This window comes from Pseudomonas sp. PAMC 29040 (assembly GCF_003994535.1).
GTDB classification, from domain to species: Bacteria; Pseudomonadota; Gammaproteobacteria; order Pseudomonadales; family Pseudomonadaceae; genus Aquipseudomonas; species Aquipseudomonas paraversuta.
This window is the reverse complement of record NZ_RZAA01000012.1, coordinates 1-56,102: the sequence shown is the minus strand read 5'-3', so window position 1 is coordinate 56,102 and position 56,102 is coordinate 1. Positions and strand designations below refer to the sequence as shown.

53 protein-coding genes, 4 tRNA genes and 1 pseudogene (1 of these 58 running past the window's edge) are annotated in these 56,102 nt (G+C 58.0%); 23 read left to right on the top strand and 35 right to left on the bottom strand.

Annotated elements, in window-relative coordinates:
• Positions 1 to 1,276: the 5' portion of a DUF1631 family protein gene (locus tag WG29040_RS20090; protein ID WP_127196783.1), read on the bottom strand. The gene continues 227 nt to the left of window position 1, outside the view; 1,276 of the gene's 1,503 nt are visible here — the first part of the coding sequence; the start codon lies at positions 1,274 to 1,276; its stop codon lies off the left edge, out of view.
• A gap of 234 nt (positions 1,277 to 1,510) precedes the next feature.
• Here WG29040_RS20090 and nadC point away from each other — a divergent pair, with 234 nt between their 5' ends.
• On the top strand, positions 1,511 to 2,359 hold the full coding sequence (gene nadC / locus WG29040_RS20085; RefSeq protein WP_127196782.1) for a carboxylating nicotinate-nucleotide diphosphorylase: 849 nt from the start codon (positions 1,511 to 1,513) through the stop codon (positions 2,357 to 2,359).
• A gap of 108 nt (positions 2,360 to 2,467) precedes the next feature.
• On the opposite strand, the gene WG29040_RS20080 is transcribed toward nadC, so the two are convergent.
• From WG29040_RS20080 to WG29040_RS20070, 3 genes are all read right to left on the bottom strand, one after another.
• The gene (locus WG29040_RS20080; RefSeq protein WP_127196781.1) at positions 2,468 to 2,965 is read right to left on the bottom strand and encodes a methylated-DNA--[protein]-cysteine S-methyltransferase; all 498 of its coding nucleotides are present in this window, start codon (positions 2,963 to 2,965) and stop codon (positions 2,468 to 2,470) included.
• Entirely contained in the window at positions 2,962 to 4,458 is a 1,497-nt protein-coding gene (locus WG29040_RS20075) for a DNA-3-methyladenine glycosylase 2 (RefSeq protein ID WP_127196780.1), read from the bottom strand. Before WG29040_RS20075 ends, WG29040_RS20080 begins: the two co-directional genes overlap by 4 nt.
• 242 nt (positions 4,459 to 4,700) lie before the next feature.
• On the bottom strand, positions 4,701 to 5,102 hold the full coding sequence (locus WG29040_RS20070) for a prepilin-type N-terminal cleavage/methylation domain-containing protein (RefSeq protein WP_010655555.1): 402 nt from the start codon (positions 5,100 to 5,102) through the stop codon (positions 4,701 to 4,703).
• 221 nt (positions 5,103 to 5,323) lie between these two features.
• On the opposite strand from WG29040_RS20070, the gene WG29040_RS20065 reads away from it, so the two are divergent.
• Genes WG29040_RS20065 through yacG form a run of 4 tightly spaced genes read left to right on the top strand, consistent with a single transcriptional unit; the run spans position 5,324 to position 8,229 of the window.
• Complete coding sequence (locus WG29040_RS20065; protein WP_127196779.1) at positions 5,324 to 6,541, top strand: type II secretion system F family protein; 1,218 nt, start codon at positions 5,324 to 5,326, stop codon at positions 6,539 to 6,541.
• 2 nt (positions 6,542 to 6,543) lie between these two features.
• Positions 6,544 to 7,392 carry an A24 family peptidase gene (locus WG29040_RS20060; RefSeq protein WP_127196778.1) on the top strand — a complete coding sequence of 283 codons (849 nt, stop codon included), beginning with the start codon at positions 6,544 to 6,546 and terminating at the stop codon, positions 7,390 to 7,392.
• Positions 7,393 to 7,405: 13 nt separating this feature from the next.
• Positions 7,406 to 8,029 carry a dephospho-CoA kinase gene (coaE, locus tag WG29040_RS20055; protein WP_003443839.1) on the top strand — a complete coding sequence of 208 codons (624 nt, stop codon included), beginning with the start codon at positions 7,406 to 7,408 and terminating at the stop codon, positions 8,027 to 8,029.
• Positions 8,026 to 8,229: a DNA gyrase inhibitor YacG gene (gene yacG / locus WG29040_RS20050; protein ID WP_003443840.1), complete on the top strand. Its 204-nt coding sequence runs from the start codon at positions 8,026 to 8,028 to the stop codon at positions 8,227 to 8,229. The genes coaE and yacG overlap by 4 nt, the downstream gene beginning before the upstream one ends.
• Positions 8,230 to 8,301: 72 nt before the next feature.
• Here the strand turns inward: yacG and WG29040_RS20045 are convergent, their stop codons facing one another.
• A complete protein-coding gene (locus WG29040_RS20045; RefSeq protein WP_003443841.1) occupies positions 8,302 to 8,988 on the bottom strand; it encodes an energy-coupling factor ABC transporter permease in 687 nt (228 codons plus the stop codon).
• Between the two features lie 125 nt (positions 8,989 to 9,113).
• Here WG29040_RS20045 and WG29040_RS20040 point away from each other — a divergent pair, with 125 nt between their 5' ends.
• From WG29040_RS20040 to WG29040_RS20025, 4 genes are all read left to right on the top strand, one after another.
• Complete coding sequence (locus WG29040_RS20040; protein WP_127196777.1) at positions 9,114 to 9,743, top strand: DUF1780 domain-containing protein; 630 nt, start codon at positions 9,114 to 9,116, stop codon at positions 9,741 to 9,743.
• Complete coding sequence (locus WG29040_RS20035; RefSeq protein ID WP_003443848.1) at positions 9,740 to 10,267, top strand: MOSC domain-containing protein; 528 nt, start codon at positions 9,740 to 9,742, stop codon at positions 10,265 to 10,267. Before WG29040_RS20040 ends, WG29040_RS20035 begins: the two co-directional genes overlap by 4 nt.
• 55 nt (positions 10,268 to 10,322) lie before the next feature.
• Positions 10,323 to 10,496: a DUF3094 family protein gene (locus WG29040_RS20030; RefSeq protein ID WP_003443851.1), complete on the top strand. Its 174-nt coding sequence runs from the start codon at positions 10,323 to 10,325 to the stop codon at positions 10,494 to 10,496.
• Between the two features lie 63 nt (positions 10,497 to 10,559).
• Complete coding sequence (locus tag WG29040_RS20025; RefSeq protein ID WP_003443854.1) at positions 10,560 to 11,861, top strand: NAD(P)/FAD-dependent oxidoreductase; 1,302 nt, start codon at positions 10,560 to 10,562, stop codon at positions 11,859 to 11,861.
• Positions 11,862 to 12,412: 551 nt separating this feature from the next.
• On the opposite strand, the gene WG29040_RS20020 is transcribed toward WG29040_RS20025, so the two are convergent.
• The 7 genes from WG29040_RS20020 to rluD all read right to left on the bottom strand — a co-directional run bounded on the left by WG29040_RS20020 (position 12,413) and on the right by rluD (position 17,511).
• A tRNA-Pro gene (locus WG29040_RS20020) sits at positions 12,413 to 12,489 on the bottom strand.
• A gap of 95 nt (positions 12,490 to 12,584) precedes the next feature.
• Positions 12,585 to 12,660, bottom strand: a tRNA-Lys gene (locus tag WG29040_RS20015).
• Between the two features lie 5 nt (positions 12,661 to 12,665).
• Positions 12,666 to 12,742: transfer RNA gene (locus WG29040_RS20010), tRNA-Pro, on the bottom strand.
• A 9-nt stretch (positions 12,743 to 12,751) separates the two neighbouring features.
• Positions 12,752 to 12,827 (bottom strand) — tRNA-Asn (locus WG29040_RS20005).
• Between the two features lie 301 nt (positions 12,828 to 13,128).
• Positions 13,129 to 15,696 (bottom strand): ATP-dependent chaperone ClpB, encoded by a 2,568-nt coding sequence (gene clpB / locus WG29040_RS20000; protein WP_003443858.1) that lies wholly within the window; start codon positions 15,694 to 15,696, stop codon positions 13,129 to 13,131.
• Between the two features lie 124 nt (positions 15,697 to 15,820).
• Complete coding sequence (pgeF, locus tag WG29040_RS19995; protein ID WP_127196776.1) at positions 15,821 to 16,552, bottom strand: peptidoglycan editing factor PgeF; 732 nt, start codon at positions 16,550 to 16,552, stop codon at positions 15,821 to 15,823.
• Positions 16,549 to 17,511, bottom strand: coding sequence for a 23S rRNA pseudouridine(1911/1915/1917) synthase RluD (gene rluD / locus WG29040_RS19990; protein ID WP_003443864.1), 963 nt, complete (start codon positions 17,509 to 17,511; stop codon positions 16,549 to 16,551). The genes pgeF and rluD overlap by 4 nt, the downstream gene beginning before the upstream one ends.
• 148 nt (positions 17,512 to 17,659) lie before the next feature.
• Between rluD and WG29040_RS19985 the strand changes: the two genes are divergently transcribed.
• The gene (locus tag WG29040_RS19985) at positions 17,660 to 18,673 is read left to right on the top strand and encodes an outer membrane protein assembly factor BamD (protein ID WP_003443867.1); all 1,014 of its coding nucleotides are present in this window, start codon (positions 17,660 to 17,662) and stop codon (positions 18,671 to 18,673) included.
• Between the two features lie 118 nt (positions 18,674 to 18,791).
• The gene (locus WG29040_RS19980) at positions 18,792 to 19,022 is read left to right on the top strand and encodes a PP0621 family protein (RefSeq protein ID WP_003443869.1); all 231 of its coding nucleotides are present in this window, start codon (positions 18,792 to 18,794) and stop codon (positions 19,020 to 19,022) included.
• Positions 19,023 to 19,091: 69 nt separating this feature from the next.
• Here the strand turns inward: WG29040_RS19980 and thiO are convergent, their stop codons facing one another.
• Genes thiO through pilV form a run of 5 tightly spaced genes read right to left on the bottom strand, consistent with a single transcriptional unit; the run spans position 19,092 to position 22,364 of the window.
• Entirely contained in the window at positions 19,092 to 20,204 is a 1,113-nt protein-coding gene (gene thiO, locus WG29040_RS19975) for a glycine oxidase ThiO (protein WP_127196775.1), read from the bottom strand.
• Between the two features lie 32 nt (positions 20,205 to 20,236).
• Positions 20,237 to 20,638 carry a type IV pilin protein gene (locus WG29040_RS19970; protein ID WP_003443874.1) on the bottom strand — a complete coding sequence of 134 codons (402 nt, stop codon included), beginning with the start codon at positions 20,636 to 20,638 and terminating at the stop codon, positions 20,237 to 20,239.
• A 9-nt stretch (positions 20,639 to 20,647) separates the two neighbouring features.
• Positions 20,648 to 21,190 carry a PilX N-terminal domain-containing pilus assembly protein gene (locus tag WG29040_RS19965; RefSeq protein WP_127196774.1) on the bottom strand — a complete coding sequence of 181 codons (543 nt, stop codon included), beginning with the start codon at positions 21,188 to 21,190 and terminating at the stop codon, positions 20,648 to 20,650.
• Positions 21,191 to 21,198: 8 nt separating this feature from the next.
• Positions 21,199 to 21,894 carry a prepilin-type N-terminal cleavage/methylation domain-containing protein gene (locus WG29040_RS19960; RefSeq protein WP_127196773.1) on the bottom strand — a complete coding sequence of 232 codons (696 nt, stop codon included), beginning with the start codon at positions 21,892 to 21,894 and terminating at the stop codon, positions 21,199 to 21,201.
• Positions 21,891 to 22,364, bottom strand: coding sequence for a type IV pilus modification protein PilV (pilV, locus tag WG29040_RS19955; RefSeq protein ID WP_127196772.1), 474 nt, complete (start codon positions 22,362 to 22,364; stop codon positions 21,891 to 21,893). The genes WG29040_RS19960 and pilV overlap by 4 nt, the downstream gene beginning before the upstream one ends.
• A 237-nt stretch (positions 22,365 to 22,601) precedes the next feature.
• Here pilV and WG29040_RS19950 point away from each other — a divergent pair, with 237 nt between their 5' ends.
• Positions 22,602 to 23,117 carry a GspH/FimT family pseudopilin gene (locus tag WG29040_RS19950; RefSeq protein WP_235972393.1) on the top strand — a complete coding sequence of 172 codons (516 nt, stop codon included), beginning with the start codon at positions 22,602 to 22,604 and terminating at the stop codon, positions 23,115 to 23,117.
• Here the strand turns inward: WG29040_RS19950 and ispH are convergent.
• The 6 genes from ispH to murJ all read right to left on the bottom strand — a co-directional run bounded on the left by ispH (position 23,114) and on the right by murJ (position 30,500).
• The gene (ispH, locus tag WG29040_RS19945; protein WP_127196770.1) at positions 23,114 to 24,061 is read right to left on the bottom strand and encodes a 4-hydroxy-3-methylbut-2-enyl diphosphate reductase; all 948 of its coding nucleotides are present in this window, start codon (positions 24,059 to 24,061) and stop codon (positions 23,114 to 23,116) included. The two genes, WG29040_RS19950 and ispH, sit on opposite strands and share 4 nt — an antisense overlap.
• Positions 24,062 to 24,126: 65 nt before the next feature.
• The gene (fkpB, locus tag WG29040_RS19940; RefSeq protein ID WP_003443888.1) at positions 24,127 to 24,564 is read right to left on the bottom strand and encodes an FKBP-type peptidyl-prolyl cis-trans isomerase; all 438 of its coding nucleotides are present in this window, start codon (positions 24,562 to 24,564) and stop codon (positions 24,127 to 24,129) included.
• Entirely contained in the window at positions 24,557 to 25,072 is a 516-nt protein-coding gene (gene lspA / locus WG29040_RS19935) for a signal peptidase II (RefSeq protein ID WP_003443891.1), read from the bottom strand. Before lspA ends, fkpB begins: the two co-directional genes overlap by 8 nt.
• Complete coding sequence (gene ileS / locus WG29040_RS19930) at positions 25,065 to 27,896, bottom strand: isoleucine--tRNA ligase (protein ID WP_003443893.1); 2,832 nt, start codon at positions 27,894 to 27,896, stop codon at positions 25,065 to 25,067. Before ileS ends, lspA begins: the two co-directional genes overlap by 8 nt.
• The gene (gene ribF / locus WG29040_RS19925) at positions 27,893 to 28,843 is read right to left on the bottom strand and encodes a bifunctional riboflavin kinase/FAD synthetase (protein ID WP_003443896.1); all 951 of its coding nucleotides are present in this window, start codon (positions 28,841 to 28,843) and stop codon (positions 27,893 to 27,895) included. The genes ileS and ribF overlap by 4 nt, the downstream gene beginning before the upstream one ends.
• A gap of 118 nt (positions 28,844 to 28,961) precedes the next feature.
• Positions 28,962 to 30,500 (bottom strand): murein biosynthesis integral membrane protein MurJ, encoded by a 1,539-nt coding sequence (murJ, locus tag WG29040_RS19920; protein WP_127196769.1) that lies wholly within the window; start codon positions 30,498 to 30,500, stop codon positions 28,962 to 28,964.
• A 250-nt stretch (positions 30,501 to 30,750) separates the two neighbouring features.
• On the opposite strand from murJ, the gene rpsT reads away from it, so the two are divergent.
• The gene (gene rpsT, locus WG29040_RS19915) at positions 30,751 to 31,029 is read left to right on the top strand and encodes a 30S ribosomal protein S20 (protein WP_003443902.1); all 279 of its coding nucleotides are present in this window, start codon (positions 30,751 to 30,753) and stop codon (positions 31,027 to 31,029) included.
• Positions 31,030 to 31,266: 237 nt separating this feature from the next.
• Here rpsT and WG29040_RS19910 read toward each other — a convergent pair whose 3' ends face one another.
• The 5 genes from WG29040_RS19910 to rplU form a co-directional block, all read right to left on the bottom strand.
• Positions 31,267 to 31,728, bottom strand: coding sequence for a CreA family protein (locus WG29040_RS19910; RefSeq protein WP_003443905.1), 462 nt, complete (start codon positions 31,726 to 31,728; stop codon positions 31,267 to 31,269).
• A 14-nt stretch (positions 31,729 to 31,742) separates the two neighbouring features.
• The gene (gene proB / locus WG29040_RS19905) at positions 31,743 to 32,861 is read right to left on the bottom strand and encodes a glutamate 5-kinase (protein WP_003443907.1); all 1,119 of its coding nucleotides are present in this window, start codon (positions 32,859 to 32,861) and stop codon (positions 31,743 to 31,745) included.
• A 123-nt stretch (positions 32,862 to 32,984) separates the two neighbouring features.
• Positions 32,985 to 34,211: an Obg family GTPase CgtA gene (gene cgtA, locus WG29040_RS19900; protein WP_003443910.1), complete on the bottom strand. Its 1,227-nt coding sequence runs from the start codon at positions 34,209 to 34,211 to the stop codon at positions 32,985 to 32,987.
• Positions 34,212 to 34,408: 197 nt separating this feature from the next.
• The gene (gene rpmA / locus WG29040_RS19895; RefSeq protein WP_003443913.1) at positions 34,409 to 34,684 is read right to left on the bottom strand and encodes a 50S ribosomal protein L27; all 276 of its coding nucleotides are present in this window, start codon (positions 34,682 to 34,684) and stop codon (positions 34,409 to 34,411) included.
• Between the two features lie 34 nt (positions 34,685 to 34,718).
• Entirely contained in the window at positions 34,719 to 35,033 is a 315-nt protein-coding gene (rplU, locus tag WG29040_RS19890) for a 50S ribosomal protein L21 (protein WP_003443915.1), read from the bottom strand.
• A 241-nt stretch (positions 35,034 to 35,274) separates the two neighbouring features.
• Between rplU and WG29040_RS19885 the strand changes: the two genes are divergently transcribed.
• The 3 genes from WG29040_RS19885 to WG29040_RS19875 all read left to right on the top strand — a co-directional run bounded on the left by WG29040_RS19885 (position 35,275) and on the right by WG29040_RS19875 (position 37,230).
• Positions 35,275 to 36,243 carry a polyprenyl synthetase family protein gene (locus WG29040_RS19885; protein ID WP_003443918.1) on the top strand — a complete coding sequence of 323 codons (969 nt, stop codon included), beginning with the start codon at positions 35,275 to 35,277 and terminating at the stop codon, positions 36,241 to 36,243.
• Between the two features lie 177 nt (positions 36,244 to 36,420).
• On the top strand, positions 36,421 to 36,762 hold the full coding sequence (locus tag WG29040_RS19880) for a zinc ribbon domain-containing protein YjdM (protein ID WP_003443921.1): 342 nt from the start codon (positions 36,421 to 36,423) through the stop codon (positions 36,760 to 36,762).
• A gap of 195 nt (positions 36,763 to 36,957) precedes the next feature.
• A complete protein-coding gene (locus tag WG29040_RS19875; RefSeq protein ID WP_003443924.1) occupies positions 36,958 to 37,230 on the top strand; it encodes a hypothetical protein in 273 nt (90 codons plus the stop codon).
• 62 nt (positions 37,231 to 37,292) lie between these two features.
• Here the strand turns inward: WG29040_RS19875 and WG29040_RS19870 are convergent, their stop codons facing one another.
• Together WG29040_RS19870 and WG29040_RS19865 are read right to left on the bottom strand one after the other, a co-directional pair.
• Positions 37,293 to 37,910, bottom strand: a complete 618-nt coding sequence (locus tag WG29040_RS19870) for an FKBP-type peptidyl-prolyl cis-trans isomerase (protein WP_003443927.1) — start codon at positions 37,908 to 37,910, stop codon at positions 37,293 to 37,295.
• A gap of 150 nt (positions 37,911 to 38,060) precedes the next feature.
• Complete coding sequence (locus WG29040_RS19865) at positions 38,061 to 38,549, bottom strand: TIGR00645 family protein (RefSeq protein ID WP_003443930.1); 489 nt, start codon at positions 38,547 to 38,549, stop codon at positions 38,061 to 38,063.
• A gap of 143 nt (positions 38,550 to 38,692) precedes the next feature.
• On the opposite strand from WG29040_RS19865, the gene WG29040_RS19860 reads away from it, so the two are divergent.
• Positions 38,693 to 40,525: a hypothetical protein gene (locus WG29040_RS19860; RefSeq protein WP_060781721.1), complete on the top strand. Its 1,833-nt coding sequence runs from the start codon at positions 38,693 to 38,695 to the stop codon at positions 40,523 to 40,525.
• 9 nt (positions 40,526 to 40,534) lie between these two features.
• Here WG29040_RS19860 and WG29040_RS19855 read toward each other — a convergent pair whose 3' ends face one another.
• Positions 40,535 to 40,852, bottom strand: a complete 318-nt coding sequence (locus WG29040_RS19855; RefSeq protein WP_003443937.1) for a hypothetical protein — start codon at positions 40,850 to 40,852, stop codon at positions 40,535 to 40,537.
• A 210-nt stretch (positions 40,853 to 41,062) separates the two neighbouring features.
• Complete coding sequence (locus tag WG29040_RS19850) at positions 41,063 to 43,501, bottom strand: Lon protease family protein (RefSeq protein ID WP_003443940.1); 2,439 nt, start codon at positions 43,499 to 43,501, stop codon at positions 41,063 to 41,065.
• A gap of 272 nt (positions 43,502 to 43,773) precedes the next feature.
• Here WG29040_RS19850 and WG29040_RS19845 point away from each other — a divergent pair, with 272 nt between their 5' ends.
• The 4 genes from WG29040_RS19845 (at position 43,774) to WG29040_RS19830 (ending at position 47,134) form a co-directional block, all read left to right on the top strand.
• Positions 43,774 to 44,262, top strand: a complete 489-nt coding sequence (locus tag WG29040_RS19845) for a DUF3015 domain-containing protein (protein WP_003443943.1) — start codon at positions 43,774 to 43,776, stop codon at positions 44,260 to 44,262.
• Between the two features lie 78 nt (positions 44,263 to 44,340).
• Entirely contained in the window at positions 44,341 to 46,194 is a 1,854-nt protein-coding gene (locus tag WG29040_RS19840; RefSeq protein WP_127196768.1) for a DUF4105 domain-containing protein, read from the top strand.
• A gap of 15 nt (positions 46,195 to 46,209) precedes the next feature.
• A complete protein-coding gene (locus WG29040_RS19835; RefSeq protein ID WP_029612191.1) occupies positions 46,210 to 46,509 on the top strand; it encodes a chorismate mutase in 300 nt (99 codons plus the stop codon).
• A 130-nt stretch (positions 46,510 to 46,639) separates the two neighbouring features.
• On the top strand, positions 46,640 to 47,134 hold the full coding sequence (locus WG29040_RS19830; RefSeq protein WP_127196767.1) for a GreA/GreB family elongation factor: 495 nt from the start codon (positions 46,640 to 46,642) through the stop codon (positions 47,132 to 47,134).
• Here WG29040_RS19830 and gdhA read toward each other — a convergent pair.
• Both gdhA and ettA read right to left on the bottom strand, forming a co-directional pair.
• Complete coding sequence (gdhA, locus tag WG29040_RS19825; protein ID WP_003443954.1) at positions 47,131 to 48,468, bottom strand: NADP-specific glutamate dehydrogenase; 1,338 nt, start codon at positions 48,466 to 48,468, stop codon at positions 47,131 to 47,133. The genes WG29040_RS19830 and gdhA overlap by 4 nt on opposite strands.
• Before the next feature lie 302 nt (positions 48,469 to 48,770).
• The gene (gene ettA / locus WG29040_RS19820) at positions 48,771 to 50,438 is read right to left on the bottom strand and encodes an energy-dependent translational throttle protein EttA (protein ID WP_003443957.1); all 1,668 of its coding nucleotides are present in this window, start codon (positions 50,436 to 50,438) and stop codon (positions 48,771 to 48,773) included.
• Between the two features lie 281 nt (positions 50,439 to 50,719).
• Between ettA and WG29040_RS19815 the strand changes: the two genes are divergently transcribed.
• Together WG29040_RS19815 and glyA are read left to right on the top strand one after the other, a co-directional pair.
• Entirely contained in the window at positions 50,720 to 54,595 is a 3,876-nt protein-coding gene (locus WG29040_RS19815) for a bifunctional diguanylate cyclase/phosphodiesterase (protein ID WP_127196766.1), read from the top strand.
• A 118-nt stretch (positions 54,596 to 54,713) separates the two neighbouring features.
• On the top strand, positions 54,714 to 55,967 hold the full coding sequence (gene glyA / locus WG29040_RS19810) for a serine hydroxymethyltransferase (RefSeq protein WP_003443962.1): 1,254 nt from the start codon (positions 54,714 to 54,716) through the stop codon (positions 55,965 to 55,967).
• Positions 55,968 to 55,978: 11 nt separating this feature from the next.
• Here the strand turns inward: glyA and WG29040_RS19805 are convergent.
• Positions 55,979 to 56,102 (bottom strand): annotated as a pseudogene (locus tag WG29040_RS19805) (integrase core domain-containing protein); the annotation flags it as partial.

Genomic DNA, 56,102 nt, shown 5'->3' with positions numbered 1-56,102 from the left:
GCTGGTCGATCCAGGTACCGATTCGCAACTGGCTGACCAGCAGCAGCCCTAAATGGTCCTGTTCGTCGAGGACGGGCAGAGGCAATGACGACACCAGCCACGGCCTGATTGCCTGCAGCTGGCGATGTGTCGCCAGTTCGTTGTCGCGGATATGTTGTTCAAGCAATTCAACACGGTCATGTTCGGTCTGGGTAAGCATCAAAAAGTCGTGCAACCAGGACTCGAGCAGACCGGGATCGTGACCCGAGTAACTCGCCAGTTGCTGAACCACGTGACTGATTTGCCGGTGCAACGGATGGCTACGGCAATCGACACTGGAGTCCAAACCGATGGCAGCACTGGCGATTGCATTGAGCAAACGGCGCGCCGGGTGGCTATCACAGCTGAAAAAGTTCTGATCCATCTGCGCAATTCTGAACATCGGCGCCTGTAACTGGCCGACGATGTTTTGCAACGGCGCCGACAGGTTGCGATCGCCGCGGATGTAATCGAATAACAACTCCACCAGGTTGCCCGCATATTCACCCGTTTCAGGGGATTGCTGCGGGTGCCCGGCCGGTTGTGCGGAGCAGCAGGACGTTGCGGACACCAGGTCGGGCAGCGCGCCAGTGGCGATCAGCAGCTGGTTGGCATCGGCATACAATTGCCCGGTATGGCTGAGCAGATACTTTTCAAACAGTTGCAGCATGATCAACTTGACCTTGATCTCGATGCCCTGATCACGCTCGGCCTGCAAAAAGTATTCGCACAGCATGGCCGGCCCCAGCGGGTTGTTCTGCTCATTGAGCACGACCCGGCTCAACGTATTGAGGCGCGTGCTCAAGTGGCACAGGGCCGACTGATCGCGTACCAGCACCTTCGCCACCATGGCATTGATGACCTGGGCGCGCTCAAGGTCGTTGCCCAACAGCGAAAACACGCCCTGCGCGGGGGTTGCCATCAACAGTGTGGAGTCACTGGCAGCGGGTTGGGTCAACTTGATAAATGCGTAGAGCAACCGCTCGAGAAAACTGCGCTCGATGTTTTTGCGCTTGAGCCGTACATCGCGCATGGCTTCAAAAAACAGGCTCTGTTCTGCGTCGCTGCGGGCCTTGTCGGCCATTTCGAACAGGGTTGCATCGGCGTTATCGAACAGTACTTGCAAGTGGGACTTGAGCTGCTGTGCGGCCTTGTCATGGACCTGCAACAGGATCACAGGCAGGCGGGCGAGAGGCGAGTGAATCGCCAGCTCGATTGAGGACCTGTGGTCAGCCCCCGCTTTCCCGTCAATGTGCATCCCGGCCTCCAGCGCTGGACGTCAAACTCATGACGCCAAATAGAAGGCGGATTATCTTGTAAAAGCTGTCGCTTGTGCCAGCAGACTCTGCATTTCAGTCTGTGCGCCGGCAAATTAATCCCGAAAGTGCCAAAAGCCGCACAGTTGCAGAGAACCGGCAGTTACCCCGCACGCTCCTTGGGTTCACCGCCAGCATGGCCCTATAATCGGCGCACTTTGTTTGTGGAGCCCGTTATGCCGAATTTATGCCTGGCCGACCTCACCGCCGAAATCGAAGCCAACGTACGCCGTGCGTTAGCCGAGGACATTGGCAGTGGCGACATCACTGCACGGCTGATCCCGGCCGAACGTCTGGCCACTGCCTCAATCATTACCCGCGAAGCCGCTGTCATCAGTGGTACGGCCTGGGTCGACTGTGTATTTCGCCAGCTTGATCCACGCGTTGCAGTGCACTGGCAAGTGGTCGACGGCGAGCGCGTGAGCCCCGATCAAGTGCTGTTTCACCTCGAAGGGCCGGCCCGCTCACTGCTCAGTGGTGAACGTAGCGCGCTGAATTTTCTGCAACTGTTATCGGGGGTAGCCACCCACGCCCAGTCATTGGCCGATCAAGTGGCGGATACCGGGGTCAAGTTGCTGGACACACGCAAAACCCTGCCGGGCCTGCGCATGGCGCAAAAATACGCGGTGACCTGCGGTGGTTGCCACAACCACCGCATAGGCCTGTACGACGCATTCCTGATCAAGGAAAACCACATTGCGGCCTGCGGCGGCATTGCCCAGGCGATCAGTGCCGCGCACAAGATCGCTCCGGGAAAACCGGTGGAAATCGAAGTCGAGAGCCTGTCCGAACTCAAGGAAGCGCTGGCAGCCGGGGCCGATATCATCATGCTCGACGAACTGAGCATGGATGACATGCGTGAAGCGGTGCGCCTGAATGCAGGCAAAGCCAAGCTGGAAGCCAGTGGCGGCATCAACCATGCCACCTTGCGCCCGATCGCCGAAACCGGCGTTGACTACATCTCGATTGGCGCAATGACCAAGGATGTCAAAGCGGTGGATCTGTCGATGCGGTTGAGCCTGTAAAAAACCCGCACCTGCAGGAGCGAGCTTGCTCGCGACGGCATCAGCGCAGTCAGCCCGAAACTGCACGTTGCCTGAGTCGCGAGCAAGCTCGCTCCCTCAGGGTTGCAGTCAGGACAATACAAAGCCCTGACACTTCACCTCATGTTCCAGTAGCCATTGCTTGGCCGCCAGGCCGCCGCCAAAGCCGGTCAGCGTGCCATTGCTGCCAATCACGCGATGACACGGAATGATGATCGGGATCGGGTTACGCCCGTTCGCCGCACCCACCGCCCGCGATGCCTTGGGCCGAAGAATTTGTTGCGAGATCTGCCCGTAGCTGGTGGTGGCCGCGTAGGGAATGGTGGTCAGCGCCCCCCAAACCGACTGTTGAAACGCCGTGCCCACAGGCTTGAGCGACAGATCGAAAACCAGCCGTGTACCCGAAAAATACTCCTCGAGCTGACGCCGCGCTTCAGCCAGTTTTGGCGCTGAATGCACCCAGTCCGCCAGTGGCGTATGGGGCCGACGATCCAGCTCAAAACGCACTTCGCGCAACCCTTCGTCATCGGCCACCAGAAACAGCGGGCCAATGGGTGACGGCATTTGATCGTAGTAAATCCGGGTCATGTTGACTCCTTGCGGGCGGCGGCCGAGTCAGTGGCCGCACGCCATAAATACATTACTGAATAGGCCCGCCACGGACGCCAGCTTTCGGCCAGGGTTTGCAGGGCCCGGGTACTCAACGGCGTGTCGTGGGGATTGGCTTCGCGGCGCAGTATCAGGTCCGCCGCCGGGAATGCATCGGGGTGTTTGAGCACCCGCATGGCGATGTAATGTGCGGTCCACTCGCCGATTCCCGGCAGCTGTACCCAGCGCTGGATAAAGCTGTGCAACGGTTGCTCGACGGCAAAATCCACCCGGCCTTCGATCAGGGCGCGGGCGATACCCTTGATTGTGTCTATCCGCGCCTGGGTAATGCCCATCTGCCCCAGATCAGCCTCTGCCAGTTGCTCGGGCCCCGGGAATAGACGATCAAGCCCTGCCCCTGGCGGGCTCTCAATCGCAATGCCGTAGCGGTGCACTATGCGGCTGGCCAGGGTCCGTGCAGCTGCCACGCTGACCTGCTGGCCCAGTACCGCCCGCACCGCCACTTCAAATCCATCCCAGCCACCGGGCAACCGCAGGCCCGGATAGCGTTCGACAAGCGGCGCCAGCAGCGCACTGCTACTCAAGGTCTGAGCTATTGCCAGAGGATCGGCATCCAGATCAAACATCCGCCGGATCCTGGTGACCACACCAAGCATCTGGCTCGGCGGCACATTCAACAGTTCAAGTTGCAGCGCATGCTGCTCACCCGGCCAGGCACTGACCCGCAACCAGCCGGGGGCATCGCCGGCACCAAATACCCGCTGATAACTGTGGGCGTCCACCTGTTCGATGCCAGGCAGGGCCCGAGTCTGCACAAAGCCCAGTAACGCGCTGAAATCGTACGGCGGGCGATAGCCCAGACGCAGCACCAATGCCTTGTCGGCCCGGGCTTTCGGGCTGCGCCTGAAGTCTCTGGGCTGCGCATGATTGGCCTCGGCAAACGCGGCATTGAAGCGCCGCAAGCTGCCAAAGCCGGAGGCCATGGCTACTTCGGTGATCGACAGGTGTGTTTCGCTCAGGAGCTGCTTGGCAAACAGCAAACGCTGAGTCGCGTGTACCGCTATCGGGGGGGCACCCAGGTGCTTGACGAACAGGCGCCGCAATTGCCGGGCACCGATATCCAGACGATCGGCCAGCATCTCCAGCGAGTGATCGGCCAGGAAACCTTCATTGATCAACTTCAAACCACGGGACACCAGATGCTCGCCATGCAGCCACAGCAGATTGCCCGGCGCCAGTTCTGGCCGACAGCGCAAACAGGGTCTGAAACCCTGGGCCTGAGCAGCCGCCGCGCTGGGGTAATACACCACGTTTTCGGGCTTTGGCGGGCGCGCCGGGCATACCGGCCGGCAGTAGATCCGGGTGCTGAGCACCGCCGTAAAAAACACCCCGTCAAAACGCGCATCACGGCTTAACCGGGCGATTTCGCAGGCGGCGGTGCTAGGCGCAAGAAGGCTGTTGTGTGTGTTCATGGAGCGCACAATAGCACTGGGTCATGGCTGATTCTCGCCATTTTCGGACCTCAATGTCGGCCGTCGATCAGCGGGTTCTGGAGAGGGGTTGCACACCCCAATGCCCGCACCGTCGCCCTGGCCGTACTGCATGAGCGGCAATCATCTGCGCCCGGCAGAGGGTTTGATCAGATTGCCCCTGGCTGGCATTTTTTCCGGCATCTCACATTGCAGGAGCCGGCCTGGCTCCTGCAGAACCCTGACTATTTACAGGCACCGCTTTGCAGACAGGTGCCGGTTTGGGTCCACACCAGTGTGCTGCCGCTCAAGGCAGGCGTCATCACGCTGGTCCAGCCACCCGCTGCCTGAGTGCCGGTCATGCTGATCACGCCATCTACCACTGTCATGCCCGCTGCCAGGTTGTCAGTGGCTGCGGCCGGGCCTGGAATGCCGTGGCTGCCCGCATCGCAGACAGTCAAATCATTACTCTCGCTGTAACACAGGGCGACGGCGGTCTTGTAGCTGTTGCTGATTGAGTTCACCTCGGCAAAACGGGCCTTCATGGTGTGTTCGTTGTAAGCCGGCAGTGCAAAAGAGGCGATCAGGCCAATGATCGCAACCACAATCATCAACTCGATCAGGGTGAAGCCTTTTTGTTGTTTCACATGAAATCTCCAAAAGTGGGACGCGGCCCTGTGGCCAAACGCCAAAGCAGTACTGAGCCGCCCAAAAAGTGCGCACAGGCTATCAAGGTTAGCGGGCGGTTGCTCCACAACTACATGGCTGACATCTGTGGAAACGCTCCAATGGCCGTCCCGACTTTGGGCCATCTAGCCTTTGAGGCCAGGAGCACAACAAAGCAATCAACTATTCAGGGATGGAAAAAATGCCAGCACAGGCAGATAAAACCAGTGTTTATCGGTGGCAAGGCACTGATCGCCAAGGCGCTCCGGCCAGTGGTGAAAGCACTGGCCACAGCCAGGCAATGATCCGGGCCCGGTTACGCCGACAAGGTATTACCGTTAGTAAAATTCGCCGGCATACAGACCGCGACACCCCCGCAGGCAAACCCGTCAAAGCCGTACAGATCACACTTTTCACTCGCCAGTTGGCCACGCTGATCAGAGCCGGCATCCCGCTGCTGCAAGCACTGGGGGTAATTGCCAACGGCCTGGAACATCAGGCCATGGGCGAGCTGGTGAATGATCTGCAGCAGGACATCAATGCAGGTATCAGCCTGGCAAGTGCGTTGCGAAAAAGGCCGGCACAGTTCGATACATTGTTCTGCAATCTGATTGAGGCTGGCGAGCAGGCCGGGGCACTGGATGTGTTGCTGGAGCGGATCGCGACGTACAAGGAAAAAACCGAAACTCTGAAAAACAAATTCAAAAAGGCCATGACCTACCCCATAGCCGTGCTGGTGGTGGCATCAGGGGTCTGCGCAATTTTATTGATTGAAGTGGTGCCGCAGTTCCAGCGCGTGTTCGACTCTTTTGACGCCCAACTGCCACTCTTCACGCTCTGGGTAATCGCTGTCTCCCAGGCGCTGCAACAGTTCGGCCTGTGGCTGCTCGCCGGGGCCGGCCTGGGGTGTGCGGCTCTGGGCTATCGCTACAAACACTGCGCGGCGTTGCGTCAGCGCCTTGATCGCTGGCTGTTGAAACTCCCGGTGCTGGGCAACCTGCTGCATTTTTCGGCCATCGCCCGTTTTGCCCGCACGCTGTCCACCACCGTTGCCGCCGGAGTTCCATTGCTTGAAGCGCTGCACGCAGTCGCCGGAGCCACGGGCAACAGCCTGTTCAAAGACGCGGTACTGCAACTCAGGCAGCGGGTGGCAACAGGCAGTCAGATCCATGTTGCCATGGGCGATGTCAGAGTATTCCCGGGCATGGTGATCCAGATGACAGCAATTGGCGAAGAGTCCGGCACACTGGACGAGATGCTCAACCACGTAGCCACCTATTATGAGAGCCAGGTCGACACTCTGGTCGATAACCTGACAGCATTGATGGAGCCGGCAATCATGGTGGTACTCGGCGTCATGGTTGGCGGACTGGTGATCGCCATGTATTTACCGATTTTCAAATTGGGCCAAGTGATTTGAGCATGATTGAATTTTTCACCCGCCACCCCGACGCTTTTATCGTCTGCGCCCTGATCTTCGGCTTGTTGGTGGGCAGCTTTATCAATGTCCTGGCCTGGCGCTTGCCCAGGATGCTCGAGCAGGACTGGCGAGCACAGGCCAGGGAGTTGCTGGAGTTGCCCGCAGCCGAAAAAATGCCTGTGTATAACTTGATGCTGCCCCGCTCCCACTGCCCGCAATGCCAGCACCCGTTGCGCCTGTGGGAAAAGATTCCGCTGCTCAGCTACCTGCTACTGGGTGGCAAGTGCTCCCGGTGCAGGACCGTTATCAGCCCGCGCTACCCCCTGACCGAACTGGCTTGCGGATTATTGTCGGCGTTTATAGCCTGGCATTTCGGCCTGAGCCTGCAGGCGGGCTGGATGCTGGTGCTGACCTGGGGGCTGCTGGCTATTTGCCTGATCGATGCCGAGCACCAGATCGTGCCCGATGTTCTGGTGCTGCCCCTGCTCTGGATGGGCTTGCTGCTCAACAGCTTCGATACTTTTACCAGCCTGTCACAAGCGGTATGGGGCGCAGCGCTGGGCTATGCAAGCCTGTGGTCGATCTTCTGGATCTTCAAGCTGCTTACCGGCAAGGACGGCATGGGCTATGGTGACTTCAAGCTGCTGGCGATGCTCGGAGCCTGGGGCGGCATTGCAGTATTACCCTTGACCATTGTGCTCTCGTCACTGATGGGTGCGATCGCAGGCCTGAGCCTGCTGGCATTACGCCGGGCCAAAACCTCCACCCCGATTCCCTTTGCCCCCTATCTGGCAATTGCCGGCTGGATTGGATTGCTCTGGGGTGGTCAAATAACCGCCTTCTATTGGTAGCTTTCGGTTTGAAATGAATACCTCATCTTCCAGACCCTGGATCCTCGGCCTGACCGGCGGCATTGGCAGTGGTAAAAGCGCCGCTGCCGAGCACTTCGCCGCCCTGGGTGTTCATGTGGTGGACGCCGACCATGCGGCACGCTGGGTGGTTGAGCCCGGGCGCCCGGCGCTGGCGAAAATCGCCGAACACTTTGGCGATGCCGTGCTGCAGGCCGATGGACAGCTCGATCGCAGCGCCTTGCGCAGCCTGATCTTTAGCGACCCTGAACTTCGGCGCTGGCTCGAAGCCCTGCTGCACCCATTGATTCGGGAAGAAATCGCGCTCAACCTGGCCCAGGCAAAATCGCCCTACGCCATTCTGGTTTCGCCACTGCTGATAGAGTCCGGCCAGTACGCAACCACCCAGCGCGTACTGGTGATCGACGCCCCGCAAGCCTTGCAGATTGAGCGCACGTTATTGCGCGACAACACCAGCGAACAGCAAGTACAGGCCATTCTGAAGGCTCAAGCCAGCCGCGAAGAACGCCTGAGTCACGCTGATGACATCCTGGTCAACGATAGCGACCTGAAGACGCTCCAGACTGAAGTCGAGCGCCTGCATCACTTTTACTTAACTTTGCGTGGAGGCCAACCATGACCAAACCTATGACCGTAGACTGCCCGACTTGTGGCACCGCCGTGGAATGGAAAACCACCAACGCGTTCCGGCCATTCTGCTCGGACCGCTGCAAACTGATCGATTTGGGCGCCTGGGCCAGCGAAGAACACAAAATCCCGGTAAGCCCGGATGCAGAGGACGACCTGTTTTCCGAGGACTTGCCAGACCGCCTGCATTAACTCCCCCTGCGCCAGCCGGCTCGTCAGCGATTACAGCGCCCTTTGTATCGCTGGCAGGCCAGCGCCTGACCGTCACCTGGGGTCTTCATCCTTCCAGGGGGCGGCCAGGTAACGGGTACGGTTGAAGGTCTCGAGCCATTCAGGACAAAACACTACCAGTGCAGTGACCAGCATCCCGTTGATGAACGCTTCCGGAAAGATGATCAGCCACAGATAGCCAATAAAGTCTTCCAGCCACTGCGCCATGACGAAGATCCCGTCCAGCCACAACACGCCAAGCACTGCCAGCAAACACAACAACGCCGCCAGCGCCGCCGCAAAGAAGCCTGAGCAAAAGATATACACGAAGGGATTACGCGGTTGCGCACGCTCAACCAGTCGCGCGCAACATTCCGTCACTGCAATGGGCAACACAATCAGCAGCATGCCATTGACGCCCATCGCGGCCAGGTCCTGTCGCCCCAGCAGCACCAGCCCTCCTTGCGCCATAAGCGCACCGATAACGGCCAGCGGCCAGTCGAGCAGTAACGTGACCACTGTCAGGCCAATAAAGTGATACGACACACCCGTATCGAAATCACGTCGCACCAGCCACAGCAAGAACAGTCCGAATACAGTCCCGAACAGCAAGTGCTGGCGGCGCGGGTCGGCAAACAGCTCAACCCACGGCGCTCGCCAGATCGCCCAGACCACCACGGGCACATAGAGCATCCAGCCGGTCAACATCGTTTCAGTGGACAACACTGCGGCACTGATCATGTTCGCGTCCTCATCCTGTTAAAGCACACCGCTCAACCCTCCGTGCTTGATGCCCCTGTTGGTGATGCACACGAGTCTACACCGCAGACTTTCAGGAACACCTGTTTCAAGGCTAAGCTGCGTCCATGGACGACTCTGATTATCTGCGCCTGCTCACCATTCAGGCCGAACAGGCCAATGCCTTTTTATCCAATGCCCGCAAGTGGGAGCGTGAGCGTTGGGTCTGCCAGCGCCTGCTCCAGGGCCTGAATATTCCGTATCACTCCGAAGACTTCACCCAGCCCAGCCAGGAACCTCCGGATGTATTGTTTGGCGAGGCCCGCTTTGAAGTGTTTTTTGTACTTGATGAAGGCCGACGCTTGAATGATGAATGGCGTGAAGAGCTCCAGCGCCGCCGCAGCGCCTATTCCCTGAGCCAGCTGGTACGTCGCGAGGCACGACCCAAACGAATTCCGGCGAGCAAGCTACTGCAACGACTGGGCCCTACCCTGCACAAAAAAGCCACCAACTACCGCGAACGCGATATCGATTTAAGTCAATTGGACATCATTGCCTTCTCCAGCCTCAAGCGCGAAGTTCTGGACCTTAACAGCCACTTCCCGCCCCCTACCGAATACTTGCGCATGGGTTGGCGCTCGCTGTCACTGGTGGGCCCTACCTTTGCCCGGGTGTTGTTCGCGCAACCGGATGCGCCGGACTTTTTGCGCAATAACCTGGGGCGCAGCATTATTTTCGACGTCGGGATCAGCCTGTGAGCCCGCTGCAGGAACTGCTTGCCGAGGTACCGCAAACCGGCCGCGTGCGCTGGATCGGCGTACGCCCCGAGTCCCGTGCAGACATGCTGGAACTCGACGCCGTGGAAGCCCGCCGCGAAGCCGGGCTGACTGGCGATCATGCGCGCCCGGGGCCCCGCAATGCCCGGCAAGTGACGTTGATTCAATGGGAGCATCTGGCCGTCATCAACTCGCTGATGGGGCGCCCGCAAGATCAGCCGCTGTTGGCCCCGGATTTGCGACGCAATCTGGTGATCAGCGGGATCAATCTGTTCAGCCTTAAAGGCAGGCGCTTCAGGATTGGCCAGGCCATTTTTGAGACCACCGGCTGGTGCCAGCCCTGTGCCCGACTGGAGCAGCGGCTGGGCCCTGGCACTTTCCAGGCAGTGCGTGGCCATGGCGGAATCACGGCCCGGGTAATCGAAAGCGGGATCATTCGTCTAGACGACGAACTGCGGGTCGAGCCATTGCAGCCCAGCGGCTATGCTCCTTTTAATCCCGGTTGAATCACCGCTGTAGCTTTTACACCTCCCGCAACGTCTATCTGACGAGGCCACAATTATGTCCAGCCGCCTGAACCCAGATGATCAAAAGCATGTCGAAGAGTACCTGCAACTGCCACAAAACCAGGTTGAGCGCCGGCCTTTCAGGCCCTTGCTGCTCCTTGGTGTGGTGGTGATCGTGGTCATTGGCATGGGCTTTTTGAGCCGCCTCCTGAGTTATCTGGCGCTATGAGCTGCATTGCGCTCGCCCGGATCGTTGCAACACAGAATTTTTCAAGCCTTGTGAGTGATACCTATGAACCATCGTATTGTTATCGTCGGCGGCGGTGCCGGCGGTCTGGAGCTGGCTACCCGCCTGGGCAAGACCCTGGGCAAACGCGGCAAAGCCAGCGTGATGCTGGTCGATGCCAACCTGACCCACATCTGGAAACCGCTGCTGCATGAAGTTGCGGCAGGGTCGCTGAACTCCTCCGAAGACGAGCTCAACTACGTCGCCCAGGCCAAATGGAACCATTTCGAATTTCAGCTGGGCCGTATGAGCGGGCTGGATCGTGAGCAGAAAAAGATCTCATTGTCGGCAACTCTCGACGAAAATGGTCAGGAACTGGTGCCCGCCCGCGAGCTGGGCTACGACACGCTGGTGATTGCGGTGGGCAGCACCACCAACGACTTCGGGACCAAGGGCGCGGCTGAGCATTGCCTGTTTCTGGATACCCGCAAGCAAGCCGAGCGTTTTCATCAGCAATTGCTTAACCATTATCTGCGCGCCCATGCCGGGCAAACCGATGTGGTCGAGCAGATCAGTGTGGCCATCGTCGGCGCCGGCGCGACCGGTGTCGAGCTGGCCGCCGAACTGCATAACGCGGCACATGAACTGGCCGCATATGGCCTGGACCGCATCAAGCCGGAAAACATGCACATCACCCTGATTGAAGCCGGGCCACGGGTTTTGCCCGCGCTGCCGGAACGCATTGGCGGCCCGGTGCATAAAACCCTGGAGAAGCTCGGGGTCACCGTTCTGACCAACTCAGCGGTGAGCGAAGTGACTGCTGACAGCTTGATCACCAAGGACGGTCAGGTCATTCCTGCGAGCCTGAAGGTTTGGGCGGCAGGGATCCGCGCACCGGGGTTTCTTCAAGAAATTGCAGGGCTGGAAACCAATCGCATCAACCAGCTGGTGGTTCGCCCTACGCTGCAAACCACCCGCGACGACAACATTTTTGCCTTTGGCGATTGTGCTGCCTGCCCGCAGCCGGGTACCGACAAGATGGTCCCACCTCGCGCCCAGGCTGCACACCAGCAAGCCTCGCTGCTGGCCAAGTCGCTGAAACTGCGGATTGAAGGCAAGTCGCAACTGCCTGATTACCACTACCGTGATTACGGCTCGCTCATTTCACTGTCGAGCTTCTCGGCTGTGGGTAACTTGATGGGTAGCCTGATGGGAAGCGTCATGCTGGAAGGCTGGCTGGCCCGGATGTTTTACATCTCGCTGTACCGCATGCACCAAATGGCGCTGTACGGAACGTTCCGCACCTTGATGCTGATGCTCGGCAGCAGGATCGGACGCGGTACCGAGCCACGACTGAAACTGCACTGATCACCACTAAACCTGCAGGCGCTTGCTCGGGGCATTTTCGAACAGCTCGCGAGCAAGCTCGCTCCTACAGAGCAGGATCGGACGCGGTACCGAGCCACGACTGAAACCGCACTGATCACCACTAAACCTGCAGGCGCTTGCTCGGGGCATTTTCGAACAGCTCGCGAGCAAGCTCGCTCCTACAGAGCAGGATCGGACGCGGTACCGAGCCACGACTGAAACTGCACTGATCACCACTAAACCTGCAGGCGCTTGCTCGGGGCATTTTCGAACAGCTCGCGAGCAAGCTCGCTCCTACAGGGGCGGCTGATGCTCAGAGAGCATAATTACACACCACAAACTGCGCCGGCTTGTAGCACGCCAAATATGTGGGGGCCGGCCTGACCAGGTGTCTTCATCGCTGGCAAGTCAGCTCCCACAAAGCCCCATGCCAACCCGTCCAATTTTTCGCAGGCATAAAAAAAGCGACCCGAAGGTCGCTTTTTTTATTGGCCGCTGATGAGAATGTCATCAGTGCCTTATTTTCGCACCCGCTACTGCTGGGCTGAAAATGGTCGGGGTAAGGGGATTCGAACTCCTGACATCCTGCTCCCAAAGCAGGCGCGCTACCGGACTGCGCTATACCCCGGTAAAAAAAAGGCACCTTCTAGAGGCGCCTTCTGCGATCAGTGCTTTTGGCCTCTGATCTTAAGATCTAGCTCCAGAACTAACTGAAGCCAAAAATGGTGGGTCGTGTGGGATTCGAACCTACGACCAATTGGTTAAAAGCCAACTGCTCTACCAACTGAGCTAACGACCCAAAAATGGTCGGGGTAAGGGGATTCGAACTCCTGACATCCTGCTCCCAAAGCAGGCGCGCTACCGGACTGCGCTATACCCCGGCTTGAAAATGGCTCCACGACCTGGACTCGAACCAGGGACCCAATGATTAACAGTCATTTGCTCTACCAACTGAGCTATCGCGGAACTACATATTTCAATCTACAACATTGTGACTCTTTGCAACTCTCGTTGACTTCAGCGTATCTCTACGTTGGCGTCTCTGAGGCGGGCCATTCTACAACCTTTCAAACCCTTGTCAACCCTTATTTTTCGTTAGAAGACAATGATTTAGCTCTTCTAGCGGGCTTCTTGGTTTGGGCCAAGTTGCCGTTGCGGGTGACTTACTGCGGGGCGCATCTTACAAGCGTTTTCCTTACAGATCAACACCCTAAGTAAAAAAAGGCCTCGCAATGCGAGGCCTTCCTTAAAACACTGGCGCCGGAGCTTACGCGAAGACGATTTCGTCGTCTTTTACGCTCGCTGTCACAGTGGTGCCAGGCATGAACTGACCCGAAAGAATCAGTTGTGCCAGCGGGTTTTCGATCCAGCGCTGGATCGCACGTTTCAGTGGCCGTGCGCCATATACCGGGTCGTAACCTACTGCGATCAGTTTTTCCAGAGCATCCTTGTCCAGCTCCAGGCTCAGATCGCGTTCTGCCAGACGACTGCGCAGACGGCTCAACTGGATCTCGGCAATGCCGGCGATCTGATCACGGGCCAGAGGCTCGAAGATCACCACTTCGTCGATCCGGTTCACAAACTCCGGACGGAAGTGGGTACTCACCGCATCCATTACCGCAGCCCGTTGTGCTTCGCGATCACCCACCAGCTCCTGGATCTGTGCAGAGCCCAGGTTGGAGGTCATCACGATCACCGTGTTGCGGAAGTCCACTGTACGACCGTGGCTGTCAGTCAGGCGACCGTCTTCAAGCACTTGCAACAGCACGTTGAACACATCCGGGTGGGCCTTCTCGACTTCATCCAGCAGGATTACCGAGTAAGGCTTGCGCCGTACAGCTTCGGTCAAGTAACCGCCTTCTTCGTAGCCCACATAGCCTGGTGGCGCACCAATCAGTCGAGCCACGGAATGTTTCTCCATGAACTCGGACATGTCGATCCGCACCATCGCCTCTTCAGTATCAAAGAGGAACTCTGCCAGCGCCTTGCACAACTCGGTTTTACCCACACCGGTCGGGCCCAGGAACATGAACGAGCCGCTTGGACGGTTCGGGTCGCTCAAGCCTGCACGGGAACGGCGAACCGCGTTGGACACGGCCACAACAGCCTCGTCCTGGCCAATTACACGCTCATGCAGCAAGCTTTCCATCTTCATCAGCTTGTCGCGCTCACCTTCGAGCATCTTGGATACCGGAATACCGGTCCACTTCGACACGACCTCGGCGATCTCCTCTTCGGTCACTTTGCTGCGCAACAACTGATTCTCAGTTTTGCTGCTGTGCTCGTCGACCATCTGCAGGCTGCGCTCCAGATCGGGAATAACCCCGTACTGCAACTCGGCCATGCGGTTGAGGTTGCCGCTGCGGCGCGCCACTTCGAGTTCCTGACGCGCTTGCTCGATCTTTTGCTGGATCTGGGCAGAACCCTGCACTTCGGCTTTTTCCGAGGTCCAGATTTCTTCCAGGTCGGAATACTCGCGCTCAAGGCGCTCAATTTCTTCCTGCAATTTCTCGAGACGTTTTTTCGCCGCCTCATCCTCTTCTTTCTTCAGCGCCTGAGCTTCAACTTTCAGTTGAATCAAGCGACGCTCCAGACGGTCCAGCACTTCCGGCTTGGAGTCGATCTCCATGCGGATACGGCTGGCAGCCTCGTCGATCAGGTCAATCGCCTTGTCCGGCAATTGGCGATCAGTGATATAGCGATGGCTGAGTTTGGCCGCGGCAATGATTGCACCGTCGGTGATAGCCACCTTGTGGTGAACTTCATAGCGCTCTTTCAGACCCCGTAAAATTGCGATGGTGTCTTCTTCACTCGGCTCTTCAACCAGCACTTTCTGGAAGCGGCGCTCAAGAGCTGCGTCCTTCTCGATATATTGGCGGTATTCGTTGAGCGTGGTCGCACCCACGCAATGCAACTCGCCCCGGGCCAGCGCAGGCTTGAGCATGTTGCCCGCATCCATTGCGCCTTCGCCCTTACCGGCACCGACCATCACGTGCAGCTCGTCGATAAACAGGATGATCTGCCCTTCCTGCTTCGACAGTTCGTTAAGCAGCGCTTTCAGACGCTCTTCAAACTCACCGCGAAACTTGGCACCGGCAATCAATGCACCGATGTCCAGCGACAGCAGGCGCTTGCCCTTGAGACCATCAGGCACTTCGCCATTGATGATCCGCTGCGCCAAGCCTTCGGCAATGGCAGTTTTACCCACACCAGGCTCGCCGATCAGGACCGGATTGTTTTTAGTCCGGCGCTGCAACACCTGAATGGTGCGGCGAATTTCATCGTCACGACCGATCACCGGGTCGAGCTTGCCTTCTTCGGCACGCTTGGTCAGGTCGATGGTGTATTTATCCAGCGCCTGACGCGACTCTTCGACGTTCGGGTCGTTGACCGCTTCACCGCCGCGCAAGTTGTTGATGGCGTTTTCCAGGGCTTTCTTGCTCACGCCCTGCCCCAGCAACAACTTGCTCAGTTTGCTGTTGTCGTCCATGGCCGCCAGCAACACCATTTCACTGGTGATGAACTGGTCGCCTTTTTGCTGGGCCAGACGGTCTGCCTGATTCAGCAGACGAGCCAGATCCTGCGACATATTCACGTCGCCAGTAGGATTCTGGATTTTTGGCAACTGATCGAGCTCTTTGGTCAGCTCTTTACGCAGGCTGTTTACATCAAAACCGACTTGCATCAGCAGCGGCTTGATCGAACCGCCCTGCTGATCCAGCAATGCCTGCATCAAGTGCGCCGGCTCAATGGCCGGATGGTCAAGGCCTACAGCCAATGACTGAGCATCGGACAAGGCCAATTGCAACTTGCTGGTTAATCTATCTATACGCATTCGTCACCTTCCTTATGAGCAGGCCGGAGGGATGGAAACTCCTGAATGAAGAAACCTGCCAGATACCATAGTAGATGCGGGCAATTCCGGGAGTTTCAAGCCTGAAGGAAGTGACGTAGATCAGCTAGGCGGTCTTTTCGATCCAGACCAGAGATGCGAAACGGCCAGTACGAGGACTGCGCCGATAGGAATAAAAACGCGGGTCGCTCACGGTGCAAAAACCACCGCCGTAGACCGCGCCAATCCCCATGCGAGCCAGGCGCAGGCGCGCCAGCTCATAGATATCGGCCATAAAACGACCTTGATTGATGCTGGGCACAAAGGCGGCATCAGCATCGGGCAAGTCATTTATAAAGACTTCCCGCACCTCGGCACCGACTTCAAATGCCTTGGGGCCAATCGCCGGGCCCAGCCATACCAGAATCTCCCGGGGCTCAACATTGAGACTCATGGCTGCGGCTTCAAGTACGCCTGCTGCCAGCCCGCGCCAACCGGCGTGGGCGGCAGCAACCCGGGTTCCGGCGCGATCGCAGAACAGCACGGGCAAGCAATCTGCCGTCATCGCCGTACAGGCAATACCGGGCGTGGCTGTCCAGCTGCCGTCCGCTTCGACGATACGTTCAGGATTGGCAGGCACGACCACAACCCCGTGAACCTGGCTGAGCCAAGCGGGCTGTACGTCGAAAACATGGGTCAGGCGCTGGCGGTTATGTGCGACGGCTACGGGATCGTCGTCGACATGGTCGCCCAGGTTGAAGCTGTCGAACGGCGCCAGACTGACGCCGCCCGCACGGGTGGTCACACAGGCCCTGATGCCTGCCGGCGCTGGCCAGTCAGGAATCAGGAAGGTATTCACCCGACAAATGCCTCTCGGTCTTGCTTGAGCAACGTCAACAGCCAGACAAAATCGTCCGGAAGTGGCGATTCCCAGCTCATGCGCTTACCGGTCGTCGGATGATCCAACTCAAGGAAGCGCGCGTGCAGAGCCTGACGCGGGAAGTTTTTCAGGGATTCGACCATCGTCACACTGGCTGCCGGCGGGATACGGAAGCGACCGCCGTAGGCAGGGTCTCCGACCAACGGGAAGTTGATGTGGGACATATGCACACGAATCTGGTGCGTACGACCGGTTTCCAGCTTGACCCGCACATGGGTGTGGGAACGGAAACGCTCAAGCACACGGTAATGACTCACCGCCTGCTTGCCGCCTTCCATTACCGCCATACGCTGGCGTTGCTGGCCGTGACGGCCGATGGGCGCATCGATCTTGCCCCCGGCAGTAACGACACCAATGACAATGCACTCATAGATTCGGCTGACACTGCGGCTCTGCAACTGTGTAACCAGTTGCGTCTGCGCCTGGATGGTCTTGGCGACCACCATCAGACCGGTGGTGTCTTTGTCCAGACGGTGCACGATCCCCGCACGCGGCACATTAATAATGTCCGGTACGTGATGCAGCAACGCATTGAGCAAAGTACCGTCGGCATGCCCGGCAGCCGGGTGTACCACCAAGCCGGCAGGCTTGTTGATAACCAGGATGTCATCGTCTTCGTAAACGATATCCAGAGGAATGTCTTGGGCGACCCACTCACCCTGGGCTTCCTGCTCGGCAGTCAACTCCAGGATGGCGCCACCATGCACGATGTCACGGGGGCGGATGACCGCTCCGTCCACAGTGAGGCGGCCGTCTTTGATCCAGGCGGAAAGGCGCGAGCGCGAGTGCTCAGCGAATAATTGTGCGGCGACTTGATCGAGGCGTTGGCCACCCAGTTCGGACGGCACCTCTTCGCGAAGTTGAATTTTCTCGGACATGCTCATCAGGACCGCGCCAAGCCTTTGGTTTCGGCTGCGCGCTTGTGGTTAAATACGGCGTCTTTTGCCCCGAGGCTTTTCACGGGGCGCTCATCATAACAGGACGGACCCGCCCAAGACAGCGGCCGTCATAGGGACGCAAGCCGCCATGCAAGTGAGACACCTGCTGCTGATCGCCATCCTCGCACTGACCGCCGCCTGCTCGTCGACAAAAGAAGTCGTGGACGACAACCTGAGCGAAGTCGAGCTGTACCAGCAGGCGCAGGCCGACCTGGATAACCACAGCTATACCAGTGCTACCGCCAAGCTGAAGGCTTTAGAGTCGCGCTATCCGTTCGGACGCTATGCCGATCAGGCCCAGCTCGAACTGATCTACGCCTACTACAAGAACTCCGAACCGGAAGCTGCCAAGTCCGCTGCCGAGCGATTCATTCGCCTGCACCCACAGCATCCAAACGTTGATTACGCCTATTACCTCAAAGGTTTGACTTCGTTTGACCAGGACGTAGGCCTGCTGGCCCGCTTTCTGCCGCTGGACATGACCAAGCGCGACCCTGGAGCTGCACGCGACTCCTACAACGAGTTTGCCCAGCTCACCAGCCGCTTCCCGAATAGCCGCTACGCTCCCGACGCCAAGCAACGCATGATCTATCTGCGTAACTTGCTGGCTGCGTATGAAATCCACGTAGCCGACTACTACCTGACCCGCCAGGCCTATGTAGCTGCTGCCAACCGTGGTCGCTATGTGGTCGAAAACTTCCAGGAAACCCCTGCAGTCGGCGACGGGCTTGCGGTGATGGTTGAGTCCTATCAGCGCATGCACCTCGATCAACTGGCCAACACCAGCCTCGAAGTACTGAAAGACAACTACCCGAACCACCCAAGCCTGGTTGACGGTCAGTTTGTGCCACAGGTTTCCGACTCGGATAACCGCTCCTGGTTGAGCAAGGCCACACTGGGCCTGATCGAATCCAGCACACCGCTGCCACCGGGTGAAACCCGTGCCAACCTGGATATCAAGAAGCAGTATCAGGATGCCAAAGACGCGATCCCGTCTGATCTGAAGCCTAAAGATGCTGACGGCAATGTCATTCCGGAGCCTGAGCCGGAAGGTCCAAGCCGCTCCTGGTTCAGCTACATGACCCTGGGTCTGTTCGACTAATCGTCCAGCCCATGTAAAAAGAGCCCTGCGGGGCTCTTTTTTTATGTTCGATTTGGTCCTGTGCGCCTGCCAATAGCTTGGCTAAACTGGCGCATCTTTTCTCGAATAGCGAATAACCATGCTTCGTTTACTGATCTGGGCTGCTTTGATTGCTGCTGGCGTGTGGTTTTGGCGCAAGTACAAAGCCGGGCTGGCAACCACTAAGAACCCGGTCGACCCGGGTGCTCAACCCATGGTTCGTTGCGCCCACTGCGGAGTTCACCTGCCCCGCGATCGCGCCCTGCACCAGCAGCAAGAGTGGTATTGCACGCAAAACCATCTGGAACAAGGACCAAAGCCCCGGGATTAAAGGCAGCACCCCGGACTTGCGGGAGCCGGCTTGCCGGCAATAGCCGCCAATTGCGGGCTCCCACAGGCTTCAAGCGATATTCTGGATGCGTCCTTGCGGTGCATAGGGCGCCGGATCGATGATCGGTTCACGCCCCAGCAGCAAGTCGGCGAACAACTGACAGGACGCCGGAGCCAGTACCAGCCCATTGCGATAGTGCCCGCAGTTAAGCCACAACCCGCCAACACCTGCGACCCGGCCAATATATGGAATTCCCTCAGGCGAGCCCGGCCGTAATCCCGCCCAATGCCCCACCGGCTGCACACCGGCCAGAGCCGGAATCAGCTCGATCGCAGACGCCTGCAGGCTTTCCAGGGCTGTTCGGGTCGGGGTTTTATCGAAACCTTCGTGCTCGAGGGTGCTACCAATCAAGACATGCCCGTCACGCCGCGGAATCGCGTAGCGTCCTTTGGCCAGCACCATGCAGGACAAGAAGTCAGGTGCGCACTTGTAAAGAATCATCTGCCCTTTGACAGGCACTACCGGCAATTCAAGGCCCAGACTACTGAGCAGTTCACCGCTCCAGGCACCTGCCGCCAGCACCACCTCATCGCCGCGAATGTCCCCCTGAGCCGTGCTCACGCCGCAGACATTCTCGCCCTCACGGATAAATCCCAGAACCTCGCACTGCTCATGGATGGTGACATTGGGCATGGCTTGCAACGCGGCCTTCAGTGATTTAACCAGCCGCGGATTACGCACATTGGCCACTTCGGCCATGTAAATGGCCCTTGAATAACCGCCCCCCAATACCGGTACCGCCCCTTCAACCGCAGAGATTTCGACCGTACTCAAGGGCCGGCCTTCACGCTTGGCCCACATCAGGGCTTGCGCCTCGTCTTCAAGGTCAAGCCAGTACAAACCGGTGGTGTGAACTTCAGGATCTACACCTGTAGCGGCAAACAAACGTTCTGCCAACTGTGGATAAAAGTCCTGCGACCAGTGAGCCAGGGCTGTAACAGCCGGGTTGTAGCGCCAGGGATAAAGCGGAGAAACGATCCCGCCACCGGCCCAGGAGGACTCCTGCCCGACAGCACTCTGGTCAAGAAGCGTTACCTGCCCGACTTCGGCTGCCAGATTGAACGCTGTCAGCAGCCCGATAACGCCGCCCCCTACAATCACTACGCGTTGTTGCTTAGCCATCAATCAACTCAGCCCAAAATGAAAATAAATTGTTAGCGCCCCCAACACTGCTGCACTGTCAGGTCCGGAGCGGCCTGGGTAATTGCGGTCAAACCGGTATGGGCCAAGGTGAAATTCCCACACGCATCGTCCGCCATGGACGAGCCCGCTCTGCGGGTAGCCGTCAGCAAGAAGGCATGATCAGCGAGGTCGTGGGTAATCAGATAGTGCTCGTTGCCCGAACCAAGATTTTCCGCCCCACTGTATAAACCTTTTTTCGTATAAAAACGCTCCAGACTTTGGGATTGCTCCGACAACAAGACCACTATTTGAGCGCGATAGGCACGCTGGACCGAGCCGCTGTAAACCGGATAAACCACTGCCCCAAGAAAACCGACGATTGCCACCACGATAACGAGTTCGATCAGGGTAAAGCCTGCCCCGTGCCTGCGCATCACGCCCTCCTACTGGATTTGCCGCCACATGATCCTGCTCAATTGCCGGGAGCCTGCCCCACCCTCTTCGGCATCCACGTCCTGATAATGCGCATAAACACTCTCCAGGACGGTACGTGACTGCCCGTACAGGCCAATGCCCGTGACGCGGTACAAACGGGTCAAAGTGGTCGCAGGAAAATCTGCCGGGGCAATGCTCAAACCAAGGTTCTGGACACCGTAGAGCCCATCCGCAGCGCCTATCCAGTGAACTGCGGATACCGGGTGTATTCCGGGTGATAGCTGAGTGCGCACCTCTGCTGGCGGGGCGCATCTTGCAGGTGAGCTGCAGACCGCGATTGCGGACCACTGCAGAGCCACCCAGGACTCACCGCTGCGCAGTGCAGTTTCGGCAGCCTGAAATGAATGATTGGCATGCTGGACGCTGCCGGTCATTTTCTCCTGCTGCACTGCAGTCTCCATGGCGGTCAGGCCAAGCAGAGTGAGTAACAGCAAGAAAACCATACTGGCCAATAGCGCCACGCCGCGTTGCGTGCTCGAAGAAAAACACATGACGCGCCCTACGCCAGTCGATTACGTAGAGCCACCAACACGTTATAGCCCTGATCTTTTACCCGCCCCCCGGGATCTCGCAAGACCAGGGCGATACGCACGCTGCGGATACCGGCCACATCGGCAGGACTGTCTTCATAGCGCAAAACTGACTGCGTGCTCGAGGAATCGGCCACCCCAAAGCTCACGTCAAACGCGGCCACATTGTCCAGCAACACGGCATTATTGGCCCCGGACTTCAATTGCCCGTTTTCAAAACGGTAATGCAGCTCACGCAGGGCAAAGGCTATTTCACCGGGTGCCAGAGACAGTCGCGCCCCGCTGTATGCCTGCGCGAACGTCGTACAGTCGGATATGACGGTCCAGTCGGGCTTTGCCCCCTGAAGGCCTATGTCAGCGCTGATCATATGTAACGACCTGGATCCCTTCGGCCCCTGCCAGGAGATAGGTCTCTGAAAAGCGGAAGGTGCATCAATGATGCGATCAGTCGACAGACAACCGAACATGCCGACCATACGAACTTCCTGAGCGATTTTGCTCAGCACGTAGCGCGCGTCTTCTTGTAGCGACGCGGATGATCGCTGGCTGGCGTAGGTTTCGCGCGCGCTTAAAAAAACTTCGGTCAGTCCCAGCACCACCAGCAAACCCAACGCCAGCGACAGCATCAGCTCAATCAGGCCAAACCCCGCTTCAGGACGCCTCACGACGCACGCTCAATGGCATCTGCTGCCACTTGACTGGTCAGCGTAAAGGTTCGAAGCGAACCGGGGCTATTGCTGGCGCGCGAGTCATCCCACTCCAGGGTGATGGTCACCTGCTGACCACTGAGCGCGATGGCTCCCTTGGCACTTGCACCGCCGAACTGACGAATATTGCGTTTGAAATCATTCAGATCCTGCCCCAGCACGCTCCCCGGGCCGGCAACCCCCTGCTGCAGGTCCGCCCCTGAAAAACTGTAGTCCGCGCCAGCGTTGGCACGAATCCGATCGAGCATGTCGTAGGCAATAAAATTGGCCTGGGTGCTCATCATTGCGCTGTCAGTGTGTTTGAGGGCATTGAGCTGAGCCACGGCGCCCCCCAGCAGGCCCCCGGATAAAATCAACGTCGCGACCAGAACCTCGATCAGGGTCATTCCGGTTTGACGGTTTTTTTCAGATCGAAACATGTGTGCCATCCCTGAGCATTTTCCTGGCGCCACGTCCTGCGTCGCCATAACCAGAGCCTAGTCTGGCGAGATGGTTCTACATGTAGGAGTGCGCCTAAGACGCGCGAGGACAGTTCGTCTGATCAAGTACGCCACGGGACAGGCAATACAGCTTAAACATGATGAAACCGTTGCCCGGCCAGGTCGTCTTTTTTCTGATCTATACATCAAAGGGCGCAAGGATTGCGCATGGTCACGGAGGACATCATGAAGCAACGAGGCATGAGCCTGATCCAACTGTCATTCACGCTGTTGATCGTTGCGCTGACCGCCCAGTTCGCGAGCCCGGTCTACAACACACTTATAGAACAGCAACGGCGCCTGGGCATGGCGGAGCAACTGGCCGGCAGCCTGCGCAATGCCCGCACCGAGGCGCTGGTACGCCATCAATACGTGATCGTACAGGCACAGGAACAAGACTGGAGCCGAGGCTGGAAGACCATTCTGGATCTGAGCGGCCAGGGCCATCTCGATCCGGACAATCCGGTGCTGGCCGAGAGGCAAGGCAGCTTTCAGGTACCGATTGCCGGTAATACGCCCGTTAAGAGCTACGTCCGGTTCAACCCGCTGGGTGAACCTTTGCTGATCGGCGGAGCGTTTCAGGCCGGGACGTTGCATGTTTGCCAGGCACAGACAGCCCTGAGTCACTATCAAGTGGTACTGGCAAAAAGTGGGCGTATCAGCTTGCGCCGCAATCAGGCGGCGCAAGATTTATGCGCTTAAAGCAGCGAGCGAACGCGCAGCTCTTTAGGCATGGAGAATGTAATGTTCTCTTCGCGACCGGCCAATTCATCAGCGCCCGTTGCGCCCCAGGCATGCAATTGGCGTATCACGCCGCGTACCAGCACTTCAGGCGCCGAAGCACCCGCCGTGATACCAATCGACTCGACCCCTTCAAACCAGCTTTGCTGCAGGTCTTCGGCACCATCAATCAGGTACGCCGGGGTTGCCATGCGCTCGGCCAACTCACGCAGACGGTTGGAGTTGGAGCTGTTGGGGCTGCCCACCACCAACACCACATCACACTCGTCAGCCAGTTGCTTGACGGCGTCCTGGCGGTTTTGCGTGGCGTAGCAGATGTCATTCTTGCGCGGACCGCCAATTGCCGGAAAACGCGCGCGAAGAGCGTCGATCACCCGGCTGGTATCGTCCATCGACAAAGTGGTCTGAGTAACAAACGCCAGTTTTTCCGGGTTGATCACATTCAGGTTGGCGACATCTTTTTCATCTTCGACCAGGTAAATGGCGCCGCCATTCCTGGCATCGTACTGACCCATGGTGCCTTCGACTTCCGGGTGACCGGCATGGCCGATCAGGATGCATTCGCGGCCGTCACGGCTGTAGCGGGCTACTTCGATATGCACCTTGGTAACCAGCGGACAGGTGGCATCGAACACTTTAAGGCCACGGCCTGCAGCCTCGGTACGCACAGCCTGGGAAACACCGTGGGCACTGAAAATGAGGATTACATCGTCCGGCACCTGTTCCAGCTCTTCAACAAAGATTGCGCCACGGGAGCGCAGGTCTTCGACGACAAATTTGTTGTGCACCACTTCGTGGCGAACATAGATAGGCGGACCGAATACTTCCAGAGCGCGATTGACGATTTCAATCGCCCGGTCCACCCCGGCGCAGAAGCCACGGGGGTTGGCGAGTTTGATATGCATGCTGGGCCTCGTGGGACGCGCAGAAAAATAATGCCAATCAGGCCCGGCTTGCGCCGGGCACTGAATTACAGCGCTTTTACGTCTTTGATTTCCACGTCGAACGTCAGGGTCTTGCCTGACAACGGGTGGTTGAAATCGATAGTCACTTGCTCATCGTCAAAAACTTTGACCACACCCGGAAGCTCGGTGTTGGCCGCGTCGTTGAAGATCACCAGCAAGCCTTCCGACAACTCCATGTCCTTGAACTGCGAACGTGGAATTATCTGCACATTTTGCGGGTTTGGCTGGCCAAAGGCGTTTTCTGGAAGGATCTCCAGAGTGCGTTTGTCACCGGCCTTGAAGCCGAACAGAGCGGCTTCAAAACCTGGCAACAGGCTGCCATCACCGACCTTGAAAGTGGCAGGCGACTTGTCGAACGTGCTGTCGACGGTGTCGCCATTTTCAAGACGCAAAGCGAAATGCAGGGTGACTTCTGTGTTCTGGCCAATACGTTGCTCAGTCATGAGCTGACTCTCCGGACTTCTTACTTTTGAACATATCCAGTGCCAGCATTACTGCTCCGACACAAATCGCACTGTCTGCGACATTGAACGCAGGGAACAGTCGATGTTCCCAATGCACCAGAATGAAATCGATCACATGCCCGTAGGCGATGCGGTCATACAGGTTGCCCAGCGCACCGCCCAGGATCAGTGCAAGCCCGATGGCCAGCCAGGTGTCGTTACGTCCAAGACGCTTGAGCCACACCAGCAGGACCCCACTGACGACCACGGCAATCAGGGCAAACAGCCAACGCTGCCAGCCGGAGCTGTCAGCCAGAAAGCTGAAGGCAGCACCCGAGTTATAGGCCAGGGTCCAGCTGAAGAAATCGGGGATCACCACGATTCGCTGATACATCTGCAGGGCGCCATCGAAGTAGGTCTTGCTGGCCTGGTCAATGACCAGGACCAGCAACGTCAACCAGAGCCAGCCCAGGCGCCCGAAGCGCCCGGCATTGCTGGTATTAGGCATAGTGACGTACCTCGCCGGCGCCGCTGATGTTGTCGACACAACGACCGCAGATTTCCGGATGCTCCGGATTCACACCGACGTCTTCGCGGCAATGCCAGCAACGGGCGCACTTGGCGTGTGCCGACTTGACCACTTTGAGCTTGAGGCCCGCGACTTCGGTGACTACTGCATCCGCCGGTGCCTGGACAAACGGCGCAACGCTGGCGGTAGAGGTGATCAGTACGAAACGCAGTTCGTTGCTCAACATGGACAGGTCTGCAGCCAGATCATCTTCGGCAAACAGGGTAACTTCCGCCTGCAGGTTGCCGCCAATGGCCTTGGCCGCGCGCAGGTTTTCCATTTCTTTGTTGACTGCAACCTTGACCGCCATGATTCGCTCCCAGTAGGCGCGATCCATCTCGGTGCCTTCCGGCATCTCGCTCAGGCCTTCGTACCAGGTATTGAGCATCACCGATTCGTTGCGCTCGCCCGGCAGGTATTGCCACAGCTCGTCAGCAGTGAACGACAGGATCGGCGCGATCCAGCGCACCAGCGCTTCGCTGATATGGAACAGCGCGGTCTGGCACGAACGACGGGCCTTGCTGTTGGCGCCAGTGGTGTACTGACGGTCCTTGATGATGTCGAGGTAGAAGCCGCCCAGCTCTTGCACGCAGAAGTTGTGCACCTTGGAGTACACGTTCCAGAAACGGTATTCGCCGTAATGCAGCTCCAGCTCGCGCTGCAACAGCAGTGCGCGGTCAACCGCCCAACGGTCCAGGGCCAGCATTTCTTCGGCCGGCAGGATATCGGTAGCCGGGTTGAAGCCGCTCAGGTTCGAGAGCAGGAAGCGAGCGGTGTTGCGGATACGCCGGTAGGCGTCCGCACTGCGCTGCAGGATCTGGTCAGAAACCGCGATTTCCCCCGAGTAGTCAGTCGAAGCAACCCACAGACGCATGATGTCTGCACCCAGGGTGTCGTTGACCTTTTGCGGTGCAATCACGTTGCCCAGGGACTTGGACATTTTGCGCCCGGCCTCATCCACGGTGAAACCGTGGGTCAGCAGTTCGCGGTACGGCGCGTGGTTGTCGATGGCGCAACCGGTCAGCAGCGACGAGTGGAACCAGCCACGATGCTGATCGGAACCTTCAAGATAGAGGTCGGCACGCGGACCTGTCTCGTGGCCCATAGGGTGCGAGCCGCGCAGAACATGCCAGTGCGTGGTGCCCGAATCGAACCAGACGTCCAGAGTATCGCTGATCTTGTCGTACAGCGGCGCTTCGTCGCCCAGCAGCTCGGCAGCATCCATCTTGAACCAGGCTTCAATGCCTTCGACTTCGACGCGCTTGGCCACTTCTTCCATCATTTCGACGGTACGCGGGTGCAGCTCGCCGCTTTCCTTGTTCAGGAAGAACGGTATCGGCACGCCCCAGTTGCGCTGACGCGAGATGCACCAGTCCGGACGGTTGGCGATCATCGAATGCAGGCGGGCCTGGCCCCAGGCCGGAACGAACTGGGTGTCTTCGATGGCCTTGATCGCACGGGTGCGCAAGGTGTCGCCGACAACCGGCTCCTTGTCCATACCGATAAACCACTGCGCGGTAGCGCGGTAGATCAGCGGCGTTTTGTGGCGCCAGCAGTGCATGTAGCTGTGGCTGATGGTTTCAGTGAACATCAGCGAACCGACTTCGATCAGCTTGTCGATGATGTTCTGGTTGGCCTTCCAGATGAACTGGCCACCAAAGAATTCCAGCGACGGTACGTAAACGCCGTTGCTTTGAACCGGGTTGATAATCTCATCGTTGACCATGCCATAGGCTTTGCAGGTCACGAAGTCGTCTACGCCGTAAGCCGGGGCGGAGTGAACCACGCCGGTGCCTGCGCCCAGCTCAACGTACTCGGCCAGATAGACTGGCGACAGACGGTCGTAGAACGGGTGACGGAAGTTGATCAGTTCAAGCGCAGTACCGGTGGTGGTGGCGATGACCGAACCTTGCAGGTTGTAGCGGGCCAGGCTCGACTCGACCAGCTCTTCAGCCAGTACCAGTAACCGGTCGCCCACGTCGACCAGCGCATAGGTGAACTCGGGGTGCACGTTAAGCGCCTGGTTGGCCGGGATGGTCCACGGAGTGGTGGTCCAGATCACGATCGATGTCGGCTTGCTCAATGTCGCCAGACCAAAGGCCTCGGCCAGCCTGGCTTCGTCGGCAATCGGGAATGCAACATCGATGGCCGCGGATTTTTTGTCCTGGTACTCGACTTCCGCTTCAGCCAGGGCCGAACCACAGTCGAAACACCAGTTCACAGGCTTGAGGCCTTTAAACACGAAACCGCCTTTGACGATTTCGGCCAAAGCACGGATTTCACCGGCTTCGTTTTTGAAGTCCATGGTTTTGTACGGGTTGGCAAAATCACCCAGCACACCCAGACGGATGAATTCGGACTTCTGGCCTTCGATCTGCTCGGTGGCATAGGCACGGCAAAGCTCGCGGGTTTTATCCGGGCTCAGGTTTTTACCGTGGGTCACTTCCACCTTGTGCTCGATCGGCAGTCCGTGACAGTCCCAGCCCGGCACGTACGGCGCATCGAAACCCGACAGGGTTTTCGAGCGGATGATCATGTCCTTCAGAATCTTGTTCAGCGCATGACCGATGTGAATCGTGCCGTTGGCGTACGGAGGACCGTCGTGAAGTACGAACTTCGGACGATCCTTGCCAATCTCGCGCAACTTCCCGTACAGGCCAATGCTGTCCCAGCGCTGCAAAATTTGCGGTTCGCGCTGTGGCAGGCCGGCCTTCATTGGGAAGGCTGTGTCCGGAAGGTTTAGCGTGGCTTTGTAGTCGGTCATTTCAGGCTCTTTTTAAGCGGTTGACCCAGCCAATAGGCTCGGGCGGCGGCGACGTCCGCATTGATCGCCGTCTTGAGCGCCTCAAGGGAGGCGAAACGCTGCTCATCACGCAGCTTGTGGTGGAATGCCACGGTCAAACGCCGACCATACAAGTCGCCGGCGTAATCCAACAGATGTACTTCAAGATGGGCGCTGCCATCCCCTGCAACGGTTGGCCTGACGCCAATATTGGCGACGCCCGGCCAGGTTTTCCCGTCGACTTCAACGCTCACCAGATAAACCCCGGTCAACGGAACGCGACGACGCTTGAGCTGGATATTGGCAGTCGGCGTACCCAGCTGGCGCGCCAGCTTCTGCCCGTGCAATACCCTGCCAGCAATTTGAAACGGACGGCCCAGCAAGCGCTCTGCGAGACCGAAGTCAGCACCGGCCAGGGCATCACGCACCTTGGTGCTGCTGATACGTACACCATCAAGTTCAACGGTTTGCGCCGCTTCGACGGTAAAGTTTTGCATGACACCCGCTTGTTGCAGGAAATCAAAGTCGCCGACCCGGTCACAGCCAAAACGGAAGTCGTCACCGACCTCCAGGTGCTGTACACCCAGACCGTCGACAAGAATCGTGTCGACGAACTCGGCAGCACTGAGTTCGCACAGACGTTGATTGAACGCCAGGCACAGCACCCGATCTACCCCGGCGTCAGCCAATAGCTGCAGCTTGTCGCGCAGCCGGGCCAGACGCGCCGGAGCGGTCTCAGGGGCAAAAAATTCGCGCGGCTGCGGCTCAAAAATCACCACGCAGCTGGGCACGCCCAACTCCAGTGCACGTTCACGCAGCCGCTCCAGGATAGCCTGGTGACCACGGTGTACACCGTCAAAGTTGCCAATAGTGGCGACACAGCCCCGATGTTGGGGCCGCAGATTGTGAAGGCCTCGAACCAGCTGCATAACGCGCTTCTTGCTCATAAAGTGGCCGATTATAACCACACCCAGCCCTGTACGACAGGCAACAGCGCAAGGCAAATCAGGTCAAATCGACAAAATAGACGTCTGACCTGCAATTACCTCACACAAGAGACTTGCGGGCGAAATCTTTCAAACGCAAGCCCAGCAGCAATAACATGCCGAAATAAACCAGTACACCCGCAACCACCAACCCGCCCAAACGCATGAAGCGCTCCAGCATATGGCCCTGGTCCCAGGCCGGCATCAGTTGCATCAGCCCCAACAGAACAGCGCACATCACGGCCACGGCCAGCACCAGCTTGAACAGGTATTTGCCCCAGCCCGGCTGAGCGACAAACAACTTCTGTTTGCGTATCTGCCAAAACAGCAAGCCGGCATTGATACAGGCACCGACACTGATCGCCAGCGCCAGGCCTGCATGCTGCAACGGCACGATAAATACCAGATTGAGCAATTGCGTGATGACCAGAGTGAATACTGCGATTTTTACCGGCGTGCGTATGTTCTGCTGGGCGTAGAAACCCGGCGCCAGGACTTTGATCAAAATAATCCCGAGCAGTCCGAACGAGTAGGCAATCAGGGCACGCTGGGTCATGGCCGAGTCCAGTGCAGTGAACTGGCCGTATTGAAACAGCGACACGGTCAACGGCTCTGCGAGGATGGCCAGCGCCAGGGAACATGGCAATACCAGCACAAAGCACAGGCGCAGCCCCCAATCGAGGATTCGCGAATACTCATGGCGATCCTTGTTGGCGTAGGTTTTTGACAGCGTCGGCAACAGAATCGTACCCAGCGCCACACCCAGTACGCCAGACGGCAACTCCATCAAACGGTCTGCGTAGTACATCCAGGACACCGATCCGGCGACCAGAAAGGAGGCAAAAATCGTGTTGATAATCAGCGAAATCTGACTGACCGAGACTCCCAGAATGGCCGGCAGCATCTGCTTCATGACCCTCCACACCCCGGTATCCCGCAGGTTGAGCCGCGGAAGCACCAGCATGCCGATTTTCTTCAGGTGCGGTAGCTGAAATAACAGCTGGGCTAAACCGCCGACCAGTACCGCCCACCCCAGGGCCATGACCGGCGGATCGAAGTATGGCGTCAGAAACAGGGCAAAAATAATCATGCTGACGTTAAGCAAAGTCGGCACGAAGGCCGGCACCGAAAACCGGTTCCAGGTATTGAGGATCGCCCCTGCCAGCGATGACAACGAGATCAGCAATATATAAGGGAACGTAACCCGCAACATATCGGAAGTGAGCTCGAACTTTTCCGGGGTGGTGGCAAAACCCGGCGCCGTAGCCCAGATCACCCAAGGCGCGGCGATCATCCCCAAAATGGTCACGATCGCCAGTACCAATGTCAGCAGTCCGGCCACGTAAGCAACAAATGTACGTGTCGCCTCCTCGCCTTGCTGACTTTTGTATTCGGCCAGAATCGGCACAAAGGCTTGGGAAAAAGCCCCCTCGGCGAAGATCCTGCGCAGCAGATTGGGCAATTTGAAGGCAATAAAGAACGCATCCGTGGCCATTCCGGCGCCAAAGGTGCTCGCAATAATGGTGTCACGAACAAAGCCCAGAACCCTTGAAATCATTGTGATAGAGCTGACGGCCGCTAACGATTTGAGCAAATTCATTGAAAGAGTTTTTGCCTATAGAGAAAGAGCAGGCGAACAAAGCGCCCACTTATGCGATACTGCGCGCCGCAACAGCACAGAGCCAAGCTCGCGAGTTTACAGGTCAAGCGCCGGAAATAAATCTCCCGTCTCCCTCGATCCACCACTCAGCGGATCGTATCAATCGCCCTTGACAAGAGTTGTCGTCATCGGCATGATTCGCGGCCTATTTTGTTTGTTATTTCCCAAAAGTCTTTCGAGGAGCTCGACGGTGGCCAACACACCTTCCGCCAAAAAACGTGCAAAACAGGCTGAGAAGCGTCGCAGCCACAACGCCAGCCTGCGTTCCATGGTTCGTACCTACATCAAGAATGTAGTTAAGGCCATCGACGCAAAAGACGCTGCTAAAGCGCAAGCTGCTTATGTTCTGGCTGTCCCTGTTATCGACCGTATGGCCGATAAAGGCATCATCCACAAGAACAAAGCTGCTCGCCATAAGAGCCGCCTGAATGGCCACGTCAAGGCACTGAACCTTGCGACAGCCGCTTAAGCGATAAGCTTTTTAAAAAACCGACCTCCGGGTCGGTTTTTTATTGCCTGCGTTTTATGCCAGAACGACCCGGCCTGCAGGAGCTGCGCGAGACTGCGATCGAGCGCACAGCGCCCGCAAGATATACGGCTGCTGCGTTCGTAAGCACCTACAGAACCACCACAGCCCCAGCATTGCGCAGGCACAAAAAAAGCCGCGAAAGGCTTTACCCCGTCGCAGCTTTTTTATTAAGAGCCGTTACTCGTGCGGCCACGGCAAAATCGGGATCGCCGTCACCGCATTCTGCGGACTGCCTTCGATCAGGCGGTCGCTATACACCAGGTAAACCAGTGTATTGCGCTTTTTGTCGAGGAATCGCACCACCTGCATGGTCTTGAACACCAGCGATGTACGCTCCTTGAATACCTCCTCACCATCCTTCAAGTCACCCTTGAAGCTGATAGCGCCCGTCTGACGACACGCAATGGAGGCCTCGGCACGATCCTCGGCCAGCCCCAGCCCGCCCTTCATGCCGCCGGTCTTGGCACGCGACAGATAGCAGGTAACCCCGTCAACCTTGGGATCATCGAAAGCCTCGACCACAATCCGGTCATTGGGCCCGACAAACTTGAACACCGTCGACACCGTGCCGATTTCTTCGGCAGAAGCCAGCAACGGCATCGCCAACATCAACCCCAACAAACCGCTAATCAAGCGCATGCCACACCTCAAAATCAGACCAGGATCAGATTATCGCGATGAACCAGTTCAGGTTCCGCCATATACCCCAACAAACCGACAATCGCATCTGACGACTGTCCGATTATTTTCTGCGCTTCGCCCGCACTGTAGTTGGCCAGACCACGGGCAATCTCTCGACCGTCCGCCGCCACGCACACCACCATTTCGCCACGACGGAAGCCGCCCTGCACCGCTTTGACACCCACAGGGAGCAAGCTTTTATTACCCTGGGACAACGCAGACACAGCGCCATCATCCAGCACCAGCGTGCCACGGGTCTGCAGATGCCCGGCCAGCCACTGCTTGCGCGCAGCCAGCATGCCGCGCTCTGGCGACAGCAATGTACCCAGACGCTCGCCAGCCTTCAGGCGATCCAGCACCCGCTCCAGACGACCGCCCACGATAATGGTGTGCGCCCCGGAACGGGCCGCCAGACGCGCCGCCCGCAACTTGGTCTGCATGCCGCCACGCCCCAGCGCACCGCCCGTACCACCCGCCACAGCATCCAGCGCCGGATCATCGGCACGCGCCTCGTAGATCATTTTGGCATCCGGGTTGTTGCGCGGATCCGCATCAAACATGCCATCACGATCCGTCAGAATGACCAGCAGATCAGCCTCGACCAGATTGGCCACCAGCGCGGCCAGCGTATCGTTATCACCAAAGCGGATTTCATCGGTAACCACGGTGTCGTTTTCATTGATGACCGGGATCACACCCAGCTCGACCAACGCGCGCAACGTACTGCGGGCATTCAGGTAACGCTTGCGGTCAGACAGGTCATCATGGGTCAGGAGAATTTGCGCGGTGTGCCGGGAATGCTCGGCGAAGCTCGACTCCCAGGCCTGTACCAACCCCATCTGACCAATGGCCGCAGCCGCCTGCAGCTCATGCATCGCACTGGGTCGGACTGTCCAGCCGAGGCGGCTCATCCCGGCCGCTACCGCACCGGAAGACACCAGCACCAGCTCCACGCCTGCCTCGTGCAGGGCCACCATTTGCTCGACCCAGACGCCCATCGCCGCGCGATCCAGACCCTTGCCATCCGCTGTCAGCAATGCGCTGCCGATCTTTACGACCCAACGCCGCGCACCCGTCACCTTGCTCCGCATCATCATCCAACCTATGCCTGAGAGCAGCACGACCGAGCGCTGCCCATGGAATTATTTTGATTACCGTTTCGTAGATGCCAAAACGCCGCTCGATTGAGCGGCGCTTCAGTTTACTGCAAGGAATCAGTCGCGGACGTAAATGATTTCCGGACCATCTTCATCATCAACATCTTCTTCGTCCCAGTCATCTTCACCGATGTCGTGGACGCTCTTCACGCCGCTGCGGCGCAGGGCACGCTGATCATCCAGCGCCTGCAACTGGGCACGCGCTTCATCTTCGATGCGCTGATCAAGCTCACTCAACTCAGCCTTGTAGGCAGGGTCATTGGCCAGACGATCGGCACGATCTTCGAGATAACGCATGATGTCGTGGCAAAGCTTCTCGGTGCCAATCTTGGCAATGGCCGAGATCACATACACCGGACCGGTCCACTCAAGGCGATCCACAACTTCCTTGACCCGCGCATCGTGCTCTTCTTCAGGCAACGAATCGCACTTGTTCAGCACCAGCCAGCGATCACGCTCAGCCAGCGACGGGCTGAATTTGGTCAGCTCGTTGACGATGACTTCAGCAGTATCTGCAGCGCTGTCGGTGCCTTCAACTGGCGCCATGTCCACAAGGTGCAGCAACAAACGCGTACGGGCCAAGTGCTTGAGGAAGCGAATCCCCAGGCCGGCACCGTCGGAAGCACCTTCGATCAGACCGGGAATATCCGCGATCACGAAGCTCTTCCAGCGATCGACACTGACTACGCCCAGGTTTGGCACCAGGGTGGTGAACGGATAATCCGCCACTTTAGGCTTGGCTGCAGATACCGAACGGATAAAGGTACTTTTGCCCGCATTCGGCAAGCCCAGCAAACCGACATCAGCCAGTACTTTCAATTCCAGTTTCAGGTCGCGCTGCTCACCCGGCTTGCCCGGAGTGGTCTGGCGCGGAGCTCGGTTGGTACTGGATTTGAAACGGGTGTTACCCAGACCGTGCCAGCCGCCATGCACAACCAGCAAACGCTGGCCGGCCTTGGTCAGGTCGCCGATGATTTCCTGGGTGCCTGCGTCAATCACGGTCGTACCGACCGGAACCCGCAGAATCATGTCTTCGCCTTTACGGCCGGTGCAATCGGCGCTGCCGCCATTCGAACCGCGCTGAGCGTCAAAGTGACGCGTGTAACGGTAGTCAACCAGGGTGTTGAGGTTTTCGTCAGCGACCATATAGATCGAGCCGCCGTCACCACCATCACCACCGTTCGGACCACCGTTCTCGATGAATTTTTCGCGACGGAAACTCATGCAACCGTTACCACCGTCGCCAGCTTTTACTTTGATCGATACTTCATCAACAAACTTCATAACAAAACGCGCCTCTCGTCATCAGGACGAGCCGATAAAAACCAAGACATAAGACTCTTGCAAAAATGAGCGCAGCGACCTCAATCAACGACCGTTAAATCCAGCGCCGGCAGCCCATACAAACAGTTTTGCAAGAGACTCACCCCACAAACGAAAAAGCCCCGTCGCAAGACAGGGCTCTTCCAGCTACCAAGCTTTTACGCCGCGACGACTGCAGTCTTCGGAACGATGCTTACATAGCGACGACCGAAGGCGCCCTTAACCTGGAACTTGATCACGCCTTCCACTTTCGCGAACAGGGTGTGATCTTTACCCATACCAACGCCGTAGCCAGCGTGGAATTGAGTGCCGCGCTGACGCACGATGATGTTGCCCGGGATGATAGCCTGGCCGCCATACATCTTCACGCCAAGGCGTTTGGCTTCTGAGTCGCGACCGTTACGGGTACTACCACCAGCTTTTTTGTGTGCCATGAGTCAATTCTCCTAGTGAGGAATTAGGCTGAAATTAAGCCTGAATACCGGTGATTTTGATCTCGGTGTACCACTGGCGGTGGCCCATACGCTTCATGTGGTGCTTACGACGACGGAACTTGATGATGCGGATCTTGTCGTGACGACCTTGGGAAATCACTTCAGCAACAACAGTGGCGCCAGGAACAACTGGAGCGCCGATGTTAACGTCGTCGCCATTGGCGACCAACAGAACGCGATCAAAAGTTACGGATTCGCCAGTGGCGATTTCCAGTTTCTCGATCTTCAGGTATTCACCTGGTGCTACTTTGTATTGCTTGCCACCAGTAACGATTACTGCGTACGACATGGTATTTCTCCGATAATCCTGCTCACCCAGCTCTTTATAGGTAAAGGTATTGGCTGGCATGGCTGCATGGGGCTGGAACGGCCCAAGTGCAATTGCGTAAGGCAGGTGCTGCCCAGGAAGTTCAGGGTGCGCGATTGTACGCAAGCCACGTCAGGGTTGCAAGGGGCCGCCCATCACGCCTTGACAGGCCCAGCCCCCCGACCTAGCATGCCGCGCAACCCTTCTGGAGCAACTGTCGCTGATGCAACCCCAAGCTTTCTACCGCGCGGTGGCGGACGATTTTAGCGCCGTCGACGACATCATCAAGAAGCAGCTGACTTCACGCGTCCCGCTGGTCTCAAAAATCGGCGACTACATCACTTCGGCCGGCGGCAAACGCCTTCGTCCTTTATTAGTGTTGTTGTGCGGCAAGGCCCTGGGCCGCGAAGGCGACGACTTGCGCTTGCTGGCCGCGACCATTGAGTTCCTGCACACCGCGACCCTGCTCCACGACGATGTTGTGGACATGTCCGGCATGCGCCGCGGCCGCAAGACCGCCAATGCAACCTGGGGCAATGCCCCAAGCGTACTGGTCGGCGACTTCCTGTACTCGCGCTCCTTCGAAATGATGGTCGAGCTGGGCTCGATGCCAGTGATGAAAATCCTGTCGCAAGCCACCCGCATCATTGCCGAAGGCGAAGTACTGCAACTGTCCAAAGTGCGCGACGCCAGCACCACCGAAGAAACCTACATGGAAGTGATTCGCGGCAAAACCGCGATGCTGTTCGAGGCCTCGACCCACAGCGCTGCGGCCCTGGCCGGTGCCACACCTGAACAGAGCGAAGCATTGCGTACCTTTGGCGATCACCTGGGTGTGGCGTTCCAGCTGGTAGACGACTTGCTCGACTACCGTGGCGATGCCGAAACCCTGGGCAAAAACGTGGGCGACGATCTGGCAGAGGGCAAACCGACCTTGCCGCTGATCTACACCATGCGCGAAGGCACGGCCGAACAGGCCGCTCTGGTTCGTAAAGCGATTCAAAAAGGTGGCATTGAAGACCTGGAGAGCATTCGCGTTGCCGTGGAGGAGTCCGGTTCACTGGAATACACCGCACAACTGGCGCGTGATTATGTAGCCCGTGCAATTGCCTGCCTTGAAAGCCTGCCGCCCAGCGAATACCGCGACGCACTGGTTGAGCTGAGCGAGTTCGCGGTCGCCCGCACGCACTAAACCTTGTGGGAGCTGGTTTGCCAGCGATGCATACACCTCGATCCATCAGTGATGGCAAGGTGATGCAATCGCTGGCAAGCCCGCTCCCACAGGTTCGTCACATCCCTAACCACCGCGCACCAACAAAACCCTATATAATGCGTGCCTTTTAGCCATCCGGACTCTTAAGGAGCTTTAGTGAGCACGTTGCCACCCTGCCCAAAATGCAATTCCGAATACACCTACGAAGACGGCGTCCAGCTGATCTGCCCGGAATGCGCCCATGAGTGGTCCGCCAGCGGCGACGCCGAAGAAGCCAGCGATGTAAAAGTCTACAAAGACTCCGCAGGCACTGTCCTGACCGACGGCGACACCATCACCGTGATCAAGGACCTGAAAATCAAGGGTACCTCCCTGGTGGTCAAGGTCGGCACCAAGGTCAAAAACATCCGCCTGTGCGATGGCGACCATGATATCGACTGCAAAATCGACGGTATCGGCCCGATGAAACTCAAGTCAGAGTTCGTGCGCAAGGTCTGATCCTGCTGTATTCCTTCCTGCGTTCCGCGCAGGAAGGTGCCACTCCCCTCGCAAAACTTCCGCGCAACATCAAAAAGCCATCAACTTTGACCCGCAGCAGCTTTTACCCACAAAGAAAACAAATCCGCCAATAGGCACTTGCTATTAATTGAATAAGAATTATTCTCATTGGTATTCATCAAGGAGATGACGACCATGACTTATTTAATTGATGCCTGGCTGGACCGTCCACATCCCTATCTGCGAATCCTGCATCGGGAAACCGGGGAAGTCTGTGCGGTGCTGGAAGAAGAAGCGCTCAACGAGCTACAGGATCAGGGCGACCTGGATTTCAACGGACTCAACTCAAGTGAGCCGGTGGTGCTCAAAGAACTGGTGCGAAATCTGTTTCTGTTTTGCTATGCCCGGGCATTGCGCCCGATCGGCACGACCGATGCTCACGAGCATCACGCCAAACTGGAAATATGAAGCGCCTGGTGTGACCGCAGGCTTGCGTGCAAACCCGCGGTCACCGTTAAAGCACCGAAGTCTTACAGAACTTCCAGCAGCTCAACGTCGAATACCAGCACGCTGTGCGGAGCGATGCTGCCAACGCCCTGGGCGCCGTAGGCCAATTCGCTCGGCACGTAGATGCGCCATTTGCTGCCGGCGTTCATCAGTTGCAGGGCTTCGGTCCAGCCGGCAATTACGCCGCCGACCGGGAATTCGGCTGGCTGACCACGATCGTAGGAGCTGTCGAACACAGTGCCGTCAATCAGGGTGCCGTGGTAGTGAACACGTACAGTGTCTTCACGGGATGGCTTGGCGCCTTCACCTGCAGTCACAACTTCAAATTGCAGACCCGAAGCCAGGGTGGTGATCCCGTCCTTCTTGGCGTTTTCAGCCAGGAAAGCCTTGCCTTCGCCCGCTGCAGCTTCTGCCTTGGCAGCTGCTTCAGCTTGCATCAGCTCGCGGATAACTTTAAAGCTGGCGCTCAGTTCTTCCTGACCTACACGGCTTTCTTTACCGGCGAAAGCATCGGTCAAGCCAGCCAGGATTGCGTCCAGGCTAACGCCCGGTGGCGGGTTGTCGCGCAGTTGGTCACCCAGCTGACGGCCAATGCCGTAGCTAACGCGGGTTTCGTCGGTCGACAGATTTACTTCGGACATAACACTGCTCCGCTGTAGGGCGATTCAGAAAAAACCAGCTGCAAAAACAGCCGTTCCTCAACCGCCCAGAACCAAAAAAGGGCGAGCAGACTACCACAGCCCCCAAAGCCTTCGCAGCCCGCCTTCATGTAACGCGCGCCACGACACCAATCAATGCTTGGTCAGCTTGTCGAGATAGCCCATGGCAAACGCCGACACCACGAAAGTCATATGAATGATCACGTACCACATCAGATACTGCGGCTCGATGTTGCGTGCATCCATAAACACCCGCAGCAGGTGGATCGAGGAGATGGCCACGATCGACGCTGCGACTTTCATCTTCAGCGAAGTCGAGTCCATGGTACCCAGCCAGCTAAGCTTCTCCTTGTGGTCATCGATGTCCAGCTGGGAGACGAAGTTCTCGTAGCCCGAAATCATCACCATTACCAGCAACCCTCCCACCAGGGCCATGTCGATCAACGACAGGATGACCAGGATCAAGTCCGACTCAGATAGCGCGAACACGTTGGGAATTACATGAAACACTTCCTGGAAGAATTTCAACGCCAGGGCCAGCAAGCCCAGCGAGAGCCCGAAGTAAATCGGCGCCAGAATCCAGCGCGAGGCGTACATTGCGTTTTCGATAAAGCGTTCCATTGAAACTCACAGGAAGTAAAAAAATGGGCGCGAGTATATCAGTGACAAATCGTCAGAGATAAAGCCCTTGAAACAGCCTGTTAAATAAATTATCTGCTAGTGTCGACCTCCTCAGCACCGCTTTCGGACAGGAAAACTGAACAATGGATCTGCGATTTCCCTTGGGTTGTCTCGGGCTTTCAATTGCTTTGCTCATCACGGGTGGCTGCTCGCCTGACGACAAACACCAGCAGGCCAGCCTGGAAGAGCGCAGCGCCGCATTCGAAAAGAGCCTCGATACCATTCAGGACCAACAACTCAAGGATGCGGTAGCCGATCTGGGTGGCTCGTTGCTGTTGCTCGAACGGGCCCGGGTCAAGCTCGAGGAGAAACCGATTGAAACCGAATATGGCGATGACGACCTGGCGCTGCTCAAGCACTACCCCAGCAGCCAGGCCCTGAGCGACACCTACATCAATGGTCTGTTTGTGGTGCGTAAAAACTCCAGCTCCGATTATCTGACCGACCTTGAGCCCGTGTTCCCGTTCCCGGCAAACAGCGATTCCGAGTTTCCGTTCCCCCATGCACTTGAATGGCAATCCGTAACCCTGAGCAACAAGCAAGAGGTGCCCTTCCAGACCGAGTGGTCTGAAACCGATCCCGGCATCCAGCTCAGCCCTTCCAGCGCCAATCTGAGCAACCCGGACGATCTCACGGTCACCTACCCCTATATCGACGGGATCGAAACTGAAAACATTCAGCAACCTCAGCCCCTGATGCTGCACGGCAAGGTCGAGGTGATCGCGCCCGGTAAAGTGGTCCACTTCAACCTGAGCAGCAAGGATGTGGGCAAAACCAGCACCGAGGGTACGATCAGCGTGACCCTGCTGGCATTGGGCAAAAACTTCGCCGAAGTCGATATCAACAACAGCGCCGAGCTGGCCGAAGAGGTACGCGATACACCGCTCAATCCGCTGATCATCCAGGCCCGCGACCACAGCGGGCAGTTCCTGTCGCGCTCAGGCTCGATCAATGAGAACGCCGAGCAACTGGCGTTCTATCAGCAGCAACTGGCGCAGATGCTCAAGCAAACCGCGTGGAGCGAAGCATTCGGACAACAGCTGGATAACGAACAGCAGGACTTTGACCAGAAACACACCCATCACTACAGCAAGGTGTATTTCAACGGAAATATCGAAAACCTCGACATCAGCGTGCTCGACTTCTCCACGGCCAATATCACCCGCAAAAACCTCGACCTGCCTGTGCGCCGGCTCGACAAGACGGTAGTGGGCAAAGACATTCAACCCCTGCCGCTGTCGGTGGTGGTGTATGACGATCAGGCCGTCAACTACCTCAAGGACGCGAGCCTTGAGCCTGAGCAACTGATAAAAAGCGTCGTCATCAGCCAGACCGTAGATGACGCCAGCGCCGCCACCCTTGAGTTCAGTCACCCGCAAACCTTCAATGACGAGCTGCTGGGCGCGTTGCCCGACACGGCTGACGCACCTGTCACCTTCTTCGCCGAAGACGACAACGGCAAGCGCAGCGAGCCTCTGGAGCTGCCCATCGAAGCCTTCGATGTTGACCCGCATACCGGGGTCATCACCTATGACCTCAATCTGTTCCCCGAAACTCCGGCTTACGCGATTGGCTCGATGCCCATGTTTATCGCCGCCATCGACAAACAGCCCCTGAACACGGCTCAACTGCCCAAAGGCCTCGAACTCAAAGGCAACGCACTGGTTGTTGATCAGAAACTGTTCCCGTCCGAGGCCTGGCGCTTTTACGCCAAAGACGACACCGGCAACTACCTCAAGGAAGTGCTCGCCGTAAGCCATAGCGCCGAACCCAATGGCCCGGCACTGTTTGACGTGCATTATTTCTATGGACAGCCCACCCAGCTCGAAAGCTATGCCCGCAAAGACCTGCTGCCTGTCGAGTACGGATTTGAAGTCAAGCTCGACAAAGTCCCCGAAGTCACCCCGCCCCGCTGATTCAGCGGCCTAGCGGGAGGCGTGACAGCGTCCACCGTTGATCTGGCGCAACTGGGCCTGCACGTGCAGGCACCAGATCTGCGGGTCATCGGCAAGCCGATAGCCATGCAGCGTCAGGCTTTCAACGATTGATTCCAGAATGGTTTCGGCCACGAAAGGACCGGGGAACGGACCCTGGGCTTTGATCGTAGTCGGCTGCTCGCCTGCCAGACCGGCAGCAAACAACAGCGTCCACATCCCGGTATTGCCTGCCAGCGGACGAATGCTGCATTCAATACGGGTGACCAGACCCAGGCATTGGCGGGTAAGACAAAGGTTGCGCGACATGGCGGCGACCCTCGGTAAATTCTGTCATCAGCCACGCACTACGGGCTGCATCATTCCAGTGACGACAGTGGAAGTCCTGCATTGAGAATAGAGGAAGAATCTGACAGGAGAGGCTGCCATGACAAACGGATGCCCTGGCCGCTGCAGGAACGAGCTTGTGCAAGCCGTGAAAGGCTCGCGAGCAAGCTCGCGTCTACAGTTGACCCAGCGTCAGGCCGGCTTTTTAGCCGCCAGCGCCTCGGCAAGTAGTTCCTTTTCGGCTTCCTTGAGGTCCTCGTCGTTGATCATCTCGGCAATCGCCCGCAATCTTTCAACCACCCGGGCATTTACGCTGCCTTCCGGAAACTGACCTTCGGCATCCGGTTCACCGGCCGGCTCGCCGACCAACAGGCTCAACGCCTCATCCGCCTGGCGTACCGCGTAAACGTGGAACTTGCCATCACGTACCGCCTGCAACACCTTTTCATCCAGCATCAAGGTCGCCACGTTGGCTTGCGGGATGATAGCGCCCTGCTCGCCCGTCAGACCACGCGCCTCGCACAGACGGAAGAAGCCTTCGATCTTCTCGTTGACCCCGCCCACCGCCTGCACTTCGCCAAACTGGTTGATCGAACCGGTGATCGCAAAGCACTGCTTGAGGGCCGTTTTGGACAGCGCCGAAATCAACGTACAGGCCTCACCCAGCGAGGCACTGTCACCATCGACGTAACCGTAGGACTGCTCCAGCGCGATACTGGCCGAGATCGCCAGCGGGAACTCCTGGGCATAACGGCTGCCCAGATAACCGGTCAGAATCATCACGCCCTTGGAGTGAATCGGCTGCCCGAGGTTAACCTCGCGCTCGATGTCGACAATGCCGCTGCCCCCCGGGTACACCGTGGCGGAAATCCGCGCAGGCACACCGAAGGCCGAGTCCCCCACTTCAAGTACCGTCAGGCCGTTGCACTTGCCGACCGCCGCACCATCGGTGTCGATCAGAATGATCCCGGCCAGCATGTCGTCAAGAATCCGCGCCGAAACCCGGCCGGTACGGGTGGCCTTGGCTTTGAGCGCCCGCTCGATGTGTCCGGCATCCGTCATCTCGTCGTTGGCCAGATGGCGAATGAAATCTGCCTCGCTGACCAGCTGGAACAGATCACCGATGCGCGCCGACAAACGCCCCTGATGCTCGGCAAGACGTGCGCTGTAGGTCGCCAGACGCGCAACGGCATCAGCGGTCAACGGCGCCATGCCCTCTTCCGAGGTGCGGGTGGTGAGCAACTGGGCGAACTGCTCCAGGCTCTCGTCGACCATCGGGATGTCTTCATCGAAGTCCACCAGCACCCGGAACATCTCCTGGAAGTCCGGATCCAGATCCTGCAGCGTGTAGTACAACTGGCGGGCACCGATGATGATGACCTTGACCTGCAACGGAATCACTTGCGGGTTGAGGGTGATGGTGGCCAGGCGGCCCATCTCGCCCAGCGGCGACTCCATCTTCAGCTTGCGCGACTGCAGGGCACGCTTGAGAGCATCCCAGACAAAGGGTTCGCTGAGCATTTTCTCGGCTTCAAGAATCAGAAAGCCGCCATTGGCCCGGTGCAGTGCCCCGGGCCGCAGCTGCCGATACGTGGTGTACAGCGCCCCCTGGTCAGTGCTGTATTCGATGCGGCCAAACAGGTTGTCGTAGGTCGGGTGCGGCTCAAACACCACCGGTGCGCCGCCGCTCATGGGCTGGCCCACCACCAGGCTCGGCAGGTACTGCTCTTCGAGCAACTTGCGGGCCTGGGCATCGGTTTTGCTGTCGTCGACCAGTTGCTCGACCACAGTCTTCAGCAGGTACACCTGCATGGCCTGCATATAACCGCAGACCGCACCATTTTCGGCGTACTTTTGCGACAATGGCGCCAGCAAAGGTTGCAGCGCCAGGGTGATGGTTTCTTCGTTCAGGTGGCGTAGCTGGTTGTTCGATTCACGCTTCCACTGCGGCAGACTCGCAAGCTCTTCGTTCAGCCGCTCCTCAAGCCCGGAAATATCCTCGTGGAACCGCTCACGCTCTTCGTCGGGCAATTGCGAAAACTCGGCCTCGTCCAGCGCCTTGCCCTCGCTCATCGGAGTAAAGGCCACGTTGCTGCTGTCGCGATACAGCGCCACGCCTTTTTCCAGCGCCAGACGCTCGATCACATCCAGGGCACGGTCGTAACGCTGATTAAAACCGCGATCGATGGCGCTCTTGCGTTGCTGGTAAGTCGGGTGTTCAAACACCGCCGGAAAGGTCGCCAGCAGGTTGTCGATCAAACCATTGATGTCGCTGATGAACGCACCGGCGGTGCTCGCAGGCAGCTCCAGTGCGCGCGGCTCGCGCGGCTCGTCGAAATTATTGACATAGACCCAGTCGCTGGGTGACTTCAGGCGTTTGCCCTCGGCCTTGAGGTAGCGTTTGACGAACGAAAAGCGTCCGGTACCCGGCTCGCCCATGACAAATACGTTGTAACCCGGACGTGGCATGGCCACGCCAAATTGCAGGGCTTCGACCGCTCGCTCCTGGCCGAGAATGCCGCGAAAAGGCTCCAGATCATTGGTGTTGGAGAAGCTGAACTGTTCAGCGGAGAACGGACGGGTTAGCGCGTCAGGCGCTAGACGCAAGCTGGCAGCTACAGGATCAGGCATCGGGCTTCCTTACATCGGGCGGGGCAGATGAACGCATTCTGGCGCTGGCTGTATCCCACTGGCAAGGCGCATAGCACTTGAAAAATCAGGGCCCGGTATTTACAGGCTGAAAATGTGCCCGATCGAAGATTGTTTTACAAAATTTCACGGAACCGTCCGATCGTGCCTAGACTCCTACTTGTTACGCGGCTGGATTAATAACCGGCCCGTTCTGGCGCTTCTGGGCCAGACACCCTTGTCCATTGGTTGCACACTCATAGAGAACAAAGCTTATGAAACGGATTCTTCTTGGTACTCTCTTTACTGTTGTTTCCCTCAATGCCATGGCGCAAGCACCGGGTGGCCCGAACTGTGGTTGGGGCAACATGTTGTTTGAAGGTCAGCGCGGCACACCGGCTCACTTCCTCGCATCAACCACCAACGGCACCTCCGGTAACGCTACCTTCGGTATGACTTCCGGGACCAACGGCTGTACGACCAAGGATGCCCTGACTTACGGCGGCAAATCGTGGATTGCCATGAACGGCATGATGAACGAACTGTCCGAAGACATGGCCAAAGGCAATGGCGAAGCACTGACCACCTATGCGGTGGTACTGGGTGTGGCCCCTGAAGACCGCGATCATTTCGCAGCTGTTACCCACGAGCACTTCCAGCAAATCTTCAGCAAAGCCGACGTAACCGCTGACGATGTACACACCAACACTCTGGCCATCCTCAAAGGCGACGCACGCCTGGCGAAATACGCAACTGCTGCGTAACAAATGAGCACCGCCCGCTCCTCCCGGAGCGGGTATTCTCCAGCTTCACTTCTATTTGTCTGACAACAGTTGCCCACCATGCTCAAACGCCTTGCCTACCTGGCGCTCTGTGCCTGCGCCCCGCTGTATGCCGCACCACATATTGACGATCAACGAGTGCAGCAACTGGCCAACGATCCGTTCTGGATCTCCCTGGGCCATTATGAAGCCCGCAAACTGGGCGGCTGGCGCAGCTATGTCAGCGATGACAAATTCTTTCTCGCCAAAGACGGCGCCGAGCATCCGGATGCCGAACTGCGCGCGACCCTGACGGCGTTGTATGCCCCCCTGAACCTGGGAGACAAGCACCCGCAATGCGTATACCCGGCACGCACCCGCTGGCTCAAGGCCCAGCTGAACCTGACCGACCTGCCCAAGGCCGAGTGCGCAGAGTTCAGCCAGTGGTTTAAGGATGTGGCTCCCGACAGCACGGTGATGATTTTCCCGGCGGCCTACCTCAACAGCCCGTCGTCGATGTTCGGCCACACCCTGTTGCGTATCGACCAGGCCGACGTGCAGAGCAACAAGACCGCGCTGCTCAGCTATGCGATCAACTTCGGCGCCTACATTGAAGGTTCCGACAACAGTATTCTGTATGCCTGGAAAGGTTTGGCCGGCGGCTATCCCGGCCTGTTTGCCCTGGTGCCCTACCAGGAAAAGCTCTCGGAATACCGCAGTCTCGAGAACCGCGACCTGTGGGAATACCGCCTGAATCTGACACCCGAAGAAACCCAGCGCATGGTCGAACATGTGTGGGAACTCAAACAAATCCAGTTCGACTATTTCTTCTTCGACGAAAACTGTTCATACCGCTTGCTTGAACTGCTGCAAGTAGCGCGCCCCGGCTTGCAACTGACCAGCCAGTTCCCGCTGACCGCGATCCCCACCGACACCGTGAAAGCGGTAAAGGAAGCCGGGCTGGTGGAAAGCATCGAATATCGCCCGTCCCGCGAGCGTGAACTGCTGGATCGCGCCAAGGTGCTGGACCCTGAAGAACAGCAATGGGTACTGCAGGTCAGCGCCGATCAGGCCCAGCTGCAAAACCCGCAATTCAAGGCGCTGCCCAAAGAGCGTCAGGCGCTGATTATCGACGCGGCCTATCGCCTTGAACGCTACCGGGCCAATGGCCTTGAGCGGGACACGGAGCGCTCACAGCGCAGCTTCGAACTGCTGCGGGCCATTAACCAGAATCCCGCGCCCGGACTTGAGGTCGAAAAACCCGAACTGCCCGAAAACGGCCACGAGTCGCGCACCTGGCAGCTGGGCGCCGGTAGCCGGGACGACAAGGCGTTTGCCGAATACGGCCTGCGCATGGCCTATCACGACCTGAACGACAACGCTCCGGGATTTCCTCTGGGTGCCCAGATTGAAATTCTGCAACTCAAGCTGCGTCAGTACGAGGGTAATCACTGGCAGGTCCAGCAGCTGGACCTGGCCAATATCCGTTCATTGACCCCACGCAACGACTTGCTGCAGCCCTGGTCCTGGCAAGTAGGTGGCGGGCTCGAGCGCGTCCTCGGCAAGCACGGCGACGAAAACCTGGTCAGCCACGTCAATGGCGGCGCAGGCGGCACCTGGCAATTGGGCGAAAATATGCTGGGATTCGCCCTGGGCACCCTGCGCGTAGAGCACAACAACGACTTCGCGGCCTTTGTGTCGCCAGCGGCGGGCTTCAACACCGGCGTGTTGTGGCGCAATCCGCTGGGCAACCTGAGCCTGGAAGCCAAAGGCGACTACTTCACCAACGGCGAAATCCGCCGCAGCCTGAGCCTGAACCAGCAATGGGAAGTGTCACGCAACCTCGGGCTGCGATTGACCGCACAACGTGAGTTCAGCCACCTCAGCTCCCCGGTGAACGAAGTCATGCTGGAACTGAAGTGGTATCACTACTGAATGGAGTTTAAAAACATGGCAGTCACCTGTGATTCCCTTGAACAAGTGCGCGGGCAGATCGACCGCCTCGATCGCCAGATCGTCAGCCTGATCGCCGAACGCGGAGCCTATGTCTCCCAGGCCGCAGGCTTCAAGAAAGACAGTGCAGCGGTGAAAGCGCCACAGCGGGTTGAACAGGTTATCGCCAAGGCCCGCGCCCTGGCAGAGGAGCTGGGAGCCAACCCCGATGTAACCGAAAGCGTCTACCGCGCCATGATTGCTGCTTTTATCCAGCAGGAGCTGGCAGAGCATGCAGCGTTGCAGCTGGCTGACTAAATAAAACTGTAGGCGCGAGCTGTTCGCTGCTGGATTGAAAAAGCTCGCTCCTACGGGTTATCTGCCAAACCAGTCTGAACCCTGATTCCGGCGCAGGCTCTAAAGCCTACAGCCCCGGAGGGACACCGCCATGAGCCGCGCATTTGTCAACGAAGACACCGCCGCCGAGCAGGCCAATACGCCGATTGAGCGCCAGATCAGCGACCAGCCCAACTATGTCACCGCTGCCGGCCTTGACCAGTTGCAAGCCAAAGTCAACGAATTGCAGCGCCAGCACAGTGCCGAGTCCGCCCGCCGCGATGACGCCGACAAACAGCGGTTAGCCGAGATTGAGCGCGACCTGCGCTACTACAGCCAGCGGCTGCAAAGCGCCCACGTGGTCGCCCCCGCGACATCAACGCAAAAGGTGCAGATTGGCAGTTGGGTAACCTTTGCCGAAGAATCGGGCAATGAACAACGGGTGCAACTGGTGGGCGAGGATCAGGCCGATGCAGGCCAGGGGCTGATCAATTGGGGCTCGCCCCTGGGTCGCGCGCTGCTGGGCGCGCAACTCGGAGATGAAGTGCTGTGGTTTCGGCCCGCAGGGGATCTGCAGGTCGAAATCATCAGGATTGATCCGGCTTAAACCACGCCCTGGGCCAGCATCGCGTCGGCAACTTTGACGAAGCCCGCAATGTTGGCGCCTTTCACGTAGTTGATCCGGCCGTTCTCTTCACCGTAGTGCACACAGGCGTGGTGGATCGACTGCATGATGTTGTGCAGCTTGCTGTCCACCTCACCCGCCGTCCATAGCAGGCGCATGGCGTTCTGTGACATTTCCAGACCGCTCACTGCCACGCCGCCGGCGTTGGAAGCCTTGCCCGGGGCAAACAAAATACCCGCTTCGATAAACATGTCGACCGCCTCGAGGGTGGTGGGCATGTTCGCGCCTTCAGCCACGCAGACGCAGCCATTGCCGAGCAAAGTGCGGGCGGCATCGGCGTCCAGTTCGTTCTGGGTGGCGCATGGCAGCGCGATGTCACAGGCCAGGTTCCACGGATGCTGGCCGCTCAGGAACTCAAGACCAAACTGGCCGGCAAGTTCGCTGATACGCCCGCGCTTGACGTTTTTCAACTCCATCAACGCCTCCCACTGCTCCTCGCTCAAGCCGGCTTCGCAAAATAGCGTGCCTTCGGAATCCGACAGCGAGATCACCTTGCCACCCAGGTCCATGACTTTACGGGCCGCATACTGGGCCACGTTGCCGGATCCGGAAATCGCTACACGCTTGCCATCAATGCGCTGGCCACTGCGCTTGAGCATTTCCTGGGCGAAGTACACGCAACCGAAGCCGGTGGCTTCCGGACGGATCAGGCTGCCGCCATAGCTCATGCCCTTGCCGGTCAACACCGAAGTAAACTGGTTGCTCAGGCGTTTGTACTGACCAAACATAAAGCCGATTTCACGTGCCCCCACACCGATGTCGCCTGCCGGAACGTCAACATCGGAACCGATGTGGCGGTACAGCTCACTCATGAAGGCCTGGCAGAAGCGCATCACTTCAGCATCGCTTTTACCTTTCGGATTGAAATCCGAGCCCCCTTTACCGCCGCCCATTGGCAACGAGGTCAGGGAATTCTTGAAGGTTTGCTCAAAGGCCAGGAATTTCAGAACCCCCAGGTTCACCGACGGGTGGAAACGCAAACCGCCCTTGTAAGGGCCAATGGCGCTGTTCATCTGGATCCGGAAGCCGCGGTTGACCCGCACTTTGCCTTCGTCATCGACCCACGACACGCGGAACACAATCGCCCGCTCGGGTTCACAAATGCGCTCGAGAATGCCTGAAGTCAGATAGTGCGGATTGGCTTCAAGAAACGGCCACAGACTGCGCAGAACTTCTTCTACGGCCTGATGGAACTCAGGCTGGTCAGGGTCGCGTTTTTTCAGGCGGGCAAGGAAGTGGTCGACGGATTCGATCATGGAAAAGTCTCGGCAAATTTGTTGTCGTTAGAAGCTGATTGCCCAGAACCTTATCAACTCATGAAGCACCGCGACAGCGCAAAATGTCGCAGTTATGAATTTAAATGGTGCTTTTATATAAATTAGTCCAGTTAAAGCAGTCATTGCGCACCATAAAAGTGATTCTTGTACCCAGTTTTGCACCAACTGAAACCCGCCCCCAGGCGCAACCTTCGTTCCTCGTAGGCAACTACGGAAATCATGCCTGTCTGCACAAAAAAAACGGAGCCCCGAGGGGCTCCGTTGTTTCTTGCAAACCGGCCTTACTGGGCCAGCTTCTTGTGACGTACACGGTGCGGCTGGTTGGCCGCTTCGCCGAGACGCTTTTTACGATCAGCTTCGTACTCGGTGTAGTTGCCTTCAAAGAAGACCGCTTGCGAGTCGTCTTCGTACGCCAGGATGTGAGTCGCGACGCGGTCAAGGAACCACCGATCGTGAGAGATCACAATGGCTGCGCCCGGGAAGTCCAGCAGCGCTTCTTCGAGCGAACGCAGGGTCTCAACGTCAAGGTCGTTGGACGGTTCGTCGAGCAGCAGCACGTTGGCGCCCTCTTTCAAGGTCAGGGCCAGGTGCAAGCGACCACGCTCACCGCCGGACAGGTCCTTGACGAACTTCTGCTGATCGCCACCTTTGAAGTTGAAACGGCCTACATAGGTACGCGACGGGATTTCGTAGTTACCAATGCGGATCACATCAGAACCATCAGAAATGGCCTGGAACACAGTCTTGCTGCCATCCAGGTCGTCGCGGCTCTGATCAACACAGGCAAGCTGCACGGTTTCGCCGATTTCGATGCTGCCGGAGTCCGGCTGCTCTTTGCCCATCAGCATGCGGAACAGGGTCGACTTACCGGCACCGTTACCGCCGATCACGCCAACGATGGCGCCTTTAGGCATGGAGAACGACAGGTTGTCGATCAGCACGCGATCGCCGTAGCCCTTGGACACGTTCTTGAATTCGATAACCTTGTCACCCAGGCGCGGACCGGCCGGGATGTAGATTTCGTTGGTTTCGCTGCGCTTCTGGAATTCCTGCGATTGCAGTTCTTCGAAACGTTGCAGACGGGCCTTGGATTTCGACTGACGAGCCTTGGCGCCTTTACGGACCCATTCCAGCTCGTCTTTCATGGCCTTTTCATGGGCCGACTGCTGCTTGGATTCGGCAGCCAGACGATCGGACTTGGCTTCAAGCCAGCCCGAATAGTTGCCCTCGTAAGGAATGCCCGCACCGCGGTCAAGCTCCAGAATCCAGCCAGCCACGTTATCCAGGAAGTAACGGTCGTGCGTAATCGCAACCACGGTACCCGGGAAATCGTGCAGGAAGTGTTCCAGCCAGGCCACGGAGTCAGCGTCCAGGTGGTTGGTCGGTTCGTCGAGCAGCAGCATGTCCGGGGCCGACAGCAGCAGGCGGCACAAGGCCACACGACGCTTCTCACCACCGGACAGGTGTTCAACCTTGGCATCCCAGGCCGGCAGACGCAGTGCATCGGCAGCGACTTCCAGCTGGCGCTCCAGGTTGTGACCGTCGCTTGCCTGCAGAATCGATTCGAGCTTGGCCTGTTCTGCAGCCAGCTTGTCGAAGTCGGCATCCGGGTCAGCGTATTCAGCGTAAACCTGATCCAGACGCGCTTGCGCATCCTTGATCACGCTAACGGCTTCTTCAACCACTTCACGTACGGTTTTGTTCGGGTCCAGCTGCGGCTCTTGGGGCAGGTAGCCGATGTTCAATTCCGGCATCGGGCGTGCTTCGCCGTCGAACTCGGTGTCCACGCCAGCCATGATTTTCAACAGGGTGGATTTACCCGAACCGTTCAAACCGAGCACGCCAATCTTGGCGCCCGGGTAAAACGACAGGGAGATGTTTTTCAGGATTTCCCGCTTCGGCGGAACAACTTTGCTCAGCCGATGCATGGTGAATACGTATTGAGCCATGGAGAACCTAGCGTCAGTGACTGATGAATAAGGCGCGAGCATTGCCGGATCAGGCAATAGGAAAAAGTCAGGGACTGATATGCATCAATACCTGCTGACAGTATATGCCTGAGTGTAGGCGCTCGAATAACCGGCAAAGCTACCTGAATGCGTTGATCAGGGCAAACCAGAGCACAGCACAGGGCTGGCACTTTGCCACAACCCAAGGCATGCTAGGCGCCCTCTGGGCGTCCGGCTTATAGTGCGCGCGCGCCTTGTTTGCCAAACCGCAGGATCACAGCTTGCCCAATGTCACCCCGCCAACACTGCCCCGCAAACCAGGCCAACTCCTTGGCACACCTGTGCGCGGCACGTTAAAAGGCGCACTGGCAACCCTGGTCCTGTTGCTGCTGGCAATGCTGTTCTGGCTATTGATTGAACAGTTCCGGAACGCGATCCAGCAGGAGCGCCTGTCGAGCATCAATTACAGCGCAGACCTGGCCGACCACATCAACCTGAGTATGGAACTCAGGGCCGAAACCGCCCTCAACCTGCTGCCTGCCTATGCCCCCCCCAAAGATTCGCTCCAGCTACAGGAGCTGCTCGAACGGCTGCGCCAAACCTTGCCGCCCCTGCAAAGCCTGGCTTTATTGAGTCCAGCCGGAGAAGTGCTGCTCGACAGCACGGGCATCAGCCCCGATGCGGCCTACCTGGCCGACTGGATAAAAAACATCCGGTTGTACAGCCGTACAGCCGGGTATTTTTATGGCAACAACAGGGATGCCAGCGTTGCTTATCTGTTGTTGCGCCAGACCGGCGACACGACCAACGGTTACTGGCTGCTGCGCATGACCCCGGATCTGCTGCAAAACCTCACGCGCCAGACCCTGAACAGCAACCGCCCCCAATGGCAGGTCGAAAACACCCTGACGGATCAGGTGCTCAGCACCAGTACCGCTCCTGTCACCCGGCTATCAAGCTCCGATCCCCGGGACATGGATGACACAGTACTGCTGACCCCCTTGCGCAACAGCGACTGGCAGTTGCGCGGGCTGTTCAATGACCAGATGGCGACGCAACAGCTGCTACCCGGACTGATTGGCAAATGCTTGCTCGGCCTGCTGTTCTCGATGCTGCCGGTGGTCGCACTTTTGAATATGCGCCGCCGCCAGCGCCAGCTGCACGAAGGCCGGCGTCGTTATCACGATATTTTTGAAGGCACCGGCGTCGCGCTTTGCGTACTCGACCTGTCCAGCCTGCCTGGCTTTCTTGAGCGCGAAAAAATCCAGGACAGCCATGCCCTCAAACAATGGCTGAACAACCAGCCGCAGCATCGGCGCCAGCTGTTTGAACAATTGCGCATCACCGAAGTGAACCAGGTCGCCATGCAGTTGCTGGAGGTCGAATCCGAGGACGGCGCCTGGTCAAAACTGATCAGCGGCGCCCCTCAAGCCGGCTCGGCCATTGGTTATCAACTGGTCGAGGCCGTGCTCAACCGGCTGCAACAACTGGAGCTGGAAATCAAACTGGCCGACGCCGGGGGGCGTGACCAGCATTTATGGCTGGTGCTGCGTCTGCCCGATACCCGCCTGGACTATCACGCGGTCATTCTGAGCATTACCGACATTACCAACCGCAAGCTGATCGAGCTGTCCTTGCAGGAGCGCGAAAGCTTTTGGTCCGACGTGGTACGCACCGTGCCGGACCACCTGTATGTGCAGGATGTCACCAGCCAGATGATGATTTTCAGCAATCACCATCTGGGCCACACCCTGGGCTACAACGCCGCCGAGCTCAAGCAAATGGGCGCTTATTTCTGGGAGCTGCTGCTGCACCCCGACGACGCCGGGCACTATCACGAACTGCGCCACCAGCAACGTCACGGCAACTATGTGCGCCGGTTGCAATGCCAGTTGCGCTTTCGTCATCGCAGTGGCGTCTGGCGCAGTTTTGAGATTCGCGAACAGGCTCTGGCCCTGGGTACCGGGGAGCAGGTAACGCGGATTGTCGGGGTTGCCAAAGACATCACCGACCAGATCGAGGCCAGCGAATCGCTGCGCGACAGTGAGCAGCGCTACCGGATGCTGGCGGAAAGCATCAGTGATGTGATTTTCTCCACCGACAGCAGGTTATGCCTGAATTACGTCAGTCCGTCGGTACAGACAGTGCTGGGCTACGACGCGCAATGGGTGTTCAACAATGGTTGGCAATCGACCATCGCCAATCCGCAACAACTGGCGGGTATCTACAGCCTGCTGGCGCGGGTCAGCGCTGCACTGGACACCCCCGAGCAACTGGCGCCCCTGCGCACTCAAGTGCAAACCCAGGTGTTCCTGCTCGACTGCTTGCGGGCTGACGGACGCAAAATCCCCATCGAGCTGCGTCTGGTACTGGTGTGGGACGAGAGCAATACGTTCGAGGGCATCCTCGGCGTTGGCCGCGATATCAGTCAGCAGCGCAACGCAGAAAAAGACCTGCGAATGGCGGCTACGGTATTCGAACACTCGACCTCGGCGATCCTGATAACCGACCCGGCCGGCTATATCGTCCAGGCCAATGAGGCCTTTAGCCGGGTCAGCGGTTACGCCGTAGCGCAAGTGCTCGACCAGTTGCCAAGCATGCTGACCGTGGATGAACAGCAACAGGCGCATCTGCGTTACGTGATCAAGCAACTCAATCAGCACCGTTCATGGGAGGGCGAGGTGTGGCTCAAACGCCGCAGCGGCGAACACTACCCGGCATGGGTCGGGATCACCGCGGTGCTGGACGATGAAGGCGACCTGGCCAGCTACGTGTGTTTTTTCAGTGACATCAGCGAACGCAAGGCCAGTGAGCAGCGAATCCACCGCCTGGCCTATTACGATGCCCTGACCCACCTGCCCAACCGGACACTGTTTCAGGATCGCCTGCACACCGCACTGCAACAGGGCGACCGGAACAAGTCGTGGGTGGTCCTGATGTTCCTCGACCTCGACCGTTTCAAACCGATCAATGACTCCCTGGGGCACGCCGCCGGCGACCGCATGCTCAAAGACATGGCGACCCGCCTGCTGGCCTGTGTGGACGACGACGATACCGTGGCGCGCATGGGCGGGGACGAGTTCACCCTGCTCCTGCAACCACGGGCAACCCGTCAAATAGCCCTGAACCGGGCCATCAGCGTGGCCGAACAGATCCTCGCCAGCCTGGTACAACCCTTTGTCCTCGAAAGCCGTGAATTCTTCGTCACGGCCAGTATCGGCATAGCCCTGAGCCCGCAAGACGGAAACGAACTCAGCCAGTTGATGAAAAACGCCGATACGGCGATGTACCACGCCAAAGAGCGCGGCAAGAACAACTTCCAGTTCTATCAGGCCGACATGAACGCCAGCGCCCTGGAACGCCTGGAACTGGAGAGCGATTTGCGCCATGCCCTGGAACAGGAAGAATTCATACTCTATTACCAGCCGCAATTCAGTGGCGACGGCAAACGCCTGACCGGGGTTGAAGCACTGTTGCGCTGGAATCACCCGCGCCGCGGACTGGTGCCGCCCGGGGATTTTATCCCGGTGCTCGAAGAGCTGGGCCTGGTGGTCGACGTCGGTGACTGGGTGCTGGCCGCAGCCTGTCGCCAACTCAAACACTGGCATCAGGCCAAGGTGCGGGTGCCCAAAGTCTCGGTCAATATCTCGGCGCGCCAGTTTTCGGACGGCCAGCTGGGCAACCGGATTGCCAACATCCTCAAGGAAACGGGCCTGCCCCCGGCGTGTCTTGAGCTCGAGCTGACCGAAAGCATCCTGATGCGCGAAGTCAGCGAGGCGCTGCAAATTCTGGCCAGCCTAAAAAATCTCGGCCTGAGCATTGCCGTCGACGACTTCGGCACCGGCTATTCATCGCTCAACTACCTCAAGCAATTCCCGATCGACGTACTGAAAATCGACCGTACCTTTGTCGACGGTTTGCCCTGTGGCGAGCAGGACGCCCAGATTGCCCGGGCCATTATTGCAATGGCCCACAGCCTGAATCTGGCGGTCATCGCCGAAGGCGTCGAGACCCACGAACAGCTGGTTTTCCTGCGCGAGCACGGCTGCGACGAAGTCCAGGGCTACCTGCTGGGACGACCGCTGCCGGCACACCAGTTAGAGAAACAGTTACTGGCCAAGCAGCGGCACACTGCCAGTGATGAATTACCCATTTGAAGTGGCCGTTACCTGCTTGCAGTTTGATCAGGAACGCCGTGAATCGCTTTCATATGCCAGATAAAACCCATTGGGTTAGAATGCCCTCCTTTTCTGCCCCCGATCCTTGAGGACCGCCATGTTCAGCCGTGATTTGACACTTGCCAAGTTCGACGCCGACCTTTTTGCCGCCATGGAGCAAGAAGCTCAGCGCCAGGAAGAACATATTGAGCTGATCGCTTCGGAAAACTACACCAGCCCAGCGGTCATGGAAGCTCAAGGCTCGGTTCTGACCAACAAGTACGCCGAAGGTTATCCGGGCAAGCGTTACTACGGTGGCTGCGAATACGTCGACGTCGTCGAGCAACTGGCCATCGACCGTGCAAAAGAACTGTTCGGCGCCGATTACGCCAACGTTCAGCCGCACGCCGGCTCCCAGGCCAACAGCGCTGTATACCTGGCCCTGCTGTCGGCCGGTGACACCATTCTGGGCATGAGCCTGGCCCACGGCGGTCACTTGACCCACGGCGCCAGCGTTTCGTCCTCGGGCAAGCTGTACAACGCCATCCAGTACGGTATCGACGCCAATGGCCTGATCGACTACGACGAAGTTGAACGTCTGGCCGTTGAGAACAAGCCAAAAATGATCGTGGCCGGTTTCTCTGCCTACTCGCAGATCCTCGACTTCCCTCGTTTCCGCGCTATCGCAGACAAAGTCGGCGCCTACCTGTTCGTCGACATGGCACACGTGGCCGGTCTGGTTGCAGCGGGCGTTTACCCGAACCCGGTTCCTTATGCTGACGTAGTGACCACCACTACCCACAAAACCCTGCGCGGTCCACGTGGCGGCCTGATCCTGGCCAAAGCCAACGCCGACATCGAGAAGAAGCTGAATTCGGCTGTTTTCCCGGGTTCCCAGGGCGGTCCGCTGGAGCACGTTATCGCGGCCAAGGCCGTGTGCTTCAAGGAAGCGCTGCAGCCTGAGTTCAAGGCTTACCAGCAACAAGTGGTCAAGAACGCTCAGGCCATGGCTTCGGTGTTCATCGAGCGCGGTTTTGACGTGGTCTCGGGCGGTACTGAAAACCACCTGTTCCTGCTGTCGCTGATCAAGCAGGACATCTCCGGTAAAGATGCTGACGCCGCTCTGGGCAAAGCCTTCATCACCGTGAACAAAAACTCCGTACCGAACGATCCACGCTCCCCGTTCGTTACCTCGGGTCTGCGTTTCGGTACTCCGGCTGTCACCACCCGCGGCTTCAAGGTTGAAGAATGCCGTGAACTGGCAGGCTGGATCTGCGACATCCTTGACGACATCAACAACGAAGCCGTTATTGATGCCGTTCGCGAGAAGGTCAAAGCCATTTGCGCCAAGCTGCCTGTTTACGGCAACTGATAGCAAACTGTCTAGTCCTGAAATAGGTTTACACCTGTTTCACCCCAACGCCCGATGCATTGCATCGGGCGTTTTGTATTTCAAAGACTGGTGCGGACGCTCGCTGTTGTAAATCGATATCGACTCACTCACCAT

Excerpts from the sequence above, each read along its gene's own strand:
- WG29040_RS20075 (WP_127196780.1), bottom strand. The coding sequence starts at position 4,458 with ATGAACACACACAACAGCCTTCTTGCGCCTAGCACCGCCGCCTGCGAA.
- WG29040_RS19965 (WP_127196774.1), bottom strand. The coding sequence starts at position 21,190 with ATGTGTTTTTCTTCGAGCACGCAACGCGGCGTGGCGCTATTGGCCAGT.
- pilV (WP_127196772.1), bottom strand. The coding sequence starts at position 22,364 with ATGGCACACATGTTTCGATCTGAAAAAAACCGTCAAACCGGAATGACC.
- WG29040_RS19875 (WP_003443924.1), top strand. The coding sequence starts at position 36,958 with ATGACTTATTTAATTGATGCCTGGCTGGACCGTCCACATCCCTATCTG.
- WG29040_RS19970 (WP_003443874.1), bottom strand. The coding sequence starts at position 20,638 with ATGCGCAGGCACGGGGCAGGCTTTACCCTGATCGAACTCGTTATCGTG.
- murJ (WP_127196769.1), bottom strand. The coding sequence starts at position 30,500 with ATGAATTTGCTCAAATCGTTAGCGGCCGTCAGCTCTATCACAATGATT.
- yacG (WP_003443840.1), top strand. The coding sequence starts at position 8,026 with ATGACCAAACCTATGACCGTAGACTGCCCGACTTGTGGCACCGCCGTG.
- glyA (WP_003443962.1), top strand. The coding sequence starts at position 54,714 with ATGTTCAGCCGTGATTTGACACTTGCCAAGTTCGACGCCGACCTTTTT.
- gdhA (WP_003443954.1), bottom strand. The coding sequence starts at position 48,468 with ATGATCGAATCCGTCGACCACTTCCTTGCCCGCCTGAAAAAACGCGAC.
- rluD (WP_003443864.1), bottom strand. The coding sequence starts at position 17,511 with ATGTCCGAGAAAATTCAACTTCGCGAAGAGGTGCCGTCCGAACTGGGT.
- proB (WP_003443907.1), bottom strand. The coding sequence starts at position 32,861 with ATGCGGAGCAAGGTGACGGGTGCGCGGCGTTGGGTCGTAAAGATCGGC.
- clpB (WP_003443858.1), bottom strand. The coding sequence starts at position 15,696 with ATGCGTATAGATAGATTAACCAGCAAGTTGCAATTGGCCTTGTCCGAT.
- WG29040_RS19910 (WP_003443905.1), bottom strand. The coding sequence starts at position 31,728 with ATGCGCTTGATTAGCGGTTTGTTGGGGTTGATGTTGGCGATGCCGTTG.
- rplU (WP_003443915.1), bottom strand. The coding sequence starts at position 35,033 with ATGTCGTACGCAGTAATCGTTACTGGTGGCAAGCAATACAAAGTAGCA.
- WG29040_RS20045 (WP_003443841.1), bottom strand. The coding sequence starts at position 8,988 with ATGATCAGTGCCGCAGTGTTGTCCACTGAAACGATGTTGACCGGCTGG.
- ispH (WP_127196770.1), bottom strand. The coding sequence starts at position 24,061 with ATGCATATCAAACTCGCCAACCCCCGTGGCTTCTGCGCCGGGGTGGAC.
- WG29040_RS20030 (WP_003443851.1), top strand. The coding sequence starts at position 10,323 with ATGTCCAGCCGCCTGAACCCAGATGATCAAAAGCATGTCGAAGAGTAC.
- WG29040_RS19865 (WP_003443930.1), bottom strand. The coding sequence starts at position 38,549 with ATGGAACGCTTTATCGAAAACGCAATGTACGCCTCGCGCTGGATTCTG.
- WG29040_RS19985 (WP_003443867.1), top strand. The coding sequence starts at position 17,660 with ATGCAAGTGAGACACCTGCTGCTGATCGCCATCCTCGCACTGACCGCC.
- WG29040_RS19835 (WP_029612191.1), top strand. The coding sequence starts at position 46,210 with ATGGCAGTCACCTGTGATTCCCTTGAACAAGTGCGCGGGCAGATCGAC.
- WG29040_RS20040 (WP_127196777.1), top strand. The coding sequence starts at position 9,114 with ATGGACGACTCTGATTATCTGCGCCTGCTCACCATTCAGGCCGAACAG.
- ribF (WP_003443896.1), bottom strand. The coding sequence starts at position 28,843 with ATGCAGCTGGTTCGAGGCCTTCACAATCTGCGGCCCCAACATCGGGGC.
- WG29040_RS20060 (WP_127196778.1), top strand. The coding sequence starts at position 6,544 with ATGATTGAATTTTTCACCCGCCACCCCGACGCTTTTATCGTCTGCGCC.
- fkpB (WP_003443888.1), bottom strand. The coding sequence starts at position 24,564 with ATGACTGAGCAACGTATTGGCCAGAACACAGAAGTCACCCTGCATTTC.
- nadC (WP_127196782.1), top strand. The coding sequence starts at position 1,511 with ATGCCGAATTTATGCCTGGCCGACCTCACCGCCGAAATCGAAGCCAAC.
- thiO (WP_127196775.1), bottom strand. The coding sequence starts at position 20,204 with ATGGCTAAGCAACAACGCGTAGTGATTGTAGGGGGCGGCGTTATCGGG.
- ileS (WP_003443893.1), bottom strand. The coding sequence starts at position 27,896 with ATGACCGACTACAAAGCCACGCTAAACCTTCCGGACACAGCCTTCCCA.
- WG29040_RS19855 (WP_003443937.1), bottom strand. The coding sequence starts at position 40,852 with ATGTCGCGCAACCTTTGTCTTACCCGCCAATGCCTGGGTCTGGTCACC.
- coaE (WP_003443839.1), top strand. The coding sequence starts at position 7,406 with ATGAATACCTCATCTTCCAGACCCTGGATCCTCGGCCTGACCGGCGGC.
- WG29040_RS19860 (WP_060781721.1), top strand. The coding sequence starts at position 38,693 with ATGGATCTGCGATTTCCCTTGGGTTGTCTCGGGCTTTCAATTGCTTTG.
- WG29040_RS19870 (WP_003443927.1), bottom strand. The coding sequence starts at position 37,910 with ATGTCCGAAGTAAATCTGTCGACCGACGAAACCCGCGTTAGCTACGGC.
- WG29040_RS19840 (WP_127196768.1), top strand. The coding sequence starts at position 44,341 with ATGCTCAAACGCCTTGCCTACCTGGCGCTCTGTGCCTGCGCCCCGCTG.
- WG29040_RS19830 (WP_127196767.1), top strand. The coding sequence starts at position 46,640 with ATGAGCCGCGCATTTGTCAACGAAGACACCGCCGCCGAGCAGGCCAAT.
- lspA (WP_003443891.1), bottom strand. The coding sequence starts at position 25,072 with ATGCCTAATACCAGCAATGCCGGGCGCTTCGGGCGCCTGGGCTGGCTC.
- WG29040_RS19845 (WP_003443943.1), top strand. The coding sequence starts at position 43,774 with ATGAAACGGATTCTTCTTGGTACTCTCTTTACTGTTGTTTCCCTCAAT.
- WG29040_RS19950 (WP_235972393.1), top strand. The coding sequence starts at position 22,602 with ATGAAGCAACGAGGCATGAGCCTGATCCAACTGTCATTCACGCTGTTG.
- WG29040_RS20065 (WP_127196779.1), top strand. The coding sequence starts at position 5,324 with ATGCCAGCACAGGCAGATAAAACCAGTGTTTATCGGTGGCAAGGCACT.
- WG29040_RS20080 (WP_127196781.1), bottom strand. The coding sequence starts at position 2,965 with ATGACCCGGATTTACTACGATCAAATGCCGTCACCCATTGGCCCGCTG.
- cgtA (WP_003443910.1), bottom strand. The coding sequence starts at position 34,211 with ATGAAGTTTGTTGATGAAGTATCGATCAAAGTAAAAGCTGGCGACGGT.
- WG29040_RS20025 (WP_003443854.1), top strand. The coding sequence starts at position 10,560 with ATGAACCATCGTATTGTTATCGTCGGCGGCGGTGCCGGCGGTCTGGAG.
- WG29040_RS19980 (WP_003443869.1), top strand. The coding sequence starts at position 18,792 with ATGCTTCGTTTACTGATCTGGGCTGCTTTGATTGCTGCTGGCGTGTGG.
- WG29040_RS19850 (WP_003443940.1), bottom strand. The coding sequence starts at position 43,501 with ATGCCTGATCCTGTAGCTGCCAGCTTGCGTCTAGCGCCTGACGCGCTA.
- rpmA (WP_003443913.1), bottom strand. The coding sequence starts at position 34,684 with ATGGCACACAAAAAAGCTGGTGGTAGTACCCGTAACGGTCGCGACTCA.
- WG29040_RS19885 (WP_003443918.1), top strand. The coding sequence starts at position 35,275 with ATGCAACCCCAAGCTTTCTACCGCGCGGTGGCGGACGATTTTAGCGCC.
- ettA (WP_003443957.1), bottom strand. The coding sequence starts at position 50,438 with ATGGCTCAATACGTATTCACCATGCATCGGCTGAGCAAAGTTGTTCCG.